The sequence below is a fragment of the Acidithrix sp. C25 genome (assembly GCF_904848545.2).
This window is the reverse complement of sequence record NZ_CAJHCI020000001.1, coordinates 1,291,886-1,349,556: the sequence shown is the minus strand read 5'-3', so window position 1 is coordinate 1,349,556 and position 57,671 is coordinate 1,291,886. Positions and strand designations below refer to the sequence as shown.

The 57,671-nt window shown below is 47.0% G+C and carries 42 protein-coding genes (2 of these 42 running past the window's edge); 21 read left to right on the top strand and 21 right to left on the bottom strand.

Annotated elements, in window-relative coordinates; translation table 11 throughout:
* Positions 1-320, bottom strand: partial view of a serine O-acetyltransferase gene (gene cysE, locus ACIDITHRIX25_RS92285; protein WP_052605421.1) — the 5' portion only. The gene continues 376 nt to the left of window position 1, outside the view; the window shows 320 of its 696 coding nt (coding positions 1-320); the start codon lies at positions 318-320; its stop codon lies off the left edge, out of view.
* Positions 320-1,252: a cysteine synthase A gene (cysK, locus tag ACIDITHRIX25_RS92280; protein ID WP_052605420.1), complete on the bottom strand. Its 933-nt coding sequence runs from the start codon at positions 1,250-1,252 to the stop codon at positions 320-322. The genes cysE and cysK overlap by 1 nt, the downstream gene beginning before the upstream one ends.
* A 901-nt stretch (positions 1,253-2,153) precedes the next feature.
* On the opposite strand from cysK, the gene ACIDITHRIX25_RS92275 reads away from it, so the two are divergent.
* Together ACIDITHRIX25_RS92275 and ACIDITHRIX25_RS92270 are read left to right on the top strand one after the other, a co-directional pair.
* Positions 2,154-2,303 carry a DUF8730 family Cys-rich protein gene (locus ACIDITHRIX25_RS92275; RefSeq protein ID WP_502756201.1) on the top strand — a complete coding sequence of 50 codons (150 nt, stop codon included), beginning with the start codon at positions 2,154-2,156 and terminating at the stop codon, positions 2,301-2,303.
* Positions 2,304-3,076: 773 nt separating this feature from the next.
* Positions 3,077-4,315, top strand: a complete 1,239-nt coding sequence (locus tag ACIDITHRIX25_RS92270; protein WP_201732839.1) for a CaiB/BaiF CoA transferase family protein — start codon at positions 3,077-3,079, stop codon at positions 4,313-4,315.
* A gap of 524 nt (positions 4,316-4,839) precedes the next feature.
* Here ACIDITHRIX25_RS92270 and ACIDITHRIX25_RS92265 read toward each other — a convergent pair.
* From ACIDITHRIX25_RS92265 to ACIDITHRIX25_RS92255, 3 genes are all read right to left on the bottom strand, one after another.
* Positions 4,840-6,474 carry a methyl-accepting chemotaxis protein gene (locus tag ACIDITHRIX25_RS92265; RefSeq protein WP_201732838.1) on the bottom strand — a complete coding sequence of 545 codons (1,635 nt, stop codon included), beginning with the start codon at positions 6,472-6,474 and terminating at the stop codon, positions 4,840-4,842.
* 213 nt (positions 6,475-6,687) lie between these two features.
* On the bottom strand, positions 6,688-8,871 hold the full coding sequence (locus ACIDITHRIX25_RS92260; protein ID WP_201732837.1) for an IS1634 family transposase: 2,184 nt from the start codon (positions 8,869-8,871) through the stop codon (positions 6,688-6,690).
* A 328-nt stretch (positions 8,872-9,199) separates the two neighbouring features.
* Positions 9,200-10,114: an HPP family protein gene (locus ACIDITHRIX25_RS92255; RefSeq protein WP_201732836.1), complete on the bottom strand. Its 915-nt coding sequence runs from the start codon at positions 10,112-10,114 to the stop codon at positions 9,200-9,202.
* Between the two features lie 973 nt (positions 10,115-11,087).
* Here ACIDITHRIX25_RS92255 and ACIDITHRIX25_RS92250 point away from each other — a divergent pair.
* Positions 11,088-12,881 carry an ABC-F family ATP-binding cassette domain-containing protein gene (locus ACIDITHRIX25_RS92250; protein WP_201732835.1) on the top strand — a complete coding sequence of 598 codons (1,794 nt, stop codon included), beginning with the start codon at positions 11,088-11,090 and terminating at the stop codon, positions 12,879-12,881.
* Between the two features lie 209 nt (positions 12,882-13,090).
* Here the strand turns inward: ACIDITHRIX25_RS92250 and ACIDITHRIX25_RS92245 are convergent, their stop codons facing one another.
* Positions 13,091-14,647: an MDR family MFS transporter gene (locus tag ACIDITHRIX25_RS92245; RefSeq protein ID WP_052606139.1), complete on the bottom strand. Its 1,557-nt coding sequence runs from the start codon at positions 14,645-14,647 to the stop codon at positions 13,091-13,093.
* Between the two features lie 140 nt (positions 14,648-14,787).
* Between ACIDITHRIX25_RS92245 and ACIDITHRIX25_RS92240 the strand changes: the two genes are divergently transcribed.
* The 4 genes from ACIDITHRIX25_RS92240 (at position 14,788) to ACIDITHRIX25_RS92225 (ending at position 17,779) form a co-directional block, all read left to right on the top strand.
* Positions 14,788-15,351, top strand: a complete 564-nt coding sequence (locus ACIDITHRIX25_RS92240; RefSeq protein WP_052606141.1) for a TetR/AcrR family transcriptional regulator — start codon at positions 14,788-14,790, stop codon at positions 15,349-15,351.
* 585 nt (positions 15,352-15,936) lie between these two features.
* On the top strand, positions 15,937-16,917 hold the full coding sequence (locus tag ACIDITHRIX25_RS92235) for an aldo/keto reductase (RefSeq protein ID WP_201732834.1): 981 nt from the start codon (positions 15,937-15,939) through the stop codon (positions 16,915-16,917).
* Positions 16,918-17,253: 336 nt separating this feature from the next.
* The gene (locus ACIDITHRIX25_RS92230) at positions 17,254-17,529 is read left to right on the top strand and encodes a hypothetical protein (protein ID WP_201732833.1); all 276 of its coding nucleotides are present in this window, start codon (positions 17,254-17,256) and stop codon (positions 17,527-17,529) included.
* A 16-nt stretch (positions 17,530-17,545) separates the two neighbouring features.
* Entirely contained in the window at positions 17,546-17,779 is a 234-nt protein-coding gene (locus ACIDITHRIX25_RS92225; protein ID WP_201732832.1) for a GNAT family N-acetyltransferase, read from the top strand.
* A 170-nt stretch (positions 17,780-17,949) separates the two neighbouring features.
* Here ACIDITHRIX25_RS92225 and ACIDITHRIX25_RS92220 read toward each other — a convergent pair whose 3' ends face one another.
* Both ACIDITHRIX25_RS92220 and ACIDITHRIX25_RS92215 read right to left on the bottom strand, forming a co-directional pair.
* Complete coding sequence (locus ACIDITHRIX25_RS92220; RefSeq protein WP_201732831.1) at positions 17,950-18,558, bottom strand: RNA polymerase sigma factor; 609 nt, start codon at positions 18,556-18,558, stop codon at positions 17,950-17,952.
* A 22-nt stretch (positions 18,559-18,580) separates the two neighbouring features.
* A complete protein-coding gene (locus ACIDITHRIX25_RS92215) occupies positions 18,581-19,105 on the bottom strand; it encodes a hypothetical protein (protein WP_201732830.1) in 525 nt (174 codons plus the stop codon).
* A 316-nt stretch (positions 19,106-19,421) separates the two neighbouring features.
* On the opposite strand from ACIDITHRIX25_RS92215, the gene ACIDITHRIX25_RS92210 reads away from it, so the two are divergent.
* The 3 genes from ACIDITHRIX25_RS92210 (at position 19,422) to ACIDITHRIX25_RS92200 (ending at position 23,305) form a co-directional block, all read left to right on the top strand.
* Entirely contained in the window at positions 19,422-20,273 is an 852-nt protein-coding gene (locus ACIDITHRIX25_RS92210; RefSeq protein ID WP_201732829.1) for a hypothetical protein, read from the top strand.
* 150 nt (positions 20,274-20,423) lie between these two features.
* The gene (locus tag ACIDITHRIX25_RS92205; protein WP_201732828.1) at positions 20,424-22,181 is read left to right on the top strand and encodes an SCO family protein; all 1,758 of its coding nucleotides are present in this window, start codon (positions 20,424-20,426) and stop codon (positions 22,179-22,181) included.
* A gap of 14 nt (positions 22,182-22,195) precedes the next feature.
* Positions 22,196-23,305: a hypothetical protein gene (locus ACIDITHRIX25_RS92200; protein ID WP_201732827.1), complete on the top strand. Its 1,110-nt coding sequence runs from the start codon at positions 22,196-22,198 to the stop codon at positions 23,303-23,305.
* Positions 23,306-23,825: 520 nt separating this feature from the next.
* Here ACIDITHRIX25_RS92200 and ACIDITHRIX25_RS92195 read toward each other — a convergent pair.
* The 6 genes from ACIDITHRIX25_RS92195 to ACIDITHRIX25_RS92170 form a co-directional block, all read right to left on the bottom strand.
* Positions 23,826-25,511 carry an ABC transporter substrate-binding protein gene (locus ACIDITHRIX25_RS92195; RefSeq protein ID WP_160291848.1) on the bottom strand — a complete coding sequence of 562 codons (1,686 nt, stop codon included), beginning with the start codon at positions 25,509-25,511 and terminating at the stop codon, positions 23,826-23,828.
* A gap of 120 nt (positions 25,512-25,631) precedes the next feature.
* Entirely contained in the window at positions 25,632-26,756 is a 1,125-nt protein-coding gene (locus tag ACIDITHRIX25_RS92190) for an ABC transporter ATP-binding protein (RefSeq protein WP_201732826.1), read from the bottom strand.
* Positions 26,753-27,850, bottom strand: coding sequence for an ABC transporter ATP-binding protein (locus tag ACIDITHRIX25_RS92185; protein ID WP_052606156.1), 1,098 nt, complete (start codon positions 27,848-27,850; stop codon positions 26,753-26,755). Before ACIDITHRIX25_RS92185 ends, ACIDITHRIX25_RS92190 begins: the two co-directional genes overlap by 4 nt.
* Positions 27,850-29,004 (bottom strand): ABC transporter permease, encoded by a 1,155-nt coding sequence (locus ACIDITHRIX25_RS92180; protein WP_052606158.1) that lies wholly within the window; start codon positions 29,002-29,004, stop codon positions 27,850-27,852. Before ACIDITHRIX25_RS92180 ends, ACIDITHRIX25_RS92185 begins: the two co-directional genes overlap by 1 nt.
* Positions 29,004-29,987: an ABC transporter permease gene (locus tag ACIDITHRIX25_RS92175; protein ID WP_052606170.1), complete on the bottom strand. Its 984-nt coding sequence runs from the start codon at positions 29,985-29,987 to the stop codon at positions 29,004-29,006. Before ACIDITHRIX25_RS92175 ends, ACIDITHRIX25_RS92180 begins: the two co-directional genes overlap by 1 nt.
* A 43-nt stretch (positions 29,988-30,030) precedes the next feature.
* A complete protein-coding gene (locus ACIDITHRIX25_RS92170; protein WP_052606159.1) occupies positions 30,031-31,095 on the bottom strand; it encodes a LacI family DNA-binding transcriptional regulator in 1,065 nt (354 codons plus the stop codon).
* 272 nt (positions 31,096-31,367) lie between these two features.
* Between ACIDITHRIX25_RS92170 and ACIDITHRIX25_RS92165 the strand changes: the two genes are divergently transcribed.
* A complete protein-coding gene (locus ACIDITHRIX25_RS92165) occupies positions 31,368-32,777 on the top strand; it encodes a GH1 family beta-glucosidase (RefSeq protein WP_052606161.1) in 1,410 nt (469 codons plus the stop codon).
* A gap of 87 nt (positions 32,778-32,864) precedes the next feature.
* Here ACIDITHRIX25_RS92165 and ACIDITHRIX25_RS92160 read toward each other — a convergent pair whose 3' ends face one another.
* Both ACIDITHRIX25_RS92160 and ACIDITHRIX25_RS92155 read right to left on the bottom strand, forming a co-directional pair.
* Complete coding sequence (locus ACIDITHRIX25_RS92160) at positions 32,865-32,999, bottom strand: hypothetical protein (protein WP_283770402.1); 135 nt, start codon at positions 32,997-32,999, stop codon at positions 32,865-32,867.
* Between the two features lie 163 nt (positions 33,000-33,162).
* Positions 33,163-34,482 carry an MATE family efflux transporter gene (locus tag ACIDITHRIX25_RS92155; RefSeq protein WP_201732825.1) on the bottom strand — a complete coding sequence of 440 codons (1,320 nt, stop codon included), beginning with the start codon at positions 34,480-34,482 and terminating at the stop codon, positions 33,163-33,165.
* Between the two features lie 399 nt (positions 34,483-34,881).
* Between ACIDITHRIX25_RS92155 and ACIDITHRIX25_RS92150 the strand changes: the two genes are divergently transcribed.
* The 4 genes from ACIDITHRIX25_RS92150 (at position 34,882) to ACIDITHRIX25_RS92135 (ending at position 39,054) form a co-directional block, all read left to right on the top strand.
* Positions 34,882-36,474 carry a class I adenylate-forming enzyme family protein gene (locus ACIDITHRIX25_RS92150; protein ID WP_201732824.1) on the top strand — a complete coding sequence of 531 codons (1,593 nt, stop codon included), beginning with the start codon at positions 34,882-34,884 and terminating at the stop codon, positions 36,472-36,474.
* Positions 36,475-37,809: 1,335 nt separating this feature from the next.
* Complete coding sequence (locus ACIDITHRIX25_RS92145; protein ID WP_201732823.1) at positions 37,810-38,262, top strand: EAL domain-containing protein; 453 nt, start codon at positions 37,810-37,812, stop codon at positions 38,260-38,262.
* Between the two features lie 48 nt (positions 38,263-38,310).
* The gene (locus ACIDITHRIX25_RS92140) at positions 38,311-38,685 is read left to right on the top strand and encodes an HDOD domain-containing protein (protein ID WP_201732822.1); all 375 of its coding nucleotides are present in this window, start codon (positions 38,311-38,313) and stop codon (positions 38,683-38,685) included.
* Positions 38,686-39,054 carry a hypothetical protein gene (locus ACIDITHRIX25_RS92135; RefSeq protein WP_201732821.1) on the top strand — a complete coding sequence of 123 codons (369 nt, stop codon included), beginning with the start codon at positions 38,686-38,688 and terminating at the stop codon, positions 39,052-39,054.
* 112 nt (positions 39,055-39,166) lie between these two features.
* On the opposite strand, the gene ACIDITHRIX25_RS92130 is transcribed toward ACIDITHRIX25_RS92135, so the two are convergent.
* Positions 39,167-40,102, bottom strand: coding sequence for a COX15/CtaA family protein (locus ACIDITHRIX25_RS92130; RefSeq protein ID WP_052604117.1), 936 nt, complete (start codon positions 40,100-40,102; stop codon positions 39,167-39,169).
* Positions 40,103-40,532: 430 nt separating this feature from the next.
* On the opposite strand from ACIDITHRIX25_RS92130, the gene ACIDITHRIX25_RS92125 reads away from it, so the two are divergent.
* On the top strand, positions 40,533-42,002 hold the full coding sequence (locus ACIDITHRIX25_RS92125; protein WP_052604118.1) for a cation:proton antiporter domain-containing protein: 1,470 nt from the start codon (positions 40,533-40,535) through the stop codon (positions 42,000-42,002).
* A gap of 54 nt (positions 42,003-42,056) precedes the next feature.
* Here ACIDITHRIX25_RS92125 and ACIDITHRIX25_RS92120 read toward each other — a convergent pair whose 3' ends face one another.
* Positions 42,057-43,316, bottom strand: a complete 1,260-nt coding sequence (locus ACIDITHRIX25_RS92120; RefSeq protein ID WP_052604119.1) for an MFS transporter — start codon at positions 43,314-43,316, stop codon at positions 42,057-42,059.
* 529 nt (positions 43,317-43,845) lie between these two features.
* Here ACIDITHRIX25_RS92120 and ACIDITHRIX25_RS92115 point away from each other — a divergent pair.
* A complete protein-coding gene (locus ACIDITHRIX25_RS92115) occupies positions 43,846-45,423 on the top strand; it encodes a phospholipid carrier-dependent glycosyltransferase (protein ID WP_052604120.1) in 1,578 nt (525 codons plus the stop codon).
* 297 nt (positions 45,424-45,720) lie between these two features.
* On the opposite strand, the gene ACIDITHRIX25_RS92110 is transcribed toward ACIDITHRIX25_RS92115, so the two are convergent.
* Positions 45,721-46,569 carry an aldo/keto reductase gene (locus ACIDITHRIX25_RS92110; RefSeq protein ID WP_201732820.1) on the bottom strand — a complete coding sequence of 283 codons (849 nt, stop codon included), beginning with the start codon at positions 46,567-46,569 and terminating at the stop codon, positions 45,721-45,723.
* 772 nt (positions 46,570-47,341) lie between these two features.
* On the opposite strand from ACIDITHRIX25_RS92110, the gene ACIDITHRIX25_RS92105 reads away from it, so the two are divergent.
* Positions 47,342-48,799 carry an NAD(P)/FAD-dependent oxidoreductase gene (locus tag ACIDITHRIX25_RS92105; RefSeq protein WP_201732819.1) on the top strand — a complete coding sequence of 486 codons (1,458 nt, stop codon included), beginning with the start codon at positions 47,342-47,344 and terminating at the stop codon, positions 48,797-48,799.
* Positions 48,800-50,265: 1,466 nt separating this feature from the next.
* Positions 50,266-53,574, top strand: coding sequence for a putative Ig domain-containing protein (locus tag ACIDITHRIX25_RS92100; RefSeq protein WP_201732818.1), 3,309 nt, complete (start codon positions 50,266-50,268; stop codon positions 53,572-53,574).
* Between the two features lie 564 nt (positions 53,575-54,138).
* Here the strand turns inward: ACIDITHRIX25_RS92100 and ACIDITHRIX25_RS92095 are convergent.
* On the bottom strand, positions 54,139-55,041 hold the full coding sequence (locus tag ACIDITHRIX25_RS92095; protein ID WP_052604124.1) for an SMP-30/gluconolactonase/LRE family protein: 903 nt from the start codon (positions 55,039-55,041) through the stop codon (positions 54,139-54,141).
* 312 nt (positions 55,042-55,353) lie between these two features.
* Between ACIDITHRIX25_RS92095 and ACIDITHRIX25_RS92090 the strand changes: the two genes are divergently transcribed.
* Positions 55,354-56,088: a Type 1 glutamine amidotransferase-like domain-containing protein gene (locus ACIDITHRIX25_RS92090; protein WP_201732817.1), complete on the top strand. Its 735-nt coding sequence runs from the start codon at positions 55,354-55,356 to the stop codon at positions 56,086-56,088.
* 307 nt (positions 56,089-56,395) lie between these two features.
* Here the strand turns inward: ACIDITHRIX25_RS92090 and ACIDITHRIX25_RS92085 are convergent, their stop codons facing one another.
* Positions 56,396-57,013, bottom strand: a complete 618-nt coding sequence (locus ACIDITHRIX25_RS92085; RefSeq protein ID WP_201732816.1) for a TetR/AcrR family transcriptional regulator — start codon at positions 57,011-57,013, stop codon at positions 56,396-56,398.
* 92 nt (positions 57,014-57,105) lie between these two features.
* Between ACIDITHRIX25_RS92085 and ACIDITHRIX25_RS92080 the strand changes: the two genes are divergently transcribed.
* A protein-coding gene (locus ACIDITHRIX25_RS92080; RefSeq protein WP_201732815.1) for an MFS transporter crosses the window boundary here: on the top strand, positions 57,106-57,671 show its 5' portion. It continues 910 nt past the right edge of the window; 566 of the gene's 1,476 nt are visible here — the first part of the coding sequence; its start codon is at positions 57,106-57,108; its stop codon lies beyond the right edge, outside the window.

Here is a 57,671-nt window from a genome sequence, read left to right as displayed (position 1 = left end):
GTCACTTGGTGGTACATGGTCACATCGTCGCCTACGACAGCGGTCTCGCCTATGACTACACCAGAGGCGTGATCTATAAAGAAGCCCGAGCCAATTGTCGCCCCAGGATGGATATCAACCCCAGTCCATCGATACGCCAAAGCCGAGATGGTTCTAGCCCCCAGATGGTTCCCGCCTTGCCATAGTTGGTGCGCGAGGCGATAGGCTGCCACGGCATGAAATCCAGGATAAAACAGGACCACCTCGTATCTGTTTCGCGCTGCCGGATCGCGCTCTAGGGCCGCGGATATGTCCTTTCGTAAGAGATCTAAGACCATCATTATTCAGCTAAACCTGCATAGAGCGGTGTAGAGAGGTATCTCTCTCCAAAGGATGGGATTATTACCACTATGAGTTTGTGGCTATTTTCGTCACGGCTAGCTAGTTCAAGTGCGGCTGCTATTGCGGCACCGGAGGAGATCCCGACCAGCAGACCTTCTTCAGTTGCCGCCGCACGTGCAGTCTCAAAGGCTAATTCATTGTCAATCCCTATGACTTCGTCCACGATCTTAGCGTCATAGTTCTTCGGGATAAAGCCCGCACCTATTCCTTGGATGGGGTGAGGTCCTTTTGCTCCTCCAGATAGCACCGGTGAAGCTGAAGGCTCCACAGCAACAATTTTGATCGCTGGGTTTTGTTCTTTTAGATATGAGCCAACGCCAGAGATTGTTCCACCAGTGCCAACCCCAGCGACAAAGATATCTACAGTACCATCGGTATCTTGCCAGATTTCAGGGCCAGTTGTGGAGTAATGAATCGAGGGGTTGGCGGGATTTTCAAACTGTTGTGGAACGAAATATTTAGGATCTGAGGCCGCTAGCTCTTGTGCTTTAGCTATAGCGCCACCCATGCCCTCGGCTCCTGGCGTTAGGATTAGTTGCGCGCCGTATGCGCGCAAGAGCATTCGCCTCTCTTTGGACATCGTCTCTGGCATTGTCAGGATGCACTTTATCCCTCGTGCAGCGCAGACCATCGCTAGAGCAATTCCAGTATTTCCACTGGTTGGTTCCACGACTATCGTCTCTGGAGTTATTAGGCCTGCTGCCATAGCAGCATCAATCATGGCTACACCGATTCGATCCTTGACGCTATGTGCCGGGTTGAAAAACTCTAGTTTGACCACGATTCGAGCCTTGGAGCTCGATGTAAGTCGATTGAGCGCCACTAAGGGCGTGTGGCCAACAAGTTGTGTTACATCTGTTGCGATATTCATTTTTCTCCAAAATCTAATGAGGCTTTCAATTAAAAGTTACTCGCCACTAATCAAAAGCCGACCTGTCAACTCAACAATAGTGCAAAGTGTAAAGTTCATCCTTAGTTTTACGATTTTGATAGAAGGATTGCTAGCCAATGGTGATAAGTCGGATAATAGTTTTCGCAAATTTGACCCCTATGGTTGCGATATGACTTCTTACCAACTGCTATTTGACCCTTGCGAGATTGACTTCTTTAGGGTCACCTCTATCGATTTCGTGCCAAGGTGGCATTCTTGTTAGTTAAACCCTTTGTGTAAACGGAATATTTCGCAGACGCTATTGGGATCATCTGGCCAGAGGTGAACTTTGTGGAATTGGTCGGACTCCCTCTTTTTTGCTTTTTGTAATTGAATCCATCGATTTATCTAGCTAGATCTCACTATTAGATTTTTTGCCCTCGTAGTTTTTGGGAGTTGAATTGGCCAATAGTTATGGAGACGGATCATGCTTTAGGGCTTTTATTTGAGCCATATCCGCAGCGCCATCCGGATATGGTCCGCATATTATAAAGATGATAGACCCCATGGATGGATTGATTGATTCGTAGCCGTATGTTTTCTAATAGAAGCTTTGGATGTGGTCAGGCGGGTTGGATAAAGTTCCTCGAAGTGACGCAGATCTGCTTATTTGATACGCCTGTTGGTCTACCTGTTTTAATGGACCTTTAAGGGCTCGTTACCGTTAAATCCGAAGTGCTGCTTTGGCCACCTTTACAATTACACCGATTAGGTAGTTAAGTCGTGGCTTCGATAACGATGTAACGGTTAGAAGGTCAAAGGGCTCAGGTGAAAGGCAATATTTAGACTTTTTACTGATTTTTTGGCATCATTTCTCAGAATCCAATATACCCTATAGGGTATGTGTAGTGCAGTTACGTGTAATAAATGTAAGAAACCAACTTGGTCAGGTTGCGGACGCCATGTGGAACAAGTCCTAGGACACATTCCACAAGAAAAGCGCTGCCAATGTTCAAGTAACGAGGCCCCAAAGACCAGGCGCTGGTTTTAGGGGAATTATCATTATCAATCATCGAAAGTTATCGCGGTATTTGCTTTAAATTAAAGACGACGATACTTCTTTATTTGCTCCGTCAAGGAGGTTTTTACTTATTGTGAATTATCTTTTTGACGGATGCATGTTTTATTCCAAAGAATATATTTATTTTGTTGTGATATATCTGTATTTGTAGATAGATCACAGCTATGTGCAAATACAGATGCCAATCTGTCAGCACCAATCCGCAAATAGCGAGTTGTACTGGCGACCTTCCACAATATTTTGTACGTTAGATTGATCTCTTGGATTATCGCACTTGGCATTGGGGTGCGAGGTGGAAAATGCCTTGTCCAGCCCAAGTGACTAGGGTATATTATCCTAGGATTTTTCAAATCTATAACAATTGTAGTGACGGATCTAGGTGGCCATTTACCTCGGTTGTGTTCTCTTTCCGAAGTTGATCTTTTTGACCGATTGCGCTCGAAAATGACTCTTCGTTTCAACGATTATTTCAGTTGGAACCGCGCTCGAGCAAAATGGGGCTGGGCTCGATTGGACCGGAAGTGCTTATGTTTCCGGGAGCGCTTAGATTTCGCGTCATCTAGTCGTTCGATGATGGACTTATTTTTCGAATTTCCCTACTTCTTCAAGGCATCATTTTGCAATATTTCTGGTAAAAGATTGCCATATCGGAGTTAAAATATTTTGATCTTTGTGTCTTTTCTATTCCTTGAGATCAATGATTGAAAATGCGGGATGAGATAGAGTGATTTTTAGGAGATCCGTTGAATCAAAACGATGCTGAGTTCGCCAAGAAGGTCTTTGACCCAGATTACATTGGAGCCCTAGATGGGGTTCGAGTTTTGGATCTATCTCGTCTGGTCTCGGGCAATATCGCTTCAATGCTGCTCGGCGACTTTGGCGCTGATGTAATAAAAGTTGAGCCTCCTGAGGGTGATCCATTGCGAGCATGGCGCGATGGTGGAGAGTCGCTCTATTGGAAGACTTATTCGAGAAACAAGCGTTCAATCGTATTGAATCTTCGAGTTGACGCAGCCAAGGCGGTCTTGCTTAGCCTGGTTGAGGAGTCAGAGGTTCTAATAGAGAACTTTAAACCGGGTACCTTGGAAGAGATGGGGCTATCGCCGGAAGTGCTACTTAAGCGCAATCCAAAATTGGTGATCCTTAGAATCTCGGGATTTGGTCAAGATGGTCCATATTCCCCGTTGCCAGGTTTTGGAAGCCTCGTGGAGGCGATGAGTGGGTTGGCCGATCGCACCGGTTTTTCTGATCGCGAGCCGGTCCTTCCACCATTTCCGGTAGCTGACATGACGGCTGGACTCTATGGCGCGATGGCAACTTTATTAGCCTTGCGCTCGTTGGATCATGCTTTATCTGCGGGTCAGGTTATTGACCTCTCCCTTCTGGAGCCTCTATTTTCACTTCTTGGCCCTGATGCCGCTATCTATAATTTGACTGGTGAGGTCAAGCAACGTGTAGGCAGTGCATCAAACACGACGGCTCCGCGCAACGTCTATCGTTGTTTGGACGGTAAATATATTGCGCTTTCGGGGTCGATGCCCTCGATGGCTGAGAGGATCTTTCAGGAGATAGGTCGACCCGATTTGATTGATGATCCTAGATTTGTCGACAATTCGGCAAGGATCCTAAACCGAGATGAGCTTGATGAGCTACTTGGAGGATGGTTCGCAACTAAGAGCTCGAAGGAAGCTCTAGAGAAGATGAGGGCGGCAAAGGCTACAGTTGGACCCGTGTATGACATAGCCGATGTATTTCGAGATCGTCATTTTATCGAACGTGAGATTTTGGTCTCGATTCCAGATGACGACCTCGGTGAGATTCCAGTTGCTAACATCGTTCCTCGCCTCTCGGCAACTCCGGGACGTTTTTCTCGCCCTGCACCTTCGTTGGGTCTTCATACTCTGGATATCCTTTTGGAGGCTGGTCTAACAAGAGCCGCAATCGACGATTTAATAAGAGCTGGAGCGGTCAAGATCGCCTAGGTGAGGGTATTTTGTTAGGTCGTCTTGCCTTGTTCGAAAAGGAAGAGTCATTGGGTAATATCAATTGGCGTTGTCGAGTATTTTATTTGCCGCATTATTGGCTGTATCAGTAATTACCCAAGTGCGGTTGGACCCTCATCCGATAAAGCTCTCATTGCGCAAGTGCCGATGAGCCCAACTGGGAGCTAAATAAAGAGACCTTAGATCTGCGTCTAATATCTTTGCGGTATTGTTCGCCGTGGCCATGAATTCGGGGGATAATTGAGAATTTTCTCCAACACCTTTTGGGCCCAAGCCGTTGTTAGAAAACCTGTAAGAAAGTAAGTGAACAGAGATCAGCTTTTATTTAGCCGGCATCAACTGTGTTTCTGGTTCGCTTGCTAAGAGAGCGAGAGGTATTGGTCGGAGAGACCAAAAAGACAAAAAGAGCCAGTTGGTCCTCTTTGTCTTTTTGGCTTATGGATAATCCTCTGCCCCATAAGGGTTGGGTGGTGGGGCAGAGGAGATCTTTAGCTTCTAAATTGTCAGGCGAAGGCTACCTCGGCTCTGATATCCTTAAGTTGAAATTGAGCTACAAGGCCAGTCAGATCAGAAGCAAGGTGTGCAAGGTCGTTTGAAGCGATCAAGGATTGCTCAATCGCATCGGTCGTGGACCTCGAAGCCATCGCTACTCCAGCTACGTTAGTGGCAATCTCATTGGATCCGACAGCCACCTCTTCTACGGAGTGGGTGATCTCACCGGTAGCTGCGCTCTGTTGTTCGACTGCTGCAGAGACTGTCATTTGGAGTTGGTTGACCTCTGCGATAACCGATGCAATCTTTGTGATCGTTTCTACAGCATGGCGGGTCTCTTCTTTGATTTCGTGAATTTGGACCTCGATGCCTTTTGTGGCCTTAGCTGTTTCGATTGCCAGGTCCTTGACCTCATCAGCGACTACTGCGAAACCTTTACCAGCCTCTCCTGCTCTGGCTGATTCGATTGTAGCATTCAGGGCCAGGAGATTTGTCTGATCAGCAATGGATGCGATTAGTGATACTACTCCACCGATCTTTTCGCTCGCATTGTCTAGTTCAGCTATTGTCTTGGCAGCAGAGGTGGCCAGTGCATATGCATTCTGAGTTATCTCAGATGCTTGAGAGGCACTTCTGGATATTTCGCCTATGGACTCGGTCATTTGAGTTGCACCCGAACTTAGATTGGTCAAGATGGTGGCGATCTCCTCAATTGCCGCTGAAACTACCGAAGCCTGGTCACTAGCAGAGGAGGCATTGTCGCCGACTTGGCTGGAAGCTGCATTTAGTTCAACCGTTGAAGCAGCGAGGGTGGTAGCTGCGTTGTTGATTTGAGTGAGGGTCTCATTTAGACGCCTAACTGCTTTGTCGAAGGCTTTGGCCATCTCGCCAATTTCGTCGGTAGAATCGATTCCTGATTCGCTTGAAAGATCACCTTCACCGAGGCGGCCTATCGCCCGAAGCATCGATGCAATGGGTGAGAGAATCGTCTTGGCAGTGACGCCGGCAAAGGCGATTGAAAGTCCAAGTCCTAGGATCAGCACGATAAACATGATCAATCTGGATTGAGTGTTGGTGGAATTTGCATTTGTCGCCAGTTGGGCAGCGTTTGATCGTTCATCGTTCATGAGCGTTCCAAGATCGCTTGTAATATTGACGGTCAAGGGTGAGAGGGTGGAGGATTCCAAGTTTTCAAAGCGTGTTGCAGTGGTTGGGTTTGCAAGGCTCATTCCACCATTTGAAATAGCAGAGCGTAGTGTTGCGTCCGCAGCCTGAATCTTGTTCACAACTACCAACTTTGCGCCCTCAAAGCTCTGGAGATTTGACTTATAGTTTGCAACCGCCTTCTCAAAGGACGACGACGAACTGTTGAACTCCTTGGTAAGCATCGCCCTTGAAGATGGGCTGGTTGTGATCGCTAGCTTTGTGAGGTCGCCACTTGAGGTAAGGAAGTTCGCTCTAGCTGAAGCGAGATACGAGACCGGAAGGAGACCGTTCTGATAGATATTCTGCGCAGCAGCGTTGATGCTAGACATCTGCATGACGCCTACGCCGGCGGTGATTAGTGCAACGATCGATATCATAACAACGATTGTCACCAGTCGCATCTTAACTGAGAGGTTAGAGAGTTTTTTCAATAGTTGCATTTTGACTCCTTAGTGTCAGATCATTCGGCTAAATCGGGCGCAAACTTGGTCCCCAAAATAACTACGTAAATCGGCCTTTGTCGGGCCTTCTTTAGATCGTTTGGCTCTTATGGGACTTTGTACTCTATAGTTTTTATTAACTATCTCAACCCATCTTTCCGAAAATCAACCTATTCTCCCAGCTAGTTGAGTATGTGGTCTTACGTTGGGACACTACAAATGCGTCGCAATGGTCTTTATCCGTTTAAGGGGATCACTAACTCCTAAGAGACGGTAGATCTCTTTGTGAACCGGCTCAGAAACACCACTAGTGCGGATGTGATAGACAACGCCTTTATCTGATGTAAGAACTATGGTGGCTCGGCGGTGACTGTTGAGTTGCTCTTTAATGGTTGACCATCTTCTCTTATCGTTATTTTGCCTCAAGGTCAGCTCAATAGCACTAAGGAGGTGATAGGCAAGTACTGAGATGAAGAGGTGAGCAGCAGTTCGGCTAGCTAGTTGATGATAGACCGGTCGAAGTCCAAGATCACTCTTGAGGGATCTAAAGGCATCTTCTACTTTAGTGAGAGTCGTATAGATATTCCAGATCTCACCTGCATCTAGCTCGCTATGGCTGGTGTCTATGACGTAGGCTCCTTGGAGATTATCATCTTTGGCTTTAGTGGGTTTTTCTGTAATAGTGAGATTGATTACTTTGTCAAAGCGTCTCTTTTTGATGATCTTGCCATGGTCTTGATGATATTCAAGGGATATCTCGTATTTGGAAGCAATACTTGGGTACTTGGCCTTGATGCGTCCGATACGCTCTGAGACAACTGTGGTCTTAGATATAGAACCCTTTGTGATTGAGGTATTCAACGAAGTGATATCTACTAAGAATCTCTCGTTAGCTTGACTAGAGATCGCTGATTCCTTCTTGGATCTCCCCAAAGAACGACACAACACCACGGTTGTGGTGTTGTTGTTGGAGGAAGAGGAGGAGATGGAGGTGGAAGAGGAGGAGATGGAGGTGGCGTTAGTATCAGTGTCGGTGCTGTCGCTGATATTGTTGCCGGTGGCACCATTACGGATATAGTCGTCAGTGTCGGTGCTGCTGTCGCTCTTGATGATTTTGGTGTCGGTGCTGCTGTCGCCCTTGCTGCTGCTGTCGCCGGTATTCTTGCTGGTGGCACCATTACTGCTATTGTCGTCAGTGCCGGTGTCTTCTTCTAGCGTTTGCACTTGTCCTTGTACTTGTGTTCTCACTCGCCCTTGTGGCTTTTGTGGTTCCACTTGGAGCTTTTTCACCAGTACTGGGGATCCTTGGGCATCGTAGATCTCGGTGAAGCCTTCCATCTCCATGAAATGGCTTCGATAGAGACTCTTTTTGTTAGCTCTCTCAATTACTACGTAGTTGAGATTGCGCTTAATGAGAAGTTCTAGGTTTGCCTTGGTAGCAATTCCCCTATCCATCACAATGGTAGGAACAACATCCCCAAAGAGAGATCCATCCGATAGAGACTCCAAGGCATCAAGTACGCTAATGAGAGTTCTAGGCTCAGAGGTATTGCCCTCATGTATCTCTGAGTAGATGGGTAGTCCCCTGTGATCAACAAGTAGTGCCAGAGAAACTAATGTGCAATCAAAACGCTTCTCTTTGGAATGTCCATGTTTAGCTAGGGAGTTCCCCTTAGTAGAACCTTCGAAGTAGGTGTTGGTTAGATCAAAGAGAAAGAGCCTGGTATTCGTCCTAAAGAGATCAGAGCTAGCTCTATAGAGTGCTGGCTCTATGACGCCTTTAGCGTCATAGAGCTTATCTGCAATTGCATAGACCTTATCCTTGTGAAACTTAGAGAGATCGATACCACATATCTCAGGTAGTGAAGAGTTGGAGTTGATATACGAATACGTCTTTCGATCAGATCCAGGATGAATAAGACGAGCTATTATCGTTGCCTTGGCAATGCCAAGAGATTCACCCGATAGACCTGCACTCTCTAGGATCTTATCGAAGCTAAGAGCTTCATAGAACGAGTTTCCTATGAGTTCTGGACCGATACTTCTACTATTGATAGTCTTAGCACTAGAGAGATCTACCATCTCAAGGTCAGCCTCAGTAGCTCTTGTTTCTTTAGCGGCTGCAACTTCGGAACGAATTGCATACTTAGTGATTGCTAGATCGACGTATCTGGCAATAATAGGATCTGATTCAAAGAGTGAGGTTACTCCAGAGAGTCTCTGGGCAATTGCATTGGCCAGAGCTGGCCACAATGACTTATCCAGGTCCAGTTCGGTCAAGGTCATTACTATACGTTGACGGGGACCTTTTTCACAGCGGTAGGACTCAACGAGTTGGTACTTACTGTAGCTAACGCCGGTCTTTTTATTAACTGTTGGAGTTTCACGGATAAACACAACAAGACAATAGCACCATGTCAGAGCTAATGCAAGTCATAATCAAAACTACTCAAAAATTAGGACACTACATTCGCGACCCAAAAAGACCTAATACCCATCTACCAGGAAATCTATAAATCACCCAAGCCGAAAATCCTCAAAAATCAACTCAAAAGGGGCCAATTGGGGCGATTTTTCGGGAATTCTGCGAAAGATGGGTCAAGCAATAGGGCCGTATCTTTGATTTGGAAATGCTAGACAGAAAGGAATTAATTTCCATCGGTTCGAAATCTGATAATTGTTTGATCAATAGACGAAATACTATTTATTTATATTTTTTCATAAATCAAAGCGGCCGGGATCGCCATTTTGCCAGGCGCTTTACTTCTACGCCGATAGCTCCCAGGCAGATGGTTGTCACTCCAACTCCAGCTACAAAGGTAAAGGCTTTGAGGTTGGGCAGAATCAAAGGTAGAAGAGAAATTGCTAATGTTGGCGGGTGTAGGTCCTCCAATAGCGTGATGATAGCCCAAGTGACCGCTACCGCAACAAGTGCGCTGAGGGGTCTAGGAAAGAGGTGTATTGCGGCCTCTCCAATCGTTGCTGCTGTGATTATTGAGATAAATCTCCTTAGGAGCCGACGATGTGATTGGTCGTTAGAACTAAACCAATCATAGAAAGAGACAAAGAGGGGAGGAGCAATGGAGACTTTGGGTAGAAAATTCCACGCAAATAGGATCCAAATTAGTACGATGGCGCTATAGACGATAGCTGTAGTATTCAATTGTCTGTCGCTTGGAACGCTTTGGTGTAGAGTTTGGATACTACCATTTGGGCTCTGTTTTAGAAGCTGGCCAATCAAGGTGATGAGCAATGAGATGATTAGTACGCTTATTGGGAAATAAAGCGTTGAAATCCTAAATATTAGCGGCAGTACTCCTGCAGATATTGTTGGGAATAATTCCGACTTCAAAAGACGTAGTGAAATCACTATTAGACAGAATAAAACCGGAACTGAGATTGAATTTGGAAATCCAGCGCGTATCGATAAAACTCCAATTAGCGACGCTAAAGGCGGCAATATAGCCAACTTCCAAGGTGATTCAATCCAGTCATCCTTGGCCAGATAGATCGCGCCGACAGAGAGGGCTGCCGCTTCGGGAAAGATGATCTGAGGAATGGCTAGAAGTTGCGACATGGCAACCATGGCGACAATAATCGCCAAGACTATGGTTATTCGAAGTATCTTCGCCTTGGTCAAGATTTCTCCTAGTCTTTAGTGGCTTTCATGGATTGATGGTAAGTTTCCCTCAAGGCGCCAAGAGATCATTGCATAATATAATCCAATTAGTGGATATTAAAGTCCGCTTTGATTTGCTATCTACCCTGGCTCGATACTTCTCATTTTGAGCTTTCCGATGTTGCGTCGCTTTTGAATCGTAAAGTTGATTCGATTGAACTTTTGATCTCCTTTAACCATCGGTCTCGGATCTTGCCTTGGGTTCTATCTAGGTGCTCCGTGGGGTTCTTGGCCCATGGTGGGGAGTCTGTTGGTCTTACTCTTTTTCATTAAAGATAGCTCGCCTTTAATATCGTTCGATTTTGATCATTTAAATCCACTCAGGCCATGAGATCGATTGCGGGTTAGGCAATGGCCTTGTCTTGGGCTTATGGCTAAATGTGGCGAAGTGGTCAAGGACAGGCACCCTGGTGTCGAAGATGATTCACCCATTGCATTTTGGGTGGATGATACCTTGATTGGAGAGGTTTAAATTAACTTCTCCGATTGAACGTTTTCTCCTGTTAATGGCAATCAGTGGCTGAATCGCAAGTGAAGTTGGATCTTCTGGTCTATTGCTTTTTTGTGTTTATTCCGGTCCGTTTTAATCAGGCAGGCGTTGGAACCTCCCATGGCTAAAGCCCGCGGGCATTCAGTCCACCGCCCATTCCACTAATCGAGATGTATCACTTGGTCAAATGAAAAAGTAGACTGTAGCTGCCCCAAACCAATCGGTTAAATGTGCCGCATTGATGATCATGGTGGGATTCGAGTAAAAGAGGCAATGTTGCCTTAGATAGCATTGTTCGTGGTTTAGATATCCTTGACTAGGGATATTTAGCCGCTTTACTTGATTGTTTATGTCAGATTGTGGTCTTTAGCGGTTTCAGCCTTTTATCTGTGAATTCGTTTGGTGTTTTGGGCCTTTGGGTAAAGATGTTAGGAAGGGTGTGTCTTGGGACATTTGCTGGGGGCGGAAAAGATTTCGTTGAGTTATCCAGCTCGAACAATCTTTGATGAGGTGACACTGGGAATTAACGATGGTGATCGAATTGGTGTTGTGGGACGAAATGGAGATGGTAAATCTACCCTTCTTACGATTTTGTCAGGAGTGTTAGATCCTGACTCAGGTAAAGTCACTGCACGCAATGGCTTGAGAGTTGGCATGCTTGGTCAATCCGAAAGTATTGATCCGACTCTTAGCGTCAAAGATGCGATCGTTGGTGATTCCTCAGAATACGAGTGGGCATCGAAAGGAGGCGTGCGAGAGATCCTGTCGGGATTGATACCACCAAGTAGATGGGATCAAAAGGTTGGAGATTTGAGTGGCGGTGAGTCACGGCGAGTTGCTCTGGCTGCTTTGCTGGTTGGGGAGTGGGACGTCCTATTTTTAGACGAACCCACCAACCATTTAGACCTTGAGAGCGTCACATGGCTCGCTGACCATATAAAGAATAGGTGGCCTCGCAACGTCGGGGGGTTCGTCATCGTAACTCACGATCGTTGGCTTTTGGATGAGGTATGCCTAACGACCTGGGAGGTCCATGATTCAATCGTTGAACCTTTTGATGGTGGTTATGCCTCCTATGTTTTGGCTCGGGTCGAGCGCGATCGTCAGGCGAGCGTGATTGAGAATAAACGCCAGAATCTGATGCGTAAGGAGCTTGCTTGGCTGCGCCGAGGGGCCCCAGCTCGAACCTCTAAACCAAAATTTCGTATTGAGGCCGCTAACGTCTTGATTGCACAAGAGCCTCCTGTTAGAAATAGCGTTGAGCTCTCGGCGATGGCAGTATCTCGCTTAGGCCGTGAGGTGATTGAGCTCGATGATGTGAGTTTTAGTTATGGCCAGCGCAAGATCATCGATCAACTGACTTGGAAGGTTGGCCCCGGTGATCGGATAGGGATTCTCGGCTCCAATGGGGTGGGAAAATCGACCCTTCTTTCAATTTTAACTGGTGACCTAAAGCCAACTTCGGGAGATGTAAAGATAGGGTCAACTGTTCGAATTGGCCGTCTCGATCAAAAGATCCTTCAATCGGATCAGGTAAAGGGAAAGCGCCTCCATGAGGTAGTAGCGCGATACAAGACGACGTATAACAGTGGTGGTCGTGAGCTTTCCGTATCTCAACTTCTAGAGCGCATTGGTTTCGACTCCTACTCTATGGCAACTTTTGTGGATGACTTTTCCGGTGGGCAACGTCGACGCTTGCAGCTCCTTTTGACATTGTTAGGCGAACCGAATGTTTTGGTTTTAGATGAGCCAACCAATGATATGGACGTCGATATGCTGGCTGCTATTGAGGATCTTTTGGATACGTGGCCCGGCACTCTCTTTGTTGTATCGCATGATAGGTACCTGATTGAGCGAGTTACCGATATGCAATATGGTCTTATAAATGGTCAATTTGTTCATTTGGTTAGAGGTGTAGACCAGTTTTTAGAGCTCTTAGGTGATCGAAATTCTGATATCGGCACGATTGACGAACAATCCACAAAGCCAAAGAACAACGATCTCCGCGAGGACCGAAAGGCAAAGAAAGAGGCGGCAAGAGAGATCTCTAATTTGGAAAAGAAGATGAAGCGTCTCTCTCAGGAGATTAAAGTATTGGTCGATAAAATGGCCGCACATGACTTTGGTGACTATCGAGGACTAGCAGAGTTGGATGCCAAGATGAAGGCCGCCTCGGCGCAACTAGGTGAGGCTGAAGAGGCCTGGTTGAATCTATCGATGCTAGATGAAGATGCCTAGATGAGCTCTATCGACAGAGACTTGGGAAGATCGCCTCACTTTTGCACCTGCGGAGAAGGGATCACCTTAAGAAAATAGCTGTTAGAAAAAGATTGCGCCATGGTAGATCCGACTTTGGATTTACCATGGCGCATCCTGCTTTTATGGTTAGTTCTTAGCTTTATGGGGTAGGCCCCTTCAGTGTTGAGATAGAGCGCCTATTCAACTTCCTATTCAACTATTGCTGGTGTCTTTGAAATCGAATTTCTGAGAGGGATCTCCTTGATTAGAAATGCGAGAAGGAGGGCCACCAGCGTAATTGGTGTGCCTATCAAAAAGACGGTATCTAGCGAGTGCGCGAACGCTTGGACAAATCCAGCATGGATAGCGGGTGGCAATTTCGCTAATGCAGAGGGACTGAGTGCTAGCGAACTACTTGAAAATGATCCGGCCGACGATTTGGGTAGATAGATCGCCATATTATGGGTTAGGCGAGAGGTAAAGATAGCACCAAAGATCGCCACTCCGAATGAACCACCAATCGATCTAAAGAAGGTCGCTGATGATGTTGCGACTCCTAACATCTCATATGGTACTGCATTTTGTACCGCTATGACCAAGACCTGCATCACTGCGCCGAGGCCCAAGCCAAGAATCAATGAGTAGATGCTCAATATAACGATTGAGGTGCTTGCGGTAAGAGTGGAGAGCAGATACATAGCAATTGTCATTAACGCTGTCCCTAATATTGGGAAGATCTTGTACTTGCCAAATTTGGAGATAAGTTGACCTGTTAATAACGATGTAATGAGAACACCTGCCATCAACGGCAGCAGCTGAAGTCCTGATTTAGTAGGGCTGGAGTTGAAGACCGTCTGTAGGAAGGTGGGGAGGTAGACGATTGAACCGAACATTCCAAAACCGACAATAAAACCCATGGCTGACAGGACTGCAACTGATGGAACTTTGAACATTGCCGGTGAAATTAAAGGTTCGGTGGCCTTTCGTTCAACCAATGCGAAGGCTACAAGGGTAACTACTCCAAAGATTGTTAGACCTATGATCGTGGGGGAGGACCACGAGTAAGTGGTTCCACCCCAGGTCGTTACCAGGATTAATGAAGTTATTGATGCGGCCATTAAAGCTGTGCCAAGGTAGTCAACCCTATGTGGGGATACTCTAACGGGAAGCTTTAGGACGACGGCGATGACAACCAGAGCGGCGATTCCAATTGGCAGGTTCACATAAAAGACCCAGCGCCAGCTGAGGCTATCTGTGAAATATCCTCCAAGCAGTGGACCGATAACTGAGGCAAGTCCAAATACAGCCCCAAATAGCCCTTGGTAGCGACCTCTTTGGCGAGGTGACACGATGTCACCGATTATCGCCTGGGCACCGGTCATTAGACCACCAGCACCAATGCCCTGTAAGGCACGAAATGCAATCAATTGGGTCATGTTCCCAGAGATTCCAGAGAGTGCAGAGCCTACTAAAAAGATTACTATTGAGGTTTGAAAGAGTTTCTTGCGGCCATACATGTCGCCGAGCTTTCCCCAAAGGGGAGTGGTGATCGTGGACGTGATTAGATAGGCGGTCACAACCCAAGATAGGTGGTTTATTCCACCAAGGTCGCCCGCAATTGTAGGTAGCGCAGTTGAGACGATCGTTTGATCGAGAGCCGCAAGCAGCATGGCTAGCATCAAGGCGCCAATAATAAGGCGAACGTTCGATTCTTCTTGGGGTGGTCTGTCTACGTCATTTACTTGGCTGGGTTCGGTTTTGGCCAATTTTACCTCCAGATGATTTCTCTATAGTATATCAATCGTGATACTCGTTTGTCTCATTTCTATACTTAATTGTATTATTTTGAGTAAAGGCTGTATCATGTAAGTGTAGATACTAACAAAAAGCACAAGACGAAATTTCCATGGCTGAAAATAACGACATTCGAGATCGGACATATTTAGCAATATTAGATGGTGCCTCAAAGGCCTTTATGGAAAAGGGCGATTTGGCGTCAATGGCTGATGTTGCACACGCTGCTGGTGTTGGCCGCGCAACCCTCTATCGGTACTTTCTAACCCGAGAAGAGCTTGTGACTCGCCTTCATCAAGTGGCCTTTGACGAGCTTGCTATTGAATTGGATAACCTATCTCTGTCGTTGCTCTCCCTTGAGGAAGCTCTTGCTCGATTTGGACGTTCGGTCTTAGGTGTATCTTTGCGCCATTCGTGTGTCTTGCATGACTTTGGGAGTGAGCAAGCTAGAGAATTAGCTCGAGCAGTTGTATCACCAAAGTTGATTAAATTAATAGAGGATCGTCAAAGACGTGGAGAGATTGACCCCAATCTTTCTTCAAATGTAGTCGCGGGCTATTTCGGGGGGATGCTGGCAACTAGCTCCAAGATGCATGCCTTGGGGATCCTAGGTATCGAAGAGGCAGCTTCCCAATCAGCGAGGATCTTTGCTAGAGGTGTCTCAGTTAAGAATTGATTCCTCTGAAACCAACCTGTGGTCAAGGCCTCGGATGGTTCCATGTATATCGTGTTTTTTATTGATCACGGTTTTTTGGTTGCCTTTTCAAATACATTTGAGCACCTCAGCTTCGACATAAGATTTGATTGGACCTTTTCTTAGCGTCTTTACCTCTCAATTTCAGTGCATCACAGGTTCAGTGCATCACAGGGTCTTTCGCTCTTGGTATTGGATATTTTTAGGTGGGGCATGCCTTGGATAATTCAAGATCGTAGCTCGATAGCTTGCAGCGTCATCTCGATGTGGCATGCACTACTTCGCGTTAGCACCCACCACCGATAGCACTAGGTGCTCATTGTTCCTTGGCTACGAACGAGGACCTGTTGTTTGGTGGTTTTATGGCTTTGCCATCGCTTCAGGGTGAATTTGATCGAGCGGTTCAATTTTGTTGATCTGTTTGTTGATCCGATCGTTGCTTTTGACCCAAGGGCGTCATCTCTTCTTGGTAGGATTCAAAATTCCGCCAGACATGGCGCCTATAATGAGGTATTGATAAATTAGTGAGTGAATGGTTTCTTGAACGAATCCAGCAGGGAGCATGTAATGGAACAAGTTAGCTTAGGATCATCAGGGTTGATCGTCTCTAAGATCGGCCTTGGATGTATGGGAATGTCCGACTTCTATAGCGGTCGTAACGACGACGAGTCCATTAAGACCATTCATCGAGCTATCGATTTAGGCGTGACCTTTTTCGATACGGCTGATATGTACGGTCCATTTACCAATGAACGTCTCGTTGGGAAGGCGCTTGTCGGCAAGCGAGATTCTGTAGTTTTGGCAACAAAGTTCGGAAATGTGCGCGATGAAAGCGGAGCATTTCTAGGAATACGAGGGGATGGTGACTACGTCCGCAAGTCCCTTGATGCCTCCCTATTACGCCTTGGCGTAGATTATATTGATCTTTACTATCAGCATCGGGTCGACAGATCGGTGCCTATTGAAGAGACCGTGGGAGCGATGGCCCAAGCTGTTGAACAGGGCAAGGTTAGATTTTTAGGGCTGTCCGAGGCTAGTCCTGCAACGATTCGTCGTGCCCATGGTGTACATCCCATCTCGGCTCTTCAGACCGAATACTCACTGTGGACTCGTGATCCTGAAGATGAGATCTTGGCCACCATTAAAAGTCTTGGAATTGGATTTGTTGCCTATAGTCCCCTTGGACGAGGGATGCTCTCGGGTCGTTTTCAGACCTTGGCCGACCTTCCGATGGATGATTCGCGACGGAGACATCCCCGCTTTAGTGAGGAGAATTTCGCCAAGAACGTACTTTTGGTTGAAAAGGTCGTTGAACTAGCAAAGGCAAAAGGTGTCACTCCAGCTCAACTTGCAATTGCTTGGCTATGCTCCCAAGGCCATAATATCGTGCCGATTCCTGGTACAACCAATGAAGCCCGCCTCGTTGAAAATATCGGCGCAGCTGATGTAACGCTTTCAGCAAAAGATCTTCAAGAGATAGAGGCCGTCTTTCCAAAGGGCGCTACCTCTGGCGATAGATACCCAGATATGTCCACAGTGAACGGCTAGTGGCTTGACTTCATAGCAGGCCAAAGGTCACGTGTGGGACAATAAAGGTTTGGCTCGCTCTTATCTTAAGCGGCGCGAGGTGTTATTTCAGATCGAGATGGTCTGATAACTTCTTTTATTGCAAAGAATAAGAGCGAGGCTGACCTGGTAGGTGTCCTTCAAATGCCCCTCAAATACCTTGTGTTGCTTACTCCCTTGGGGATAAGTTATTGAAGATTCAAAGGCAGTATTGTAAAAGTAAGGTGTAGAAACTTAGTGTTAAAATTGACTTTAGGTTTTGGGTTGCTTGTTCAATAGGCGCCTCTAGAGATCGAACAGGTAGGAAAGACAACTTTAATGCATGGTGGAATTGATTCCAGTGAAATTGCGATTTCATTAATCGCACCCGATGAATATTCGCAAGCTTCTGAATTGATCGTGAGTGCTTATCGACACTTGCTCGGCGACCATCTAGATGATGGTTATGCCGAGCATCTGGGAAATGTCGAGGGACGAGTTGAGTCAAGTTCCGTTTGGGTAGCTAAAGTCGATCGCCGATTAGTGGGTTGTGTAACCTTTGTCGACGATATGAACTCCTCGATGGCAGAGGGACTCCTTCCTAACACAAGCTGAAATTCGGATGCTCGCGGTGTCAAGCGAGGCTCAAGGGCGAGGAATCGGCAAGAAGCTAGTAAGTCATTGTCTCGATCTTGCAAATGAGACCCCTGGCATCGAGGCGCTATTTCTCCATACCACGCCCTTTATGCTTATCGCACAAAGGATTTATGCATCGATGGGATTTGAGCGCATCACCGATAGAGACTTAAAGATCAATGATGATCTCACCTTACTCGCCTATATCTACAAACTAGCGCGTAGCTAGTACCTCGGCAAATCGTTTGCTCCGCGAAAGTCAAGATCGAATTGGTGTTCTTTGTCTTTCAACGAGGTCCAATCTAAGCAACTCTTGATACAGAACACGGCTCATCAAAGGGATATTTCAGAAACTACTCTCGTCGGAAAGACTATCCAGGAAATATAGCGCAATCAGGTCTATCTGGCTACATCTCCCAAGGTCTTGGAGGCGGAGGATTGTGAAATCGCGGAAAGTAGTTCCCGACGGGCTGCATACATTCTCGATTTTATGGTTCCTACGGGGCAGTCGAGGACGCTACTAGCCTCTTCATAGGTTAAACCTATGACACTAACTAGCAATAGTACACTTCTTTTTTCGATCGAGAGGGTATCGATGAGTTCGTCAAGTTCGATTGTAGATTCATGGTTTAGATCGTTTTGTCCGAGATGATCTTCATGGATCTGTATATGAGCACCTTTGGATTTGCTACGGTAGCCATTTATGCAGCATCGATGCACGATAGTCATTAGCCAAGGTAGGGGATCTAGCCGGTCATCGTAGCTCGAGAGCGATCGCCATATTTGCAGGTAGCACTCCTGAAGGAGATCTTGGCTTTGTGGAGTTGGATGGAACCTCGAAATGTAAGAGGCAAAGATTCCATTGCACTTGGCTACCACGATCTCAAAGGAGTCCGGATCTCCCATTTTTGCACTCTTTAGCGCCCTTTGAATTTGAAGGTTAGCCAAACTGCCCTTCCCTGTCAAAGGTGCGTATCCTCGTTCGCTTTGGTCTCTTTTGCTCTCCATGGCTTCCATCATGCTACCTTGATCAGATGGTCAAAGAGGTACGAATTGGCACCCCAAGATGTGTTGGAGCGAAATAGATGACGCCTTCGACTGTTCCATGTGGCTTTGACTTCTTGGGGAATTTTCGAGATTGGACGGCTGGGTAGTTGCTCATTGGGCGGTTCGTACTGCGAGGGATGATTTCCAATCTTCGTTCAAGACCTGGAGATAGGTCGGCCGCTAAATCGATGGTAATGAGATCCAGTTCTTTGGTTGGATGGCCTTGATCGTGCCATTGATGGGGGTGAGGATCAGAGAGCCAAAGGCATAATATATTTGCGAATTGAACAACACGAAAGTTCTGCCCGGCCCAATTAGCCCTATCCGTAGTTTCGCAGGTTGGATGGGCCGAGCGAGTGACGGTCGCCTTCGAATAGTCATAGTCGACTTGAGGGATGAACTTGACATCCAAAACATAGTCTTGACTTTTAGTTGAGGTGATTTTTGATTCGATCTTGTACCATTTGCAATAATGTGGAGCCAGGGCGTCCAAGTGGGACCATTCCATATTTTGGCTCAAGCCTAAAGCACGTGGATTCAATAAAGCGCACTGATTAAACAAGGTACCAAATAAGTGAGACCTCTCCAGGGTCGCATCGGTTTTCTTTACTGATGTAGTGTTCTTGCTAATTGGTGTTTTAAACATATGTTACCTAATACTTTGAGGGTCCAGCGTCTTCAATGCATACGGATTCTTGATCGCTCAGTTGAGGAAGTGAGTTGCACGTCCTCGTGCTTTAGAGACTCTCAGCGTTTAACCAATCGATACGAATATTTTTTCAAGTAAATGAACTTTTACACCATCTTAGGTGAATACCAATGTAATGAAATGGCACGATTGCGAAAGATTCCAGGCGATCTTCTCCGAGATGGTCGACGGTCAAGACGACAGTGAAATCAGCGATGACGAGATTGAAGATGTTTTGGCGACCTGTTGCGAATGTCGCCATTTTCTAGTCGGTTCCTTGAGGCTGGGATCTGCCCTTAGTGGGTTATCTAGAGCTCCAACGCTTCTCAAGCCTTGGACTATCAACGATGGTAACTTTGAATACGTTGGTCCACTTCGAAATTATGTGAAAAGGTCGATCAGGGCACTTTTAGTCCTTTGTGGAGTCTGGTCGATCTTTGGCGCTTATGACCTTTTCTTTTATCGAGGCGGAGAGCAACTGACTCATTCTGGTATCTTTGAGAGTCGACTCTTGGCGGCAATGGTTTTTGGCTTTGGAGTTGGTGCGATTGGGATATCACGTTGGCCCAGCAATGCTCGATTGTTAAGATGGGCTTTTGGAGCCTGTGCCCTTTTGGTGGCGGTAGCCACCCTGCTCTCCAATCAAGGTGGCCTCTCTAAAACCTGGTTTTATCTCATTGAGATTCCAATGGTTAGTGCGACTTTGGCCTCCTTTGCGTTGGTTCTAGTCTCAGGGCCACCCAGAAGAGCCAAGCTGACAATAATAGGGTCGAATCAGTTTTTGCGACGAAACCGTCGTGCGAGACTCATTATAGATGTAGCGAGACCAGCTACATTGGTCTTGGCTGTGGCACTTACGCTAACTCTATTTTCTATCTCAAGACCGCTTAGGCAAGGTTCCTCCTTGGTGAGCTCTTCTACTCAAATCATCAACCCAGTAAACGTCTATTCGTCGACTAGACCCTGCGAACGGAGAATCAATGGTTAGCAATGGCGAGCTATATAAGTCATATAGGTCTCGATTTAAGACGGGTTTATCTGCAAACCCCTTTATTGCGAAGGAGAAAGTACTGTCGGTGCGAAGTGTAAACCCAACGACAAGAGTCAATAAGGCGTCGATCTTGGGGGGTAGCAAGTAATGCCAGGTATGGGGAGTTCGGCTCTTGACTTTGGAGCTATCTCAAGTGCGCTTTATAGTCAATTTCTGATACTTTTTATCGGGGCAATCTTGTTGGCAGTTCTTGGCTCGTGGGCTATTAAATTCTTGGGGATCGAGGGTCTCTTCGCTAAGAAATTCAAGGTGGGAGTGATCGATAGCTCCGTTGACGACTACTCGAAGACGTCGCGTGCCCAGCTTCTTAGGATAGCTTTTGGAGTGCTCTGGGTCATCGATGGCCTCTTTCAATTGCGCCCTGACATGCCGGGTGGCTTTGTCGCTAATGTAGCACTGCCTGCTACCTCAGGGATGCCTACGCCAATTGCTTCATTTGTGGACTTCCTCCTTCGGATTTGGAATGCACAGCCAACCAAGGTGGACATTACGACGGCATTCATACAGATCTTTATAGGTGTTGGCCTTTTGTTTCTGGGGAGATCTTTTGCCCGTAAGGTCGTGCTGTATCTCTCGTTGGCTTGGTCGCTATTTGTTCTGGTCGGAGGAAACGGATTCGGAATCTTATACCAAGGAGCCGGATGGATTTCTGGAGCACCTGGTGCAATTGTAATCTATGGCTTTATCTCCGTCTTTTTGCTTGCGAGTGAATCTGGAAAGAGATGGACGCTTTCAGATCGGGCTTTGGAGATCTTCATTGCCGCCTTTCTAGTTGTCGGTGGTCTCCTACAGGCTCTCCCGTATGAGGGATATTGGAATAAGAATGGCTTGAACGCCATGTTGAAGACGATGGCACAGGCTCGCCAACCCGCCTTTTTTTCTTCGGTTATCAACTCCTATGCATCCTTTGCCTTTAAATCTCCTACTGTAGCAAATGGTATTTTGGTGGCTTTGACGATCATTGGGGCAATTGCGATCTTCATTCGTCGTCCAAGGTCTGTCGGTGTAGCGATAGTTGCCTTAGTTAGCCTCTTTGGCTGGTGGATTGGCTCTGACTTTGGAATCTTTTCCTCAACTGCTACCGACTTCAATTCCGGATTACCTTTGGTGGTGGTGGTACTTTCACTTCTTCTGCCAGTTAGTACTTCAAAGGCAAACGCCAAGATCTCTTTTGCGTTTTTGCCGCGAAACTTCGAGCTTAAGGTTTCTCAGGGCCTCAAGAGTGCATTGGTTAGAGTCTTTGGGACTGGTGTGGTGCTGTCATTTATTGTAGCTTCGGTAGCTCTTTTGGGGCCTGCGTCAAGCCAGATGGCCTTGGTTGACTCCTCAGGGGTGGCGCCTCTTCCGGCGACAAGCGCTCCAAATTTCTCGCTCACTAATGCAAATGGGAAGGTGGTCTCATTGGCCAGCCTCGGAGGTCGAGCTATTGTGTTGACTTTTTTGGATCCAGTTTGCTATGACACATGTCCTTTAATGGCACAGGAGATGAAACAAGCAGTGAGTGAGCTTGGGGCATCGGGAAAGAAGGTCGCCATGGTAGCAGTGGTTGCTAATCCTATTTTCCACTCCATTGGTGATGTGGCTACCTTCAACAAAACTGAGCATCTAAATAACGTTTCCAACTGGTATTACTTGACCGGAAGCGACCAGGCCTTAGCGAAGGTATGGAAGAACTATGGAATCCAAGTTCAGGTCTCGCAAGTTGGAATGGTGGTTCATACTCAAGTTCAGTACTTTATAGACAAGGCGGGTATTGAGCGTGGTCTCTTAGTGAATACCGGTAGTTCTGAGTTGTCGGGTAGTTACGTGACCTTGATTCGCAAAGAGCTGCAGAAGTTAATTTGAAAGGTACTGATTTGTTGAAAAAGAGCCATCTAGGGAGCCTTGCATCTCTTTCGGTGAGCGCACTAGTTCTGAGCGCATGCGGTTCATTTGCTAATTCAGTTACCGTGCCAGTCGCATCGAGCGCCAAGCCACTGTTGAGCGATAGCGCTTTGACCAACGGAGCCGTTGTGTCGCCAAATCAGATGTGGGTTACAGCCAAGAGCCTAACCTATTGGGAGCTCTTTCTGTGGAGTAATACCACTAAGAGCGCCAAAATGATTAGTCCGGTTGGAATATCCGGTGAAGGTGGACTTGCTATAGCCTACGATCCAGGAAAGTATGGCGTGATTGGATTTTACCCATATCAGTCCATGCTTCATTCACCCTTGATAGTTACAAAAGATGGTGGGTACCACTGGAATAGTTCATCTTTTGGGGGTTCTTTGGCACCCGTTAAGGACGCCATAGGGTTAAGCGACTCTACTATTTTCTTGGTTGCTACGACTTCAAATGGCCGAATCCTCGAAGAAGCACCGAGCAGTGCTGCTGGCGCTTTCCGGACGTTACCCTTTCCTGTGGCTGGACAAATTGATGGAATTGCTGGAATCTCTAATGGGGTAGTCGCCCAATATAGTAGCGGTGGCACCTACCACTTGGCGATCTATTCGAGTCAAAGTGGACAATGGTCGATGTCAACCATAACTTCTCCAAATCCCATATCCATGTCGTCAGCTCCGGTGAAAACTAGTGGTGTGAGCAGCACCGAAGAGGTATCTATCTGTTCGAGCCGGGGTAGTTCTCTTACCTTAGGTTTGGTCTCTCCAACGGGAGTAATCACCTCAAGTGTCGTTGGGTCGCCCAATAGCCAGGCAGTGCCGGTGGCATGTACCGTTGACTCTAATAATCTACCTCAAGCTCTTTTACGTGGATCTGGCGGCAAGATGGCCGCTGTCACTTCTAGCGGTGCAACTACTAAATTGGGATCGTCCTTGATAGGTGCTGGTGCCTTCGTCCAGTTGCAAAGCCACTCGTTGGTTCTTGCTCCCTTCAACAACGGAGTTCATATGATCGATCTTCAAAGTGGTATCGACTTTGGAGGGCCGGTGGATACTATCCTTTCAAAGATCGCGTCCTCATTTGGCTAGATATTGGTTTCCTTCAGTGACGCCTGCGAATCAGAGTGTCTTTCGTCATATGTGAGCTATAACGGGTGATGTGGCGTCTTTGTGTTTCATGATTGATAGTTAATGTGTGTTGAAGTGCGATAGATTGCGGGCTTGGTGCACAAGGCATCTCAATAGTGGCCTTGTATTTCAAAGTTATCGTCTGAGATACTCCAACTTTTCATTATTTGGATTGCGTCTTTGAATATTCCACACCTTGCCACCACCAAATCCGCAATCTTGCGTCCATTCTTTGATGAGACTTGCGACCGTGCAATATTGAACTATAGCCAGTTTTCAAGCTTGTGATAGTAGATCGTTCAAATAAAGTTGGCGGATTTGATTAAAAAATAGAGCCCCATGCGACCACATGGGGGAAGTCGCATGGGGCTATGCCCATTGCTATCGAGGGATAGCGGCATCCCTCGATAGCATCTGCTCATCGGTATCCGTTCTCATTGGGGTTCATTTCAAGGAAGGGATGAGCACTTGATGGGGCGTTTTATGCGGTTGGCTTGAGGTGTAAGACAACCACTTCGTTAGTTGGTGCAGAAGGCTGACCAGATTCATATGGGTTAGATGGTGTGGGCCATCCGGTGAAGTTCTTGGTGTTGTACTCATCGAAGGCTGCTCCATATACCGTTGGAATGACCGGAAGCTGAGTAGCGACAAAGGTCTCGATCGGAAGCAGTGCTGCTACTTGAGCGCTATGTGTAGATGCAGTTGCGAGGGTAGACAACTCTGATTCAATGGTTGGGTTATTTAGACGCTCGAAGTCGCCGCTAGCAGAAGCAGTGGCGAGCTTAGAGTCTAGCCAACCTTGGTATTGCTGATATGGGGTAATACCTTGGCTTGACCAGTGCATTGTGAGTTGGAAGGTTCCCTTGGCTACCGCATCTGACCATGCTGCCACCGATAGTCCTACGAATTTAGCGTCTATATGTGCCTTTTGTAGGTCAGATGCAACGATTTCGTCGTCTGCTGCGTAGTCGGTGTAAGACGATGGATCGACGATTTGAATCGTAATTGGCTTACCTTGATATTGGTAGTAGCCATTGGAGCCAATTGTATAGCCCGCCTTATTCAAGATGGCATCAGCTGCCGATGCGCTACCGTTATCATTTAGGGCGTAGGCGTTGAGCGACGACGACATATAGGACTTAAAGGTAGGCAATACTAGGCCAGATGCATTTAGCACAGGAGGCTCTAGACCCGATTCACCCTGGGATGAAATAGCGTTTCGATCGATTGCTGCGCTGATGGCTTGGCGAATTGGAAGCTGATTAGTCGGCCACTGATTGAGGTTCGGGAATAGGCTGTTGGTGTTCAGCGGTGCGAACCAGGCCTTGTGATGCGTGGGATCCGGATTGATAAAGAGCTTATTCAAACCGGTAATAAAGTTCCCAGCCCACTGTGCTTGTCCGGTCTGTAGAGCCTCGAGCGCTGTAGTGTTCGAGGAATAGACAGGAAAGTCCAAGGTGCTAACCGGAACTGGTTGCCAGTAATTGGCGTTTTTACTAAGGGTAAAGCCCTCAGGGGTAAAGTTCTTTAGAGTGTACGGCCCAGTACCTACCGGGTTGGGGTCTGCGAATTTTCCTGGATCCCCAACGCTTGACCAGACCGACTTTGGAACGATATAGACGTTCGCGATGCTCTGAAGGTTCGTATATTGAGGAGTGGCGAAGCTAATCGTCACATCATTACCTGAGGTGCTGACGCCAGTTATCGAGAGACCGCCGGTATTGATGTCAGCATTGTTCTTCACCAAGTTGTAGGTGAAGGCAACGTCGGCAGGCGTAAGGGGGGTTCCGTTATTCCACTTGACGCCTTGGCGAATCGTGAAGGTGATAGCGGTTCCAGTGCTATTCCACTTGTATGCGGTGGCCAACCAAGGATAAGAGATCGAGGGGTTGGCAAGGTCAAATTGAATAAGTGGTTCATAGATCATGGACGTCGCACCCAAGAGTGCCGATGCCGATGATGGTAGAAATGGATTAAAGTTCTGAGTAATCGGGCTGGTAGGGCTCGACTCCATTGTCAGGACAGCGCTAGTCTTAGCGACTGCACCGGTCGTTGAAGCTGATGAAGACCCTGAGCTCGCGGAAGATCCGGAGCTGCCACAGCTTGCGAGTAGCGCACCAGCGATGGTGGCTGCGGCGATAGTACCGCCGATTTTCGATTTATGCATTCTCTTCATAGAGCGTCTGCTAGCCTTTCATTTTGAATGTCAAATGACTTGTCGTTTGATAGTGCGCCGCTCGGCCCCACCGGAGGCGCACAAATTATTTGATTAAACCGTGTGATTTCTTTAGCTTTTATTTGTATCTGAGACGGTCTCCTTTCTGGCGTCTAGATGAATTATGGGCACCGCTTTGTCTAAGTGCCAGCATGCGGCTGATCTATTTGAACCGACCATTACATGAGGCGGACTAGCCGACGTACACTTATCATCAGCGAAGGGGCAGCGATCGCTAAAGCGGCATCCGACGCTATTTGTGAGGGCGCTACCGGCTTGCCGAGCTACAGTTGTGGCACCTGTCTTTAGGGTGGATCCAAGGTCGTCGGGATCTGGAGACGATGAGACCAAAAGCTGGGTATAGGGATGAAGGGGCTTTTGAGTCACCTCTTCAGCTGGGCCACGTTCGACTATTTCGCCACCATACATTACCAGTATCTCATCGGCGAAGTAGCGTGCAGATGCTATATCGTGTGTTATATAGAGCATTGCGAGGTTGAGCCGTTCTCGTAAATCATCAAGCAGACTCAATATCTCTAGACGAATTGAGACGTCAAGCATGGAAACGGGTTCATCTGCAAGCAAGACTCTTGGGTGCGCGGCGAGAGCACGAGCGATTGAGACGCGTTGGCGCTGGCCGCCCGAGAGCTCATGAGGATACTTGGCTAAGAATTGATCTGGCGGGGTGAGCTTGACTTGGTTGATTAGACCCAGCAACTCTGTCTCTACCTCTGCCCCTTTGGTTTTTTGATGAAGTTTCACCGGTCGCTCGAGGTGGTATCGAATGGTATGTACTGGATTCAAAGAGGCAAATGGATCTTGAAATACCATCTGGACATCGCTCTTGAAACGGCGGAAATCAGATCGATTTCCAACTTGGATCTCAGCGCCGTCGAGGAAGATCTTGCCTTTGGTGAGTTTTTCATGGCCAGATAGCAACTTGGCAATAGTGGACTTTCCTGAGCCGGATTCGCCTACGACTGCAACCACGCCCCGTGCATAGAGGGCTAGGTTCACATTTTTTACAGCGGAGATGACACCTTCAGCTTTTCGTGAGATTCGATAGTCCTTCGAGATGCCCTCGGCACGCATAACTAATGGCCCACGACTTGCAGCAGCAGAGGCTACTTCGTACGATTCAATCGGTTCAGAGTCCAACTTTGAGACAGCTGGTTTTGTGTGAGTTTCTTTTGTCACGCATGTGCCCTTTCAGTCTCTGATGGTTTAAAATTGTTTGCAATGACAATCGGACATGCACTAAAGTGCTTTCCTCCAAGGATTCCTTCCACCTTTTCAAGGCGCATCTCCACCTTGGTACAATCAGGCTTTGCAAATTTGCACCGTGGAATAAAGGGACAGCCAGGAGGTAGATCCCTTAGATCTGGAGTTACTCCAGGTATCCCAGCTAATGTTCGCTTTGGTCCTCTAAGCGATGGAAAAGAGTTCAAAAGGCCCTGCGTGTATGGATGTGCGGGCTGATGGTGGATGTCTGTGCTCTGTCCTACCTCAACCAATTGGCCAGCGTACATGATCGCAACTCGATCTGCGATCTCCATCATCAATGAGAGGTCGTGGGTGATGAATAGGACTGAAAAACCAAGGCGCTCTTTGAGCTCAACGATCTGAGAGAGAATTTCGCGTTGCACCACGACATCAAGAGCCGTAGTTGGTTCATCCATAATTACCAATTCCGGATCGACAGTTAGGGCCATGGCTATGACAATTCTTTGACGCATGCCACCCGAGAGCTCATGAGGATAACTGCGGAGACGATCTCGAGGAATGCCAACCATATCTAAGACCGAGACGACCTTGTCTAGCTTTTCGTCCTTGGAGAGATCCAAATGGACGTCCATTGCGTCTATGAGCTGATCTTGAATTCGAAGTACTGGATTGAGTGCGTTCATGGCACTTTGAAAGACTATCGATATCTCTCGCCATCGTAGCTTTCGTAGCTGATCGCGGTCCAGATCCAACAGTTCTACAGGGGTATAGTTTGATCTTCTACCGTTATATCTCACCGAGCCGGCCGTGATCACCGCAGGTGGCCTCAGTAGCCGACATGCTCCATAGGCTAAAGTGGATTTGCCTGATCCCGATTCACCTGCTAGGCCGACTACTTCGCCACGGTTGATGGTGATATCGACGTTTTCAACGGCTTTTACGTCGCCTCCACGAGAGCGATATGCGACCGAAAACCCTTTTATTTCTAGGACCGGTTGCGAGGCATCCCCATTTGATTCCGAGCGTGGCTTTGAATCATACCCTTTAGGTAGCTGATCGTCGATCATTATTGTCCTTCCTGATCTAAGGAGAGGGTAGAGCTGTTGTGGCGGACCTGATTTTCAACAGTTGTGGAACCCATAGAATTTTGACCAAGATGGCCGTTACTAGAATGAACCTGATTCAAACGGACCGGATCTTCGGTGAGATTGGCCTTGGGGCTTCTTCTTTGATCTTTTGTCCCTTTGTTATCAACGTGTGATCGCATTACCGGTGTTGGGTCGGCAGGTCTCCAGATCTTGCCATTGATTCGTGTTTGAGTTGCTGCATCCCTAAGGCGTGGATTTCCCAATTCGTCTAAACCGAAGTTCAAAAGTACCAGCCCAGTTCCGATTAGAGCTACGAATACTCCCGGAATTGCAAACCACCACCATGCTCCAAGTTGAAGTGCATTTCCGTTCTGCGCCCAGTAGAGGATCGTTCCCAGACTCCAGATAGTTGTATTGCCTACCCCTAAAAAGTCAAGGCCAACTGAAGCGCCTATGGCATAGAGGACTGTACCTACAAAGCTTGCAGCAATTAGGCTCACCTCATTTGGGATGACCTCGAAGAAGATGATTCTCCAAGTTTTTTCACCGGTCTCCCGTGAGGCCGCTATGAAGTCTCTACTTCGTAGCGAGAGTGTTTGGGCTCTTATGACACGGGCACCCCACGGCCATCCCAAGAGAGAGAGAAGTATGATCGTCGGTGTCTCACCTTTTCCTGGAAACTCACCTAGAACAACGATGAGAAGTGGCAAAGCTGGAATTACCAGAAAGACATTGGAGAAAAGTGAGAGAAATTCATCCCATAGACCCCCAAGAAAGCCAGCGGATACTCCGATTATGATCGACAGGGCGGTGGCAATAATTCCAGTTACAAGGCCAAGAACCATGGTAGTTCTTGTTCCAACGAGTATTTGAGAAAAGACGTCGCGACCGAGTTGATCGGTACCAAAGAGGTGACTGAGGCTAGGCGCAGCTACAGAGAGATTCGCCTGGGTGTTTTGTGTGGATGGATTATATGGAGCCAATATTGGCCCTATGATCGCGATCACCACGAAGACCCCGATTATTACCGCTCCAACCTTTGCCTTTGTATTCATTAGAATTGAAGGCATCGTTCGCTTTTTCTTTTTGATAGCTCCTTGAGCTATCAATCGCGGACTTTCGACCTTTGACATCACGCCACCGCCCTTGTTCTTGACCTGGGGTCGACTATTACATATAAGACATCCGCCAAGATATTAGCGGCAAGTACCGTTAGAGAGATTATTAGGAAGATGCCCTGTGTGAGAGGAAAGTCGTTTGAGGTTACCGAGTTATAGAGGGTAAGCCCAATGCCGGGGTAGTTGAAGACGATCTCCATGAGTAGCGTTCCCGAGACGACAAAGCCTAAAGCCAGAGCGAATCCAGAGATACTAGGTAGAATCGCGTTTCGAGCTGCGTAGGTAAATACCACTCTTTTGGGCGAGAGGCCCTTTGCCTGTGCAGCTAGGACGTAGTCTTCACCGATTGTGGTGATCATAACGTTTCTCATCTGGAGCATCCAGCCAGCAGTCGATGTGAGCACGATGGTGAGGGCTGGTAATAAGGAGTGACGGGCCGCACTTAGTATAAAAGCCCAGTTGAACCCTATCGACAAACCATTCGAAAAGCCCTGTTGCGCTGGTAGAACGTGGAATCTTAGTGCCAATAGCCAAACCAGAATAAGTGCTAAAAAGAAATACGGGGTCGCTTGGAGGAAACTCAGCGCCGGTAGGAGTTGATCAAGCTTTCCGCCTCTGCGCCAAGCAGCTATGATTCCAAGGCCCGTGCCCAGGACCCAACTAATGACCGTGGCTGTACCAACTAGTACCAGAGTCCAAGGAAGTGCATTTTTTATAATGTCGATGACTGGGATTGGAAATTGCAGGAGGTCAAGGCCGAGATTTCCGGTGAAAATCTGTCCCAAGTAGGTGATATATTGATGCAAGAGCGAACCATTATGACCGATTCCAAAGAGGATTTCAAGGGCGCGTTGCGCCGATGGCTTGAGTGACGGATACTTTGCCATCATCGATTCGACGATATTTCCTGGAAGAAAACGCGGTATGAAGAAGTTTATTGTTAGTGCCGCAAATAGCGCAACAACATAAAAGCCAAGCCTGCGTGCTAAAAATCTCATTTGCTTTATTTCACCGAACCTTGATATAAGAGAGTGGTCATTGTCATTGCTCGCAGCCACAGCTTTGGCGATAGACGATTTGAGTTGGAAGAACTGTATTGATGGGAGGAATCTTCTTTTGTGAGCCAACGACACCCAAGAGTGCATCTACGGCAGCTGAGCCAAGCTGTTGAATTGGTTGGCGAATCGTTGTCAGCGGCGGATGAACGTGTCGTGCCACTGAGATGTCGTCGAAACCGGTGACTGCAATGTCGCGACTTACAGTTAAACCTGCTCCCTTTAGGGCATGAATCGCCCCGATGGCGGCTTGATCGTTGGCGCACGCGACTGCTTGTGGTAGTCGGCTAGATTTCGCTAGACGTTTTTCGATCGCTGCCACAGCCCCAGAGGAGGTGTAGTCGGAGATCCAAAGTGGATCTTCTTCGACGGTGGCGCCCACGGACATGGCTCCTTCAACAAAGCCTTGACGACGTGCTTGAGAGTCAGGAGAGTTTGCGAATCCGGACAGAAATGCTAGTTGATTTAGTTTATGGACTTCTACCAAGTGACGAGCAAGATCATACATCGCGTTGTGGTTGTCTACACGCACCGTCATAGCCGAGCGCGATTTACCGCTACCGGCTAGAAGGACGGTTGGAATGCGTTTTGCAATTTCGGGAATTTTGCGATCAGTTACCGTGCGATCCAAAAGAATCAGTCCATCGCAATTGGAGATCATCTTATTGATTATTTCGTCGTCTTTGAAGCCACTAACTCCGCCTAAAAGGAGAGAATAGCCGTTGTCGGAAGCCGTGCGTTCGGCTCCTCTAATTACAGAGTCGGTAAAGAGGAGGCTCTCTTGAACGATCTCTAAGAAATCTTCGGAAGGCGTTCTTACAAAGAGAAGTCCAACCACCTTTTTGGATCCACTTGAGAGACCTCGTGCCGAGTTGTTTGGTACAAAACGTAGCTCTTTGACTGTGGCAAGAACGAGATCGCGAGTTGCTGGCTTTAGCTGACCATTGCCACTTAGCGCGCGTGAAACTGTGGCAATGGAGACTCCAGCGAGCTTGGCTACGTCGTAAATAGTTGAAGTCGACGTCGACGAAGCAGTATTTTCCGTATCCATTTTCACCCCCACCGCAGTCCGTACCCAATCCCCATTTGGTACCGAAACGTTTGATACATTTGCGTTATCGTAAACGAACACGAAACATGTTGTTTACTGTAAGCGCTTACAAGGACTATAACATCGCGGATATGGGTAGTCAAGCCGATTAGGAAAAAAAAATTAAGAAATACTGTAAGCGCTTACAAAAATAAGCTATCTTAAATTCATAGAAAGATAACGCGGTAGATTTACCACTAGGTAATCTGCTGAAAAATTGAAAGCGAGACGAAGTGCCCCAGGACAGGCAAACTAATTTTCCACAGGACTTCATCTGGGGTGCTGCGACCGCCTCTTATCAGATCGAAGGTGCAATCAGTGAAGGGGGAAGAGGCCCCTCGATTTGGGATACTTTTTCACATACCCCTGGCCGGGTTCACAATGACGATAATGGCGATGTAGCCTGTGATCACTTCAATCGCTACGGCGAAGACCTTGAGCTGATTAGCGATTTAGGGTTGAAGGCGTATCGTTTTTCCATTGCTTGGCCACGTATTCAACCCACTGGGAAAGGGCCTCTAAATCACGAAGGACTTGACTTTTATCGTCGACTCGTCGAAGGCCTGCGGGAAAAGGGAGTTACGCCAGTGGCGACTCTCTACCACTGGGACCTGCCTCAACCGCTAGAGGACGCTGGTGGTTGGAGGGTCAGAGATACTTCTTACTACTTCAGCGACTATGCCTCGATCGTTGCAGAGGCATTAGGGGATTCTATTGGTTCTTGGATTACTCTAAATGAGCCATGGTGCTCAGCTTGGCTAGGATATGGCATTGGTGTACATGCCCCGGGAGACCAAGATTTGGCGGCCGCGGTGGCTGCTACACACCATCTCCTACTTGGCCATGGTTTAGCGGTTGGGGCAATACGAGAGCACTCGACTTCAAATGTCGGCATTACTCTCAATCTAGCCAATATCCGAGCGGCGAGTTCTGATGAGGCGGACTTGACTGCAGCAAGATTGGCAGACGGTAACGCTAATCGAATCTTCTTGGATCCTATTTTCAAAGGTGCATACCCGAATGACATGGCGCAGCACTACGGCGCTATCATGCCTGAGATACATGAGGGTGATTTGGCTACAATCTCCACACCAATAGATTTTCTCGGTATCAATTTTTATGCTCCAAGCACGATTGCATCACGAGATCGAATCGATCAAGCGCGAATTGCTGGTTATCTAGTTGATGATAGCAAGGCTCCAAACCTTGTTGATCGTGATATGGGTGCTATCGGTGTTGGCCGCCCTGGTGTCCCTCGAACTCCAATGCGCTGGGAAGTAGAGTCCGATGCACTTCGAGAGCTTTTAGTCCGCGTGCGAGATGACTATGGTCGCTTTCCGATCTTTATCACCGAAAATGGACGAGCCAACGATGATTACGTGGGTTCCGACGGAAGCGTTAAAGACCCAGAGAGAATTGAATACGTTCACGACCATCTTTTGGCGGTTCACCAGGCCATTGAAAGTGGTGTTGACGTAAAGGGATACTTTTTGTGGAGTTTGATGGACAACTTTGAGTGGAGCTATGGCTTTTCCAAGCGATTTGGTATCATTTGGGTTGACTATGATACCGGCAGGAGAGTCAAAAAAGATAGCTTCCATTGGTACAAGAACGTAATTTCAGAGGGTGGCTTTCCGAAGTAGCTTCCTGTCGATCCAAAGCGAGTGAACGATTGAAAATTAGTTACGCTCTCTTTGGCGGTCGGTCGTTGACTCATCGGACGGGTTCTTTTACGGCGACCCGCTGATCAGACCTAAGCTGAGCCGACCTAAGCTGAGCCGACCTAAGCTGAGCCGAAGTCGTCCGTTTCTTGCAGAGCTCGTCTCTAGGTGAATCTCCGCTTCATGAATCTTCTCTGTATGCACCTCCTCTGATTGGAACCAATATAAATATTGGTTCCATGAATGGGGGCCACAGGTGAGTTTTGTGATCGTGCCAACTCACCTTAGGTTTGGACTTATGAGGTTTTGCGAGGAAAGCTATCAGCTGCAGTGTTGCCATAGCGTCTCGTTTTGGGGCGGTCTTTCCTTAGGCGGTCTTTCCTAGGAGGTTTTGGCGTATTAGTGCTCTCCAAGCTAAAAGGACCGTGATTCCCCGAACTGTTATCCAGATTGCAAAGGGCAACCAGATGATAGTTTGAGAGATATGGACATGGAAGACGATAAGGACCATGTCGACCACGACCATTGCTAACAACGCAACGATCATGGCATTTCGAAGCAGGTTGAAGCTTTCTGTGCCGCTTACTAAACCATCAAGTGTAAAGCTCAAGGCGGTTGGGGGCATTAGCGCAGCTACGACATAGATCGCCCTTTTTGCCGATGGAATTAGTGCTGGTGATGAAGTGAATACTTTGGCGAGGAAAGCGCTAAATATAACCATTGCGAATGCGATTATTACACTTGCAAAAAGGCCAAGCAATATGAGCTTTCTGGACCAAATTCTGATCTCCTTCCAAGCCGAGAGTCCGTGCCATTGGCCGACCATTACCTGGGCTGGAACCGCAATTGCGTCAAAGGAAAGTCCGAATAAAAGCCATATGGTCTGGCCAATCTGAAATGAGGCGAGATCGCTCGTTCCAAAGTAAGAGGCGAAGTAGATCGATCCCGAGAGGGCGCCCATGAGTGCGAGTGTCCTTGAGATGAGAGAGACGCCAAGTTTGTAGAATTCCCGAATGAAGTTTGCGAGTGCGGCGATGGTGCTAGTCCATCTGAGGCCTTTTATCTGGATTGAAAAGGAGAACAAAATAGCGCCAAGCAATTGTGCAATGAGCGAACCGAGAGCCGATCCAACTACTGACATAGAAAATCCGAAGATAAATATCGCTTCAGCTGCGATATTTACAACTACTACGATTCCTTCGACGATGAAAGCCCTTCCTGTTCTTCCAAGGCCCGTTAGATATGCGGCTACTGCCTGGGATCCGAGGTAGAAGGGGAGGCTAAAGACTGAGATTCTTAGATAGATTATTCCAAAGTGGCGCACGGTTGGATTGGTTGTAGCTGCTGAGATCACAAGTGGGACGATTGCAACCAGTAACAACGCCAATACCACTCCGGCCAAGAAGAGAGCGATAGTCGCTGTCGTTGCGAAGGCCGCCAAATCATTGGGATCGGCCTTGGCTGAGAGGCGGGCTACCCTTGACGTCAAGGCGAATGCTATTGAAGCCAGCGGAACAGTAATGAAGTTAATGGCACTTATGGCCAGGCCTAAGGCACCAAGCGCCAGAGGTGAAACGTGGCCAACCATGGCTAAGTCGGTGGCCCCTAGGATCGGTTCAAGTAATACAGAACCCAAGGAGGGAAGGCCAATTTTGGCTACCTGACGCCATTTTTGGTCGATTTCCATCTAATTATTATACGAGTCACAAGATCTCTTGGTCCAAGACAGCCGTCATAGGGTGACCACCTTAGTGGCTTTAGCGGGCGTAAGAATTTCTGGGGTTGGTTTCCCGCGTTGAAAGGATAGCTAGATCGTTCAAGCTTCTATGAAGATTAAGCATCAATAAAGAGATCAAGAATCAGTTTTTCCGTTTGGTACCATCTCTTCTTGTCAAGAAGTACAATCGATGAGATTTCACCCCTTAGCTTTGGCACATCTTTGCTCCTAAGTAAAGGTGATACTTCGGTTGCCTTGATCGAGTCATGATCAGGACTGGTTTTATCCACTGCAGGCTCTTCGAAGTGTTATCTTTGGTGATAACAGGTCTATTTTTAGCATGTGATCGATCCAGAGTGAGGTTTTTAGATGAACGAACTTGAGCTGAATCTAATTCAACGTATAAATGTGGGCGACTCTTTGACCAGAACGTCATGGCGATATCCAAATAAAGTTGCTATAGTCGATGGACCGAGGCAATTTACCTACTATGAACTGAATGACTTAGTAAATAAGTTCTCTCACTTTATTTGCTCCTTGGGCCTTCAAGTCGGTGACTCTATGGCGATATTGGCAGGAAATTGCGCTGAATTTCTGATCTCCTACTTTGCCTGCGCGAAGGTGGGTGTCGTCTGTGTACCCATCAACTTGGGATGGAAAGGTGGCGAGATTGAATATGTGCTAAATCACTCTGGTGCTAAAGCTATTGTGATCGAAGAACAATTTCTAAAGCTAGCTAATGTCGTATTGCCGTCTTGCGAGGAGATTTATGAGATTGTTGTGGTTCACTCTGGTGATCTTCAAAACGTCGGAGATCTCAGCGAGCGCAATTGGCATTCGTTTGAGGCAGTAATAGGGGAATTTGAGGGGCTCGAACCTGAGGTGCTAATTGCAGATCGAGCTGCAATAAGTTACCTTTATACCTCTGGAACTACTTCTGCTCCCAAGGGGGTTGTTTCTTCTCATTTGGCAGTCTACTTAGAGTCTTTGGGAGTATGCGTCGAAGATAGATTTTCACATGACGATGTATTGGCAGCCATGATGCCTCTCTTTCATACTGCACAACTCAATGGTCAGTGCACACCTGCAATTGTTGTTGGAGCGACAATAGTACTTCTTCGGGGCTTTGACGCCGAGGCTTTACTATCAGCTATTGAGCGGGAAAAGGTCTCAGTCTTCTTTGGCTTACCTTTTATGTTTCGCGAACTGCTGGATTGCCCTTCGATAAGCCAGACCGATTTATCCTCGCTTCGTCTTGCTATTTATGCGATGGCACCAATGCCTGATACTCTTTTGCGCCAATGTATTGAGGTGCTGGGCTGTGATTTTGCCCTCGGATTTGGCCAGACCGAGATGAATCCGGTGACAACTATCTTCAGACCAGAGCATCAACTAAGTCATTCGGGAGCGGTTGGAACTCCCCAAATAAATGTGGCTGTCGCAATTATGGATGAGAGCGGTTGTTTGCTACCGAATGGCTCTTCGGGTGAAATTGTCTATCGATCACCCCAAACCATGACTGAATATCTCCATAATCCCTCTGCAACTGAGCTGGCATTTGATCGCGGATGGTTCCATTCAGGTGATAGCGGCTACTTCGATAAAGATGGTATTTTGTGGTTTGAGGATCGCTTTAAAGATGTAATTAAATCAGGTGGTGAGAACGTCTCATCTATCGAGGTCGAAAAGGCTATCTATGCAAGTTCAAACCAGATAGCCGAGGCGGCGGTGGTGGGCTTGCCCCACGGCCGATGGGGCGAAGCAATCACCGCATTCGTAGTTCCAAAGAATGGTCAAGATCTAGATCCGACTGAGATATTGGCTCGAGTCAAGGATAAAATTGATGGATTCAAGGCTCCAAAGTCAATTGAAATAGTTAGTGAGCTACCGAGAACCTCGACAGGTAAGGTTCAAAAAAATCTGCTCAGACGTCAATATTCTGCCCATTATGAGGAAAAATAATTATTCTTTTATCTTTTTGGACTGCTAATTTATCTTGGCTAATTCCAAAAATGTGCTAATTTTATTTTTGATTCGCATAGTTAAATTTTATAGGCTAATGCTGAATTGATTAGCAAATTTGCAAGCGTGATAAGAATGAGTTAGTAATAATAGTCGCTTTTGTAATCTATTGAATCGGTAATTCTCTATCTTAATTGTTTTTCGGATTCAGCATCGTTGGTAACTGCATCGTTGATTATGCGGTTTATGCGAAATGCAAAAGCATGTTATCTAGTTTGTCATCTATCGGGCATCTGATCGTTACTGTTACCTGAGAGATTGGTGCATTTTTATCAGATCGTTTGTTTAGATTGCCTAATCTCGGCAACTATAAAGCCATATCAGACGGTAGGGCGATTCGCCTATCTTTCAATTTTGCTTTGATCCTCAGTGCGCAATTTGGCCCTTTTAGCTTCGGCGACATGTAGCTCATAGCTCATCTAATCTGCTAGCAACCCATGGTGCATCATTGGCAGAGGCCCTAGACCGCATAGTTATGCCGCATAACTATGCGGTACGAAGGTGACTCGCATTGATTGGAAGCTTATGCTTGAAGATTGATCGCTCTGGACTGTCTTGGATGCGCTCTCATATTTATCTATCGGTAGCTTGAGCAAATAAGAACGGTATCTAGTTTGTTGATCTTCATCTTTGATCAAGGTATATTGCTTGAAACTATGTGTTTTATCTTTTTGAATAACTCGAGGACATTCTTTAATGGGCTAGTTAAATTTAGCTAGTAGTTATTATATAGTTGGCTCTTTGGTGGTCTTTGCCTTATTCCTCTCCTATTTTAGGTTTTTTTGCCTAAGCTACACTGGCCATTAGAGCCTAGACTCAGATATATACTTTAATTGCAGTTGCATCTCTTGATAGTGAGGCATCGATGACTTCGTTTGTCGCCATTAGTATGAATGAAGCAATTTATTATTGAGTTCGTTTAATCTTTTAGATAGCTATAGGCATTATTTTTATATTGAACTATTCGATAATTTGAATTTTTTTTTGGAATGATATGTATCTTCGACGACTATGGAGTTTTCACTATAGGGTTTAGGTGGTATTGCCGATATGGGCTTACGAGGCGTGAGGCAACGACCTTAATTTATTTGGGTAGCAACCCACGAGTAGCAGTGTTTTTTAGGACGTGAACCAATTTATGGTGATAGCCTAAAGACAGTTGCCTATGAGATTCTTTTTCGACGTAGTGGCCACGATCTAAGCTTCGTGGACCAATTGGATTCGACTATAAGCGCGGATTTGATGCTGAACTCTCATACCATTGGGTTCGAGCAAATGTCGAACGGTAGGCCGCTCTTTATAAATGCAGATCGTGCACTTTTGGTAGGCGATATGCCGATTATCTTTGAGCCGGACCGAGCGGTCATTGAGATTCTTGAAACGGTTGAGGCTGAGGACTTAATCTTGGATGTTTGCAGGATACTTTCGGAGAAGGAGTTCAAATTCGCTCTAGATGGCGTGGTTGAATGGGATGAGCGATTTGAGTCACTTATTTCTTTTTGCACCTACGTCAAGATTGATATTCGAGAGGTCGCTAACGATAAGATTAGGTCTCTGATCGAGAGGTTTAAGGACTATAACATCTCCTTGTTGGCTGAAAAGGTAGAGACCTGGGCTGAGATTGAGCGATGTGATGATTTGGGTTTTGACCTGTTTCAGCGTTATGCGCTTTCTCGTCCCACCATTATTGAAGGTCGGACCATTGAGCCAACTGCCATCGCTTATTGAAGGTCGGACCATTGAGCCAACTGCCATCGCTTATTGAAGGTCGGACCATTGAGCCAACTGCCATCGCTTATTGAAGGTCGGACCATTGAGCCAACTGCCATCGCTAACGCGAGGTTGTTCACAAGGCTGGACTCTCCTGATGCTTCGTTGAACGAGATTGAGGCTGTGGTGCGCAACGATCCGTCGTTGGCTCATCGACTTCTAAAGGTTGCAGCAGATGGTAGTTCGAACGGCTTAGCTCGAAGAGTGAGATCTTTGCGAGAGGCCATTACTTTGGTTGGCTGGCGCAAACTAAAAGATTGGGTGATGCTATTATCGCTTTCGGATCCAATCGACTCATTTGAAGCGCAGTTTAATTCAGCACTTTTGCGTGCGAAGCTTTGCGAAAGTCTAACGCTACTTCTATTACTACAAAGTGCATAGGTGGCATATACGATAGGTATGCTTTCTGCATTGGACCTTCTTTTGGGTATTTCAGTAGAGGTGATTCTTGCTGATCTGCCCGTTGACTTAGTGCTCAAGAGTGCAATTTTGAGTTATGAAGGGTTATTGGGTAAGATCCTGGAGGAGGCTATCTTGATTCAGGAAGGCGTTGTCTCCTCCATGATCTTTGAGATGATTGCACAAGAGGGAGTTGGAATGCCCCTAGAGGTGTTGCAGGAGGCGTATCTGGACGTTATAGCTTTAGCGGATCAGCTGGTATCGTCGCTTTGGGAGGCTAACTCCTCGAAAGTGCGCCTTAGTGAAAACTCACTTTGTTGTCCTTCGAGGCCTATCTGCCTGGCGATCTAAAGAGGAAGATGGTCAGATATTAAAGTCGAACGATCGGCTTTAGTCTTATTCCGTTTCGCCATGTTTGAAGGATCAGCCCAATTGGATCTTTTGTGCGCCTTGGGTTTATCTCTTATTTGGGAGTGAGCTCATCGGCTACTTTTGTAGAACTGATAGTTTTAGCACCGAGGCCATGTGTCCATACTTGTACGGTCAGCGTCACCCAAAGGGCAGCGGCGACTCCGAGGTGGATGTCGGCCCAGACAGGGTTTGATTTACTCAATGCCACGCCGGCGCCGACGGCGGCTACGACACCTAAGAGGATGACTAGGAATTTGGAACGCATCTTCCACCTTTTGTCGGCGCTAGACCAAGCAGCAACGACGAAGGCCACGATGACAATTGCTGAGGCTCCCATCATCATACGGTGAAAGAGCGCTATGGCAGTTAGGCGAGCTGGACCATTCGCAAAGCATACTGGCCAGGTTGGACACGCAGCTCCCGCGCCGGAGCCAACTACCAAACTCCCAGAGAATAAAAGTGCGAGTGTAGTTTCCAACGACCACATTCCCCAACGTCGGGCCACTCTGGACAGGTGTTCGAATCGATCTTTGGTGAAACCTAGGACGCAAACAACGGTGGTAGATGCTAGAAAGGTCAGTCCTGTAAGTAGATGAAGGGCGACCGTCCAGGGTGCATTTCTCGCTAGAACTGTTAGTCCGCCTAGTCCGATTTGAAAGACGACTAAGCCTGCGGCTATCTGGGCTGCTTTGCGCACAGGTCCCCTTTCGCGATTGGCAAGGACCAGTGCCAGGGTTGAAAAGACGAAGATGGAGACGATCCCCGCTAGGTATCGGTGGCTTTCCTCTAAGATCGGATGGTATTTAAAGATTGGGCCGATTTGACCATAACAAAGTGGCCAAGATGGACATCCCATACCCGAGTTGGTGACTCGAACCGTACTTCCGAGGCCTACAAGCGCGTAGGTGAGAGCTGTAGTGGTAAAGGCCACCCAAGGCATCAACTTTGGGGCTAAAGTACGAGTGCGAATGTTGTCAGCCAATTTCATTTCCCTTGTTTAGTCGATTCACCCATAGGTTCTTGGTGATCTTTAGCGCCCATTGTCAAAAGAGGCTAAGCCAACTTAATCTTTCATCCCGCTGAAGCTAATTTTTTGGCGATGCCCTATTTGGCTTCTTTGAATAGCCTTCTAATTGGAGTTTTCGCATGGAAAATCTAATTTCGAAAGTTTTCAGTCGAATTGAGTCAGGAGGTGATTTTAGCGCGCTGATTTTGCCCTCAATAGGTACTTATGGCCCTAGTTGCGGTGAGCGATTCGTTATTTTGGTATTGCATTTGAGAGATGGGTTACCCAAAGATCTCTATGCGGAAATATCATGTTATGCCTGTTGAAATCCGATGTTAGAGTATTGAATGGCGTGTCGGGAAGTCTGGTCGACAGGTCTCCAAGGTTGGGGACTCGTTCTCGAGGAGAAATTATGTCAGACACCGTTCCTTTTGCTATTACGATTTTGATCGTCTCGATCGTGGGCCTACTTGCAGTTGTCTCCAGCCGGTTGTCTTCCTTGATCAAAATACCATCCCCAGCGTTTTTCTTTGTCGGCGCTAGTCTTGTCGCCACCTTTGCGCCCCACTTCGTCTATCTTTCTCCACGTTTGATCTCAAAGGTAGTTACAGTGGCTCTTGTTATCATTCTTTTTGAAGGCGGAATGCACATCGGGTGGAGCAAGGTCAAGGCGGCACTGATTCCCATCTTGGGTGTTGGAATTATTGGTACCTTTTTGACGACGATAGCCAGCGCCGTCTTTATTCATTATAGTTTTGGTCTCTCCTGGTATGCCGCGAGTCTGATTGCAACTGCGATTGCCCCCACAGACCCAGCTATGGTCTTTTCAGTGTTGGGTCAAAGAGAGATCTCCGGAATTAGTGGGGATCTCATCGAGGGTGAATCAGGTGCCAATGATCCAGTTGGAATTTCATTGATGGTTGCTTTGATAGGCGCTGGGGGAGTTGGTGCTTCTTCTCTTTTGAGCGTGGGAGGTAACTTTATACTGCAAATGGCAGTCGGTGCGCTTTTGGGAATAGTCGGTGGTCGCCTTCTCTTGGTCTTTATGAGGTCAATTCCGCTTCCAAAGGAGGGCCTCTATCCGCTTCGAAGCCTAACTTTCATATTTATCATTTATGCAGCTGCAACCATTGCTCATGGATCTGGCTTCTTGGCGGTCTTTCTGGGAGGAATTATCATTGGTGATGAGCGCGCTCCCTATAAGGGTGAAATTGTGCGCTTCCACTCTGCGCTGGCGAGTTTGGGCGAGATTGTTGCGTTTTTCTTTTTGGGAATGATGGTCGATCTTCATCAATTGATGGCTTCGGATATCTGGTTGCCTGGCCTGATAATCGCTCTGGTACTGATCTTTTTAGTCCGTCCACTCTTTGTCGGGCCGATTTTAGCGACTAGTTCGCTGTCTTTTAAGCAATCCATCTTTGTCTTATTTGCCGGATTGAAGGGCGCTGTTCCTGTCTTGTTGGGGAGTTACCTTCTAAGCTCACACATTCCTGGAGCATCACGCCTCTTTGGAATAATCGTGATAGTGGTTCTCGTCTCAGTTGTCGTGCAGGGTTCTTTTGTACCGATGGTGGCGCGACTTCTCTATGTACCGATGCGTATCGTTGAGCCAGAGCCCTGGTCCATCGGCGTCAGTTTGGCGAATGAGCCCGATGGAGTCCATAGGTTGGTTGTGGCCAAAGACTCACTAGGAGATGGGTCATCCATCTCAGAGGTGATGAATTTTCCTGGTGGTGCTTGGATTTCGATGGTTGTTCGTGATGGCGGGTTGATCCCAGTCAATGGAGCTACGATTTTGTTGGCGGGAGATAGTCTTTTGATACTTGGTGACAGTTATCTCTATGACGCTTTGGTCGAAACCTTTGAACGACATAAAGAATGAGATCAATGACAATACCCCTACGGTCTTTATGTGCCTTGTGGCTTCTTTTGGTATTTAGTCGCTGTCGGTGACTGGGTTTGCAATCTCTTCGGGAGGGGGTCGATCTATAAAGAAGCGGACATAAAAGATGGAACTCACAAACTGTAATATCGATCCAACCACAAAGGGCATCTCGTATGAGATTGAGTCAAAGAGGTATCCAGCCAAGAGAGGCGAAGCGCTTTGGGCTATTTGAGAGGGTATATTCGACAGCGCGGCAACTTGGGCTCGTTCGTTAGGGTCGGCCTGGCTCTGAACGTAGCTCGAACGTAGCGGCAAGGCGGCGCGCTGAACCGTGGCGCGAACTATGTAGAAGATAGAAGCGAGCAAAAAGGTGGGGGCATATGCAAACGGGATCAAAAGAAGTGCCTGACCAAAACGTAGAATGGTAGTTACCTTGACACTTCCGTAGCGATCAGCCAGCGTGGTTGCTACGCCAATTGGACCGAGGCTTATGGCGTTGGTGATCAGATATAAAATTGCCACTGTATTTGGGGTACTGTGGAACTTTACGAAAAAGAAATAGGTCAAAAACGGTCCGAACATCCCCACGGCCAGGCCATTTAGAGAATTCGTTATTGCCAACCTAAAGAGCAATCCCATAGAGTTGCGGGGAAGTAACGATCTCCTTGGCGCCTTGGAATCCTTATCTTTAGTCGGTTTTTTCTCTTCTTGGATTAAAAGGGCCACCAATCCGCCTAGTAGGGCAGCTATTGCAGCTATCGAAAAGGGGATTGTTATTGCACCATTTAGGTGCGATGGATGCAGTGAACCAAAGAGGGTGGCAGAGACCGCTGAACCAATCAAGGCGCCAACTACTGTCATCTGCGTAACTTTTACGAAAGCATCATTTCTTTTGGTCGATGCAATTTCGGCTAAAAGGGCCGATTCGGCCGGTTGATACGGACCGACTTGGCCCGCGCCTGCTCCTCCGCCACGACCAAAGCTACCCAAGACGGTACAGAGGATCAATATCCAAGCGATCGAGGTTGAGATAAAGACGATGAGGGTTACACTCACCACAATTGGGTAGACGACCATGAAGATCTTACGGCCAACACGGTCGGAGATGCTTCCAATAATGGCGGAGGTCACCATGGTAAAGATTGAAGCTAACCCAAAGACAACTCCTAGCTTGGTAGCTGAGAATCCGCTGGCTGCAAAGTAGATCGGAACGCCAATCGCCGCTATAACCCGCGATGTGCTCATTAGAGCTCTTGCAATGTAGATGATTCGTAGCTGCCAAAGCCGATCGGCAAATTTTTCTGTTGTCATCGATCTCACTTGAGCCCAAAACCCTTGATAATTTTGGGCTCAAGTGCTAAGGGAGATCGTTGTGAGTAGATGGATCGGCGATGGGCTAGTACTTTGGCCTTTATTGGCTTCAGATCGGAGATCGTCGAAAGCGTTAGCCTTTGGTGGAACGTCCATCGAAGGCTCGTTGGCGCTTGGGCATCGAAGTAACGAGCTCTTGTATAGTCGCTCCAGCCGTCTTTCTTTGCGAGGCCGCAAATATGGTTGAAAAATAGATATTTGTTGATTTTTTTGGGTGGTGATAGTTCGATAATGATAGGTACTCGGTCTTTTTCTAATACATTTCAATTTTTGTTAATTACGAAACTTAGTTGGCCCTTCGATTATCTGGGCCACGTGGAGAGATTACTTAGATTTTTTCTTACTTTTGACCCTATTTCTATTGATTGATGATCGCAATGAGGCTGGTGCCTCTACCAAGGTCTAAAGAGATAATGAGCAAGATGCAATGTTGGTTATCTTTAATAATCAGGTAATAGCCTTGGCGTAAATGATTCAACGGTTCAATAAAATACCTAAGACAAACGATGCTAGGCGTGATCTTTCTGAGCCCAAGGCGAAGCCGCTTTGGTTGATTGGTTGCATCACTTTGGTTCTTGGCAGTCTTCTTCTTTTGCAGCTTATGTTACATGGCCACATTGGAGCTGTCGATGAATACGACGACGGTGTTTATTTTGCTTCAGCGATGAATCTTGGCCATGGCGTGCTTCCCTATAAGGACTTTGCTTTTTTGCAGCCCCCGGTCATTTTATATCTACTTCTACCTGCTACCTGGTTTGGTAACCACTTCGGAACTATGTTTGGACTGGAGGTAGCACGTTCTTTTATCGATCTCATTCCACTTTGTAACGTAGTCTTAGTCGGGTTGGTTTTGAGGACTCGAAAAACTACTTCCCTGTTGCTGGGGATGGGGGTAATGGCATTTTACGAAGGGACGATTACCTCAGCCCAGACCGTTTTAATAGAGCCGGCTCTCTGTCTTTTTTGCTTGATAGCAATAGTGATAATCTTCTGGGAACAGAAGCTTACTAGTTCGATGTGGCGCCTGAGCTTAGGTGGAATCTCCTTTGGCATAGCTGGAGCAACCAAGCTATGGGCGGTGTTTCCTTTTCTGATTGTCGCTGTGATACTTCTTAGACGCTCTGTTGGTGTGAGTCTGCGCTTTGTCTTGGCCACCGGGTTAGGTTTTTTAATTCCGATCGCGCCTTTTCTTGTAACTTCGCCATTTTCGTTCTTTAACCAGATTCTATTTACTCAAGCTCGTCGAGGTTTTAGCGGGTTGACTATCTTTGGGCGGATCTCTAGCCTATCGTCTGAACTCTATATCTATCATTGGGACAAAGTTGTTGGGGTGCTGGTCGCAATTGTGGTTCTTTTGACTTTCATTTCTCTTAGTTTGAAGGTTATCAAGAACGTTGGATCGTCGAATTGGGAGTCGATAGAGGTATTTGGAATCGGCTCGACCCTAATTGTTGGGGCTATATTGGCGGTGGCTCCGGCCTACTATTACCATTATGCCGGTTTTGTGGCACCATTTTGCGCATTTGGCATCGTTGGGCTCTTTGAGTATTTCACAAACTCCCCCTTGGGCTTGGATGATCTACAACAACGGCGGCGTTATAGGGCTAAATCACAAAAAGTCTTTGTTGGGGCGTTGCTGGCGATATTGGTCATAGGTGACTTCGTGGGGATCTTCGAGAACCCCGCCGCTCCGATTGTTCCGCCGGTTGCCAAGGCTGCGGTTCAATCTTTAGGGTGCGTTGTTAGTGATGTTCCTACCGTAATGATTTTGATGAACAGGCTTACTACATTCACTAAGGGCTGCCCTAATGTCGTGGATTGGAATGGCCAAGAGCGTGTAGTTGATTTTGGTGCATCCGGGGTGGCTTCGGACGCTTCTAACCCCGCATTTCAAAAGATGGTTTTGAGTTGGTTTCGTTCTGCTACGACGGTGGTTCTAGGTGGAGCTTATCCTGGTGTTGGACCAGTTGCGATGCGTTACCTAAGAGCAAACTATAGATCTACCTACAATAAGAGCCTCGGTATTACGATCTATTCAAAGTTGTAGGGCTCTTTTTTTGGTGTCACTCTTGTTTTAAGCAAATTAAATCGTTGTTTTTGAGTCATGGGCAAAACGCAAATGTAAGGCGATGACTCAAAAACAGATGACAGAGGTTTCGCATGGAAAACCCATCGGATGATGACTATTGCATTTTATGTTCACTTGTCTAGCAATGTTTAGGCGGCTAATTTCGAAGGGTTCTGTTTTGGCACCCCGGCCAATTGGCAATTGTGGTGGTTTTTGGCTCATTTCTGGCCTGAGAGCATCTACGGAAAGTTGAAAATCTTTCCGTAGATGCATGTGTCAGATTAGCTCCAAGGTGCTCCCGTCAAAGAGTGGAGCCATTTCAAGGCTTCGGGCGTCAGCCTCGATAGCAACTAGATCCAAATCTTTGGGTAGGTGGTTTGCAGCTTCAATGACCTTTGGTAGTAGCGAATAGTCACTAGATGTATTTAGGAAGAGGTTCGGCCTTGACAGGACAAATGCGACGGCTCTTTTGATTGCTCCATCATCTTTTATCGGCTCATACCAGCTAAAGCGTCGATCGGTGGTATTGTCGTCACTCCATCGGCGCCGAGCAATTGACTTGATCGTCTGTATTGCCACGTTCTTGTTCGTTGCGATCTCTATCAACTCTTCAACATCACTCTTATATTGAGGATTGGTTAGCATCATGTAGTTGTAGGGAAAGAGAATGGAGTCATAGTCGTAGGCGCTTAGTGATCGAATATGCATGGAAGGGATTCGGGTTCCGTGACCGGTGACTCCAATGTACTTCACCAGTCCTTGTTGACGGGCATCTATCAACGCTTCAAGGGCGCCACCCTTGGAGTGCGCTATCTTCCACTCGTCTTCTTCTACCAAGTTGTGGAGTTGTATTAAGTCGATTTGATCGACGCCTAATCGAACTAAGGAGCGTTCAAGGGATGCGCGCGCTCCATCACCGGTTCGATCGCCAGTCTTTGTGGCTAGAAAGAATTTGTTCCTGTGGTCTTTCATCCAGGGCGCAATTCGCTCTTCGGAGTTTCCATAAGATGACGCCGTATCGATGTGATTGATACCAGCTGCGAGGATTACCTCCAGTGTCGCATCGGCGGTTGCCTGGGAGGATTCTCCCAATCCTGCCGCTCCGAAAATTACTCGGCTGGTCATATGTCCTGTTTTACCAAATTGAAGTTGAGGGATCATTTACCTATTTTATGCAATCGTTCTCGGAAAGATGCATCTAAGGAGGTGTTTTGACGGCTGATTTTTCCATTGCGATCCTTGTCTGAACCTCTTTGGATTTCGATTTGATCATCTTGATCGAATGGTTAGCTAAAACGCTCCGAGAACCACCGCGTTATTGCCTTTAGAATAGTGGCTCTTTTTGTGAGCGCTAAAGTGAATGGCCCAATTGAGAGTTCGATGCCTTGGCCAATTGGCGCGGCCCAAGAGATGGCTACCATTTCATCGCTCTGTGAATTACGAGGTTGGTAAAGCTAAAAATTGTAGTTGACGATTAGTTCGGAATTGCCCTTTGGATGCGGTGTTGGTTAGGGTTTAGGTTTTAGCTAGTTTCACTTGATCGATAGGTAGCATGATTAGGCCCTAGCGATCAGTTGATGCTCACTTGATTCAGATCTGATTATACCTCATGGTGACGCTTGGGATTTTTTTGAATTCCTCTCCTGGGCTGGTACCTTGTGTCGTGGCTTTCTTTGACTAGCACAATCTCGCCAAAACCCTATAGGCCATGTGTTGGGCATTGAACTGTTTATCAATCGTAAAGTGGGGCCACAATACCCTATGGGGTATATGATTATGGTGATAAGGTTAGGTTTTAGAGTCCATTTCTGTCGCTTTGGCGAGATTTGGATTGGTTGTAGGAATCATTATTTGATGGCCTCTCAAAAGGGTCACCATCTCTGAATGGAGTTAACTTATGGCTAGAGTCGTGATTTTAGGAGCGGGCATCTCGGGTCATACGGCTGCTCTTTATCTACGTCGCTTTCTTGATACTAGTCACGAGGTGGTGGTGGTCTCTCCGAATTCAAATTGGAATTGGATCCCCTCCAACATCTGGGTTGGCGTCGGAAAGATGACGACGAAGCAGGTTACCTTTCCCCTTGCGCCCGTCTATCGTCGTAAGGGCATCGACTTTCGCCAAGCCCTTGCGGTTGGCCTCTATCCAGAAGGCGACCAAACTTCGACTAAGCCTTTTGTGGAGATCATCCACACCTCCAAGAAAGAGAAGGACAGGCTGGAGAGATTGCACTATGACTATCTCATAAATGCCACCGGTCCTAAGTTGAACTTCGCGGCTACTCCGGGTCTTGGTCCTGATGCCAATACTCTTTCGGTTTGTACCCCAGACCATGCCACTAAGACCGCTGGTGAATTTGAAAAGATCATAGAAGCGCTCGCTAAAGGTGATCCAAAGACACTGGTGATTGGTGTCGGCCATGGAACCTGCACATGCGAAGGTGCCGCATTTGAATACGCATTCAATGTGGAACATGAACTACGCAACAGGGGTGTTAGAGAACTCGCTACGGTTATCTATTTGACAAATGAATTTGAGCTAGGTGACTTTGGTGTTGGGGGGATGGAATTTGTCCAAAATGGATTTGTGACCACCTCAAAGATGTGGACTGAGTCACTTTTTCGTGAGCGAGGTGTGAAGGCGATCCTCGGAGCACACGTTGAGCAAGTCGACGAAGGGGTGCTCACCTATGAGCAGCTAGATGGTTCAAAACTAACACTATCTTTTGATTTTGCAATGCTGCTTCCACCCTTTAGAGGTGTGGACCTAAGGGCATATGACCAAGGTGGAGATGACATTACCTCTGAGATATTTGCACCCAATGGCTTTATGAAGGTGGATGCTGACTACACCTCTAGAACATTCGATGATTGGAATGCTTCGGATTGGCCTAGCACCTATCAGTCCCAAAAGTACGAGAACGTCTTTGGCGTTGGTATTGCTTTTGCACCGCCACATCCCATCTCTCGACCAAGGACTAGTCCCAACGGAACAGTGATCTCACCTGCTCCTCCGAGAACTGGCATGCCATCTGGCGTAATGGGAAAGACCGTGGCCAGGTCGATCGCCGATCGAATTAATCTTGGAGAAGATGCCCCATTGCATAAGGCATCAATGGCCAAGATGGGTGCTGCCTGCATCGCCTCTGCTGGGGCTGGAATTAAAAATGGAACTGCTGCAGCGATGACAATGTACCCAGTTGTACCAGATTACCAGCGTTTTCCCGGCTCCGGTCGAGACTCTAAAGGGACATCTGGCGAGATCGGCTTAGGCGGACACTGGGTGAAATTGATGCTTCACTATCTCTTTATCTACAAGGCAAAAGCCCTTCCAGGATGGTATCGAATCCCCGAGTAGGCCAATTTAGGTTTAAAGCTCTATGAATTGAAAGGTCCAATGAAGAATTATGGATAATGGAAACCAAGATATTTCTCGTGCACCACTGCCTACGGCCAGAACGATTGCACTGAGGACCAATCTTTTCTACCAAGGCTGGCGATTTGTGGTCTTTAATCTCAAAATGTTAGGAATGGTCCTCAAGGGTCATGATTGATTTGATTGGGCGCGCTGAGGTGGTCTCGAGCGAATGAATCCGATAGCTAGCTTATCTGCTACAGATAATTTGGTATTAGAAATTCAAATCTTATCAAGGTCAATCAAATCGATATTCCGCAGGGTTGACGACCATGAACTGTCTAACAGGGTCGTCAACCATCATCCGACTTTTTTGGGTGAGCCATGGAAGTGTCTTCGTAGCCATTTCCTAGCAAGGTGATTGGCACAGTATGGGTTGTTGTATCTTTTGACGCGGGGACAACCCAAGTGCTCTCGATAGGGGATGCTTAATTCAGAGAGAATGGGTCCCCTCCTAGTGGTTTGACAAATAGGCAAATAAAGGTCTTAAAAGGTGCTCGGGCGGATTTTTGAGATAAAACACTTTTGAGTTCGAATTGTCGTTTTTGGTGTGTGGATTTCGTTCGCTTGAGTATGCGATCATTTTGCTGACTAGAACTTTTTGCTACCTTGCCTTTGGTTTTTGAAAGATCCAATGGGATGGGTTCAATGTTGGAACTTATTTTTGGTTTGGATCCAACTTGTGGTTAGATTGCTTTGATCAATTTTTGTTCATTTTAAGAGTGACAAGTTGCGGAGGTCTCCTTGACTTTAGGTCGAGCCGAGTTTCAACCCTAGAAAGTAAAACTGTGGGCAAATCTGTAATTAGTGAAGATCTTGCCGATGCTTTTAGAATGTTGGCCCTTAGGCGTCAGATGTATGTCCCTTTGATGAAGCTTTGGGATCAGCAACTGCGAACGATTTGAAATGATTATCTGGATAAATGGATTAAGCAGCGTGGATTCAACTTATTTTGCCCTTATGATCTGGACTCTTCCAGGCACTCTTAATGGGTTGAGTCCAAATTCAATGCGCAAGAATCTATGGTTAGCCCCAATGACACATTGATTAAAAGTTGTCGCCATCTCTCTAATTTCATAGTTAGTCGCCAGATCAGATTATGTTCCTGACAATGGTTCCATAAGGAGCTATGTTGATGGTCACATATTTGCGAGGGGCTCATTTGAAAAGAGCTCGTTGTTCAGGGCTCTAATGACGCCATGGATATTCCGTAGGAGTATCTCAAATATCTGATCTTTGAATGGCCTAACAAGCAAGTTTTTGGCCTTAGATAAGAAATTCATTTCTAGTGAAGTGCTATGGTTTTGGAATAGGATTTAGGGCAAGAAGTCACAAATTGTAGAGTTTGTACTCAAGGTCACCAAGGCGTGTTCCTTTTTGTCTCTGGTTGACATCATAAGGTAGCGATTATGTTTAGGTTGACTCCCAACCGTTGGTGCAATCGACGGATAGCTCTACGTTGGCTGTTGTGTCTTTGCGTCATAGTGCTCTCAATAGGGCAATTTGGGAGTCAGCCAGTCGAAGGCCAAGGTTCCAACCTGTACGTATCTGGATCTGGAAGCGACATTTCTAACAACTGCCAAAATATCTCCTCACCTTGTAAAACACTTCAATATGCCCTCAGTCAGGCGGCAAGCGGTGACACGATTGACGTCTATGGAATCGTCTTTGCAAATGCGATTAAGGGCCAAGGTGCAACCATTCCTACGTCCATTGCCTCGCTTCAAATTGTGGGTACCAACGGTAATTCGACAGTGGAAGATCTTCAACCCACAAGCCTTACTACGATAAATCCGAGTGGTGGATCGGTTATCACAATACCTCAAGCTGGACAGCAAATTTCGATCACCGATTTGACCCTATCGGATGGAGATAATCAATATGGTGGAGGTATCTACGCTCAAAGCGGGACTACAACGATGCTCAATGGCGTCAAAGTGTATACCAACTTCTCCACTAATGGCGGTGGTATTTACAATGCGGGCACTATGTCGATAATTGATTCTTCCATTGTGAACAATTTTGCGGGCAATATAGGAGTATTTTGTCTCGTCTCCTCACCAAACCAGTGCGTTCAATTAGCCTACGGCGGCGGTATATATAATGGTGGTCGGCTGACCATTAGCCGCTCATTGATTAGTCAAAATGTGATCGATGAAAGTTTGAGTAGTTATTCCTCTTCCCCCGCTAACTACTACGGCGGCGGTATATTTAATGGTGGTCGGCTTGATATGTTCGAGTCGTCAGTGACTCACAACTCTATCTCGGGAAGTGCTGGAAATGGGCAAACGATCTCTGGAACTATAACCGACGGTGGCGGAATCTTCAACATCAGTCAGAATTCGGCCGTTATTGCTTCGACGATTGCCGGAAACCACGTTTCTGTCAATGGTGGTGGTGCCGGAATCGGTTTCGGTCCTGGAGTACTTGCCCCTTCGTTGCTTAAGATGAGCGGCTCGTACGTGGTAGATAATACGGATCGTAATACTACGGATTTGATAAACAACTGTAGCCTCGGGCAATCTACAGGGACTATTTTTTCATTGGGTTATAATGTCTCTGATTCATCGGAATGCAATTTCACTGCTTCTGGCGATGTTAGTAACGTTAAAGTGACGCCAGTTGACGCACATTCCAGATACTTTGTGCCTACTAGTGGATCGATAGGGTTAGAGATGGTTCCCTACGATACCGTTATCTCCTATAGTGCCTCGGAGCCGAACTTTACCCTTTGTCCAACGACCGACGAGCTTGGCAACTCTCGGCCTTCTAGTGCAAGTGGATATTGCGACGTTGGAGCCATTGAGATAAATTACGGTCAAAGTGTAGTTTCGCCGTCGATAACCTCCGCTGCCACCACTACTTTTATCGATGGGGAGCAGGGATCTTTCACCTTCACATCTACTGGAACACCAAAAATCACCTATAACACCACCACGACATTGCCATCGGGGATTACCCTGTCTCCTGAGGGGGTATTGTCAGGCGTTTCCTCTGGAGGTGGACCCTATTCCTTCAGGGTAACTGCTAACAACTATGGTGGGCACTCAAGCCAAAATTTCACAATTAATTTTCAAAAGGCGACTTCTTCGATCACCCTGAAAGCATCGCCATCACCATCTGAAGCAGGTGTGTCTACCAAGGTATCGGTGGCGGTTGAAGATGCAAATGGTACTAATAAATATCCGCCTACGGGCAGCGTTGAAATATCTACTCCTGGAGTGAATCAACCTTTGTGCGATATTCAACTTAGTGACCTGTCCATCCTGAATATCCCGAGCGCCATCTCCGTAGGGAGTTGTAATATCGAATCGCCCGTATTGAGATCAATGGATCTCATTGCAAGTTATCCCGGAGATGGTAACTATTTGCAAGCGAAAGCGACTACCTCCCTTACTATTAATGGAGCTATAACCATTTCTTCCAAGCCTGCAAATTCGTCGATTTTAGTTGGCTCTAACTATAGCTACACCCCAACGATTAGTGGCGGTGTGGGTGCTGATATTTTCAGTGAAAGCGGCCACTTGCCACCGGGACTGAACTTTGATAGTTCAGTTGGATCGCTGAGTGGGAGGGCGACTGCCGCGGGTACCTACAGCTATTGGGTGAGCGTAAAGGATTCATTGGGCGCTAGCGCCACTCAAAACGAATCTATAACCGTCGATAGGTCGAATAGCTCCCTTTTGCTTTCCATATCTCCAACCGTGGCGCTGGCTGGCTCCTCGGTCGTGTTGTCTGCAACTATCAATGGCTTCAATCCAACTGGTTATGTGAATTTTTTCGATGAAAACGGCCCGCTATGTTCGTCGCTTATCTCTGGGAACGCAGCTTCATGCAGGATAACCCTTGACAGCGGTAATTACAGTCTTTATGCTAGCTATAGCGGCGATGGCAACAATTATGGCCAAGTGTCAGGCTCCGCATCCTTGAATCTCCTACCAACTTTGGCTCTATCTGCATCGAATCCACATGATGCAACCGTCGGAAATTATTACAATACTTCTTTAAATGCCCAGGGCGGAACTCCCCCTTATGAATGGACCTTGGTCTCTGGAAATCTTCCAAATGGACTGTCCTTGTCAACCTCAGGTGTTTTGTATGGAACACCAACAGCACAAGGGTCATTTACCTTTAGGGTGTTGGACTCTGACTCAGGTCTTTTGTTACATCAACAATCGATCGCTACTTATACCTTGATTGTCGTAGCCCATCCCGCGACTTCTTCTGGAAGCACTTCACCAAGTGGGACTAGTAATCCTCAACCTTCGACCCAGGGTTCTCCAACGACACCAAGTGGGACTAGTAATCCTCAACCTTCGACCCAGGGTTCTCCAACGACACCAAGTGGGACTAGTAATCCTCAACCATCGACCCAGGGTTCTCCAACGACACCAAGTGACTTCAATCTGACCCTGACGAATCCGGGGAGCCAAGCAAGCAATATTCAGGGATCTCAACTGATTGAGTCGCCGTCGTCTTCTAGTGGTTTCACCTCTCCAACCAAGCCCACATTAATGGAGCCAATTCCGCCATCCAACACCACAAACGTTACTAACTCCAATGCCCCAAGTGGCTCTTCTTCGCGTAGCCATAGTGGAACTACTAGACCAGATCGCTTTTTTATTACTTTCACTGAACTTTTATTTTTAGTATTTGCTTTAATGGTGTTGATTGGGTGGATCATTTATCGATCACAACCTAAGAGTCGACCTAGCTGACCTCGATTCGAGAGGCTCGATATGAACTCGGGTTGCCTGGAGTTCAACTGCTACTAGAAGAGCTAGACGATAGGTCTCACGCTTATTGCGAGGTACGTTCTAATCTGAATTTGGATATTCATGCATCATCTACTTCGTATCTGAAACCTTTATAATCGACTTAGAAGGTCCAATTCGCAGGTCGATAGTTATTTAAGCACCGACTTTAACTGAGAGGTTTTGGATGAATCACTTAGGTGTTTGAACAATTCCAAGAAGTTGGGTCTCCATCTCCTTTGCTCCTGGATATATGGACTTTTATCTCTATCTCTCAGCTACCATGGCATTGGTCGTCTGGTTTGCAGTAAGGCATAATATTGGATTAATTTGTAAATCAACAGGGCTGCATCTAGGGTGATCATCTATCTAGATGCAGCCCTGCTGATTTTAATTTCAAGGAGTCTTTCGCTAGCTATCGTGGACGTCTCGTAAATTGATTAGGTCGCAATCACTCCAAAGTGGCATGGTTCACAATTTGAAAATCCAGGGTGCTATTTTTATTAGAGGTGGCGGTCTATGTGCTACCTAAGGACGACCGGCGTGGGGCACCTCGACTCTGGTCGTCATAATTACTGCTTCAGTCTTGTTCTTGCGCAGGTGTTCAAAGGAGTCCGGAGCACTGCACAAAAGGAGCGTCTTTCCGTCCTCGCCGCCAAGCATGCATGCGAAGAAGCCCATCCCAGAGGGTGCAGGGATCTCGTCTGTAATCTGGCCGCCTGGGGCGATCCTAATTACTCGATTGGCAAGTGCGTCAGCCGCCCAGATCTGTCCTTGTGCATCCAATGAGCATCCATCAGGTGCTATGGTCACTTGTCCTATTGTCTCTCCAAAGGTTCCGAGCGTTGGTAGGGGAGCAAGTTCGGCCCAGGTGCGGCGATTTGAGAGCGTACCATCGTCTTCGATGTCGAAGGCGCTATAGCGACAACCCATGGTTTCGCCTACTATTAGGGTCTTTCCGTCTGGGGTGATAACAGAGCCATTCGGGAAGTACATCTCAGATGCTACAACTTGGCTTGTGCCATCCATATCGACCATCACTATTGAGGTGGATTTGGGATCAGCACCATTCATAAAGTCAAATCCAAAGTTACCGACATAAGCGTGTCCTTTAGCATCTATCGCCATGTCATTGGAGGGACCGCCGCTGTATTGTGAAAGGTCAGCATGCACGCTGGAAGTTCCTTTTGCTGTTGATCGAAGGAGGAGGTGGTCCTTCATCGAGACGACGAGCATCGAACCATCAGGCAGCCATCCAATTCCTGATGGTTGACCAGGTACTTCAAGCATTACTTCAGGAGCATTGTTTGAATCGAGACGGATCACCCTATGGCTGTAGAAGTCCGATAGCCACCACGAGCCGTCGTGCCACCGTGGTGATTCAAAGAAGGTGCCATTTTCTAGAATTGTCTCCAATTGATATTGTGTCATCGCTAATTTCCTCGAGATCTATATGGCCTATAACTGAGTCAAATCTAGCGCAGGCTGTATAGGTGGAGATGGCCATTTTTGAATCGATTCACCAATTTTCCCCGAATAGGTCGCTGTCTCGTATTTTCCATCGTTGATTGCTCATTCTTCTTCCTTGACTGATAATCATGCTGATTTCTATTTGGGTCTAATTGGTTATCAAGGATCAATTGGAGATGATTGAGACTTGATCAAGTTGCAATTTTTTAAGGATTAAAGGTTGGAGATGAGAAGGCAATTCATAAGCGCCGATGACGATGTATATTTGCTCCTATGACAAATAACGTTCCTACTGTGATTGCGACCTCCGGTGGATTTTTTCAGGGTAGACGAAACCCAATAGCCTATGGTCCACTTATCTATCACGCCATTGAGCGATCAGGCGTTAGGGGAAGAAGACCATCAATCTGCCACATCTCAACGGCATCTGGTGATCAAAGATATTTCCAAGCATCTTTGGATCAAGCTGGTAGAGATAGCGGATTTACTACATCACACCTGAATCTCTTTCCAATGCCGAATGTGGATGATATTGAGTCTTTTCTTGGCGAGCATGATGTTATTTGGGTCGGTGGCGGGAGCGTTGCCAACCTCCTTGCTATCTGGAAGCTCCATGGACTTGATGAGATTATGCATAGGCTTTGGCTAGGAGGAACCGTTTTAGGAGGGGTCTCGGCTGGGTCGATATGTTGGCATATAGGCGGCACGACTGATTCATTTGGTCCCGATTTGAGGGTTGTTGATAACGGCCTTGGTTTTATCCCTTACTCGAATGGAGTCCACTACAATTCTGAGGCCCAGCGGCGACCGCTTTTTCAGGAGGCTATTCGAAGTGGGGCTTTGCCCGAAGGGTATGCCAGTGACGACGGTGTGGGTTTGGTCTACGTTGGTACCTTATTTGAAGAGGCCATAACTGAAGTTGTAGATCGCTACGCTTATCACGTTTGGCGCGATGGCGAGGAGGTGAAAGAAGATCAAATAGTACCCAGGGTAATAAATGGTGCATGAGGCTAGTCTTGGATAACCTGAGAAGTTTTGTCATTTAGTCTATTTTTTCACCTTAGAGAGTCTCAAATCTCTTAGTTTGATCGATTTGAAATCAACTAATTCCCTTTTATAGCAATCTCATTCTCTAGTGCAACTTTTTTCTTTATCAACTTTCTTTCGGTTTTAATGCCCAGAAAATGGATACTCGAGGGAGTTTTTATACCCTAAAGACAAGGTTGGCAATATGGCTAGCAATATGGTTGACGAAGTCGGGTTGTTATAGAATTGATTAATTTTCGATACCGGGTTGGATCCGCCCCGTAGGCCTTTAATTGGGTTGTTTCGCCTTTAGCGATTGGATTCCATGAATCAGCGGTGTTACCAAATTTATGACGATCTCCTCTGGAAGATCTTCGTTGATAGGAAGGCCATTGGCAAGCGCCGCATGGATTATAAGGGACGGTATTAGATCGCCCACTCGGTTTAGCTCTTGCTTGTCGAGGGCGAGTTGACTTTGGTGTTGTTCCATAATATTTCGAAAGATCATCCGCCTCGGTTCCGCGATTCTCTTGTCAACCAGCTCCCTTAGTTCATCTTTTCTACGTGATTCCAAGATGAGCGCTAGAGCGATCTTTCCACTAGGAGCATTGAATCCTTCAACTACGCTCCTCGCGGCTGATATTAGGTCGTTGGTGAGATCACTGGATTGATCAGGAACTTTAATTCGAGGAAGAAGAGGTTCAACTGCAGCGATTACAAGTTCGGTCTTATTGGGCCAACGCCGGTAGATAGAGGCTTTTGAAGTGCAGGACAGTTCAGCAACACGCTCAATTGAGAAGGCTAAGAGCCCCTTTGAACAGAGTTCTTCTCTGGCTGCCCCAAAGATAGCTTCCTCTAGTTCACAGCCCCGGCGCCGGGTCTTGGTAACGGAGTTTTGGGTATTCATATTTTTATCTCGTTTGGGAATAAGAAACGCTTGCGTTCCTTATAGTATATCAGTTAGAAGTTTTTTGTGATTTGTGATTTGGAGTAAACATAATGCCGGAGAAGATTAGAGGGCCACATAAAGCGCCAGGACCGTTGGCCATTGCACTTATCGCTAGTGCTCAGTTGATGATTGTTCTCGACATAACCATCGTAAATGTTGCACTGCCCTCTATCGGCAAAGCGTTTTCCTTTTCGCCCACCTCTCTTACCTGGGTAGTAGACGCCTATACGCTTGTCTTTGGCGGACTGCTTCTATTGGGTGGTAGATCTGGCGATATCTTTGGAAGACGCAAGATGTTCATGATCGGGGTCTTACTCTTTGCTGGCGCTAGTTTTGCTGGTGGCTTTGCAACTAGTGGTGCGCTTTTGATTGCGGCTCGAGCTCTTCAAGGAATTGGCGGGGCTATTGCCTCTCCGACTGCGCTTGCTCTAATTGCTTCGAACTTTGAGGATCTCAAGGAACGAACAGAGGCGCTAGCGATCTTTGCCGCTGTCTCTGCGGCAGGGGCCTCAATTGGATTGATAGCTGGAGCATTGCTAACGCAATATCTTAGCTGGAGGTGGGTCTTCTTTGTCAATACCCCTATAGCTATAACCTTGGCTATTTTAGCGCCTCG

Excerpts from the sequence above, each read along its gene's own strand:
- cysK (WP_052605420.1), bottom strand. The coding sequence starts at position 1,252 with ATGAATATCGCAACAGATGTAACACAACTTGTTGGCCACACGCCCTTA.
- ACIDITHRIX25_RS92275 (WP_502756201.1), top strand. The coding sequence starts at position 2,154 with ATGTGTAGTGCAGTTACGTGTAATAAATGTAAGAAACCAACTTGGTCA.
- ACIDITHRIX25_RS92265 (WP_201732838.1), bottom strand. The coding sequence starts at position 6,474 with ATGCAACTATTGAAAAAACTCTCTAACCTCTCAGTTAAGATGCGACTG.
- ACIDITHRIX25_RS92240 (WP_052606141.1), top strand. The coding sequence starts at position 14,788 with ATGGCTGAAAATAACGACATTCGAGATCGGACATATTTAGCAATATTA.
- ACIDITHRIX25_RS92235 (WP_201732834.1), top strand. The coding sequence starts at position 15,937 with ATGGAACAAGTTAGCTTAGGATCATCAGGGTTGATCGTCTCTAAGATC.
- ACIDITHRIX25_RS92230 (WP_201732833.1), top strand. The coding sequence starts at position 17,254 with ATGCATGGTGGAATTGATTCCAGTGAAATTGCGATTTCATTAATCGCA.
- ACIDITHRIX25_RS92220 (WP_201732831.1), bottom strand. The coding sequence starts at position 18,558 with ATGGAGAGCAAAAGAGACCAAAGCGAACGAGGATACGCACCTTTGACA.
- ACIDITHRIX25_RS92215 (WP_201732830.1), bottom strand. The coding sequence starts at position 19,105 with ATGGAATGGTCCCACTTGGACGCCCTGGCTCCACATTATTGCAAATGG.
- ACIDITHRIX25_RS92210 (WP_201732829.1), top strand. The coding sequence starts at position 19,422 with ATGAAATGGCACGATTGCGAAAGATTCCAGGCGATCTTCTCCGAGATG.
- ACIDITHRIX25_RS92205 (WP_201732828.1), top strand. The coding sequence starts at position 20,424 with ATGCCAGGTATGGGGAGTTCGGCTCTTGACTTTGGAGCTATCTCAAGT.
- ACIDITHRIX25_RS92195 (WP_160291848.1), bottom strand. The coding sequence starts at position 25,511 with ATGCATAAATCGAAAATCGGCGGTACTATCGCCGCAGCCACCATCGCT.
- ACIDITHRIX25_RS92185 (WP_052606156.1), bottom strand. The coding sequence starts at position 27,850 with ATGATCGACGATCAGCTACCTAAAGGGTATGATTCAAAGCCACGCTCG.
- ACIDITHRIX25_RS92180 (WP_052606158.1), bottom strand. The coding sequence starts at position 29,004 with ATGTCAAAGGTCGAAAGTCCGCGATTGATAGCTCAAGGAGCTATCAAA.
- ACIDITHRIX25_RS92175 (WP_052606170.1), bottom strand. The coding sequence starts at position 29,987 with ATGAGATTTTTAGCACGCAGGCTTGGCTTTTATGTTGTTGCGCTATTT.
- ACIDITHRIX25_RS92170 (WP_052606159.1), bottom strand. The coding sequence starts at position 31,095 with ATGGATACGGAAAATACTGCTTCGTCGACGTCGACTTCAACTATTTAC.
- ACIDITHRIX25_RS92155 (WP_201732825.1), bottom strand. The coding sequence starts at position 34,482 with ATGGAAATCGACCAAAAATGGCGTCAGGTAGCCAAAATTGGCCTTCCC.
- ACIDITHRIX25_RS92150 (WP_201732824.1), top strand. The coding sequence starts at position 34,882 with ATGAACGAACTTGAGCTGAATCTAATTCAACGTATAAATGTGGGCGAC.
- ACIDITHRIX25_RS92145 (WP_201732823.1), top strand. The coding sequence starts at position 37,810 with ATGTCGAACGGTAGGCCGCTCTTTATAAATGCAGATCGTGCACTTTTG.
- ACIDITHRIX25_RS92130 (WP_052604117.1), bottom strand. The coding sequence starts at position 40,102 with ATGAAATTGGCTGACAACATTCGCACTCGTACTTTAGCCCCAAAGTTG.
- ACIDITHRIX25_RS92125 (WP_052604118.1), top strand. The coding sequence starts at position 40,533 with ATGTCAGACACCGTTCCTTTTGCTATTACGATTTTGATCGTCTCGATC.
- ACIDITHRIX25_RS92120 (WP_052604119.1), bottom strand. The coding sequence starts at position 43,316 with ATGACAACAGAAAAATTTGCCGATCGGCTTTGGCAGCTACGAATCATC.
- ACIDITHRIX25_RS92115 (WP_052604120.1), top strand. The coding sequence starts at position 43,846 with ATGATTCAACGGTTCAATAAAATACCTAAGACAAACGATGCTAGGCGT.
- ACIDITHRIX25_RS92110 (WP_201732820.1), bottom strand. The coding sequence starts at position 46,569 with ATGACCAGCCGAGTAATTTTCGGAGCGGCAGGATTGGGAGAATCCTCC.
- ACIDITHRIX25_RS92105 (WP_201732819.1), top strand. The coding sequence starts at position 47,342 with ATGGCTAGAGTCGTGATTTTAGGAGCGGGCATCTCGGGTCATACGGCT.
- ACIDITHRIX25_RS92100 (WP_201732818.1), top strand. The coding sequence starts at position 50,266 with ATGTTTAGGTTGACTCCCAACCGTTGGTGCAATCGACGGATAGCTCTA.
- ACIDITHRIX25_RS92095 (WP_052604124.1), bottom strand. The coding sequence starts at position 55,041 with ATGACACAATATCAATTGGAGACAATTCTAGAAAATGGCACCTTCTTT.
- ACIDITHRIX25_RS92090 (WP_201732817.1), top strand. The coding sequence starts at position 55,354 with ATGACAAATAACGTTCCTACTGTGATTGCGACCTCCGGTGGATTTTTT.
- ACIDITHRIX25_RS92085 (WP_201732816.1), bottom strand. The coding sequence starts at position 57,013 with ATGAATACCCAAAACTCCGTTACCAAGACCCGGCGCCGGGGCTGTGAA.